Raw genomic sequence first — 43,967 nt, forward strand, 5'->3', positions numbered from 1 at the left:
ACCTGATCCCTTCTCCCGATATCGCATTCCTTATCGGGACAGGCTCTCTCCTGAAAGAGAGGGCGATCGATCTTATAGACGGTGAATAGTAAAAAATATTTAAGATTTAGAGATTAAGGAAAATGAAAAGATTCATTTAGGCTTTAATTATCCCATAATGGGGGTAATCAAAACGTCCTTATGCCACTGGCGGAAGTTTGAAACTTCACCAACATATCTTCAATAGGATCATTGATCTACTCATTTTCATATTCCATTTAACTATTTATCTTGTCCAACAATAAAAGAAAAGTCATTTCCACAAGGGCATTCTTCAATCAGGTTTTCTTCATAAAAGTTAATGAATACCCTTACAGATTCAATCGCTTTGTAATAGTCAAAATTCAGCAAATCTCTGTAAACACCCTTATATCCAGTATTAGTTAAACCATTGGGCTTTAGGTGAATAATGTGATTTCGAAGTTTGATCAAGTTATCAATTTGGGAATTATATCTTCTATACTTTGATGGTCGGAATTTTCTACCCTTAATTGCAGGAATAGAATTGTATAATTTTAATGTAACAGTTGAGGCTAGCTCTTTGCCATCGCTTCCGACAAATTTATAGTCATCTGGAATAACTCTATTGGCAAAGCTTTCTAAAGCAGCTTGAAGATTAATAATACAATTAATAGCTAATTGAAAATACATCCCGGCATGACTTAAATTAACTGGTTCTCCACCTTTTCCTATCGCCTTTACATCAGGAGCCTGAGAGAGGAGCAAATCTTTATAATACTTCAGTTGACCGGAACACATTACAGCATTGGAAAAGAATATCGTCACTGGATTAAGTTCGACAACAACCCTTTTAACTTTGTCGTCCAAATAGTCAAAGCCAAAAAGAATTCTATCGGGAAACAAAAGCATTATGTCCATTTCATCATGTTCCGCTAACCTATTAGACTCTACATAAGATTTGGCATATTCCAGACTTTCCGGTGGATACTTTATCTTATCTAATTCATTTGGATTGAATTTAATGATATGCTCTTTGCTAGGCTTTAGTTTGATATGGGCCATAATAGGACTTCGATAAAATTGAACAAAATTATACTTGGTACCGAAAGGCTTTTAATAGGCAAATCCTATACCTGACGATACGAAATTTTAGATCTTTCTATAAAGGCCTTTCCTTCCGGAAAATTGTGCTTTTTTAGAAAAAACCTCATCCCCTGCTCAACCTGAAGGCCATTCAAACATGGTCCAATAACGATTTTCTTCAAAATCTCTTTCCGGAATTTATGCTCGATAAATGGGACAAATAGATTTCCTTTTGTTCTAAATTGATAGTTTTTCCATTCATTGGTGCATAGTCTCCATTCAGCTTCTGAGGAATAAGATGGAGACTTCGCTGAAAATCCAATTTTTGGCATAGTGAAAAACAAGCTAGTATCATTATATCCTGTGGTTATCTGTCCATTTTCTGATTTCTCTATTTTGAAATCATCGTATTTATTCTTCCAATACTTTCGGAAATGATTCTCCACAATCTCCTTTCGATATTCACATTTCAAAAGGGTAGTATTTATTACCTCAGGATCCTTTGAATAGCTCGTTAACATTTCTTTATCCAATCCTATACAAACTCCATTTCCATCATGCCCATAGGCTCTCCACATGGACAAATGATCTTTGTGTTCTGATAACGATAAAATAAAAGGCTCACCGGGCAAGTAAGCGAAGGATCCGAAAATTCCTCCTCTACCAAATAAATTATCACTTTTCTTTTCCGAAACACTATTTTCTGACTCATATTCCAGTAGAGTCTTGGTAATGATTTTATTTGCAAATTCAAATTCATCAGGGTCATTCATAAAGTTTGCATGGGTAGCCCTGAGAACAATATTTTCACCATCACCGAGAAGAATCTTGTGCAAACTTTCTATTGAAGTATAATGGTATAAAAGTTCTTCTGTCATTTTAAATTGTATTGATTCTACTATTAATTATTGAAAGATCAAATATGGAAAAAGATCAAAAAGCAATTCATTTGTCCGATTATCTTGTTTAGGGGAGATTGAATTCCATTTTTCAAGCTTTTTTGAAAATGTCTTCTTTTTGTCAGATTCAATAACCATTTCCCACAGTTCCGCTCGTCTTAATGCGAGCTCAATTTTACGCCAATGATTTTGGTAATATTCGATAGCATTGTTCGCAAATGACACCCACTTATCTTCACCGTAATTAAATCCAATTATTTTTCTCTGATTAATCGATTCAAATATTAAAAGTAGCCTTTGGTTGTAAAAGACATCATCCACTAAATCCCTATTATCTAATCTATTACAAAGATCATAAGCAACCTGGTCAGCTAGACAAATTTCTTGGGCTTTTGAATGGGCAGCATTTTCAATTTGAACTTGAAGTTTTCTTTCTTCCTCGACCCTAATAGCTTCTTTCTTAATTATTTGTTGACCTTTAATCTTTTCTAGGTTTTCGGTAAAATCAAAAAAATATGTTTGCATAGCCTGGACATCAAAACTTAATTGGTCCAGCGTAATAGACTTTTTTCGCCAAGGAGTTAACAAAGCATTTTCTTTAGTTAGGAATGGAAATTTGTAGTCACATATTAGCTTGAAGTCAGTGACTGACTCATCCAGTTTAAAAAAATTCTGATGATCTGAAAGATACTTTAAATCCTTCTCTTTGGTTCCTTGATCCCTTATATCATAAGTATCCAGAATCCAGATTAAGTAGATACCGTAGTTTTTATAGAAATTATGCCTACTCAGAATATATCCTAGTGAAAGCTCTGATAACTGGATTTCAAAAACCAGTTCCTTTCCTTTGTACCTACAGTAAACGTCTGGCTTTCTCCGATCTCTTCCCTTAATGATAAACTTATCATCTACTGATATTGAGTCTGCCTCAACACCTTCAACAAATGCCAGTCGATCACCGATCTTCTGCTTTAATTCTTTATGCCTTTCACTTTCTTTCGCAATTAAGGCTCTTTCATAAAATTTTTGTACTTCTGGATTAAATTTGTTTTGAACTAGAAAGCATGGATCATGGTCTGGAAAATGCTTAAAATGTATTTTATCATTTTTGCTTCCTGAAATACTTAAATGCTGACCGCAGTCAATGCATTCAAAAGAAATAGATTTCTCATGGTAAAGTCTTCGATAAAGAAAAGCTTCTTTAGTTTCAATGAACCTTTCACTGGCTCTGAAGATCTCACCTGTTTCCTTACACCGTGCTACATCAATTGTCCTACGAAATTTCCCCATTTTAATTTTTACCAATTCTACAGAAGACAAAACAATGAATACAACTAGCTAATTATAAGAATCATAGTTACAAATATTAGCTGAAAAACAAAGCAGATGATTAGATATTCGACACAAAATGACGCATTAAAGAAGGTATATAACTTATCGAATTGAAATTCAATAAATGAGGTATTTGGTTCTATAAACCAACCAAAAACAGAGACAAAAATATTAAGCCATCATCCTCTCCAGTTTTTCCTTCCATTTTTCCCAATCAGGCATATAACGGGATTGAAGTCTGAAAAAAGCAGGCGAATGGTCCGGGTGAACCAAATGACATAGCTCATGAATAATGACATATTCTATGCATCCTTTGGGTGCTTTGATCAACTCAGGATTCAGTATTATTTTTCCTTTTGGAGTGCAGCTTCCCCATCTCAAAGCCATATCTCGTATGACCACTGAATCTGGAGCCACACCTTCTGATCTAAATTTTAGAATTAACTCAGAAGCAATTTTCTCAAATTTCTTCCGAGCTAGTTGTAGATACCAAGCCTTCATCAATTCCTTCACTTTACCACGATCTGTAGTTTCTACACGAATTTCTCCATGAAGTAACTTCACCGAATCCTGACTTGCCTCTTCTATCATCAATCGGTACTGCCTTCCCAGATATAGATGAGTCTCTCCGCTTACATAGTTACGCTCTGTTAGTCTCGGCTGGAATGACAAAAAGAAACTCTGCTGCTTGATAATCCATGCAGCACGTTTCTGCAAAACCTGTTTGATCTTTTCTCTGTTGACAGAGGCAGGTGCTTTGACCAAGACTTCGGAGGTAGGTGTGACAGTTATTCCCAAGGTTTTCCGATCCGAAAAACTCACTTCATAATCAATCACCCTAGAACCAAACTGAATTGAATCTTTCATGATCGATAGCGTTTTTTGGCAACGGCCAAGATTCTTTCAGCCAAGGAATCGATCTCTGAGTAGGAAATCTCCCTCGCATGTTTATCACGGACTTCATCTATCAGGTAGTCCCCTATCTCGATAATAAGTTTACCGGTAATCTCTCTTTTGGACTCCCACTCCACAATAGGGCTCTGCCCCTGACCAAACACCTCCGCTTTTATAAGCTGATTTATTTTCAATGCAGAAGTTTCGCAGATAGACTTTAGCGCATCGGTGTTGGAAATCTTTTCATCCAAAAACTCCTTCGTCAATCCATAAAAAGCAGCTGCCACCGACTCGTCCTTAAGCAGCTCAGGAATGTCTGAGTCTGTATGATTGAGCACCGCATCCATGACATTTTTTGTCTTTTGAAGATACTGGGTTTCCGAAATCCTCCTAGCCTCATAGTCGGCAATTGTTTGGGATAAGAGTTGAGAAAACTTCTTATAAAAAGCGGGATCTTCATCCATCTTTTCGGAGATATATTTGGCTGTCCGGCTTGCGATTTTATCTGCTTTCGCCGCCTCTCCCACCGTCTTCTCAACTTCACTAGCAAAACTGTCTTTGTCAAAAATATTGACCAAATCAGTAATGGGCTCTACCTCCTCTGCGGTCACATGAGTATCCAGCAGTTTTTGAATCTGCTCTTCATATCGACTGTAATCTATCCGGTCAGAAAACCTTGCAACAACTGCGACACGTAGCTTCATAAAAAAAAGCAGATCGGATTTGTACCGATCGATTTCCTTTGGGTCAGTTCTCTCATGAAAGGAAATGGTCGAAAGGGCAAGTTTCAAACTTTTACCGTAAGAAGTGAGCTTGTCATAAAAAATCACCCTAACTGACTCGTCACGCAAGATAAGCTGATAAGCCTCCGCATCCCTTGTGTTTTTTACACTTTTAAAAATATCCCAAAGTTCAGAATGCCTTTGCGGAAGTCGGTTGATCTCTATCTCTATATTCACCAGTGTTCCTTCCATATCGAGCTCATCAAACTCCTGAAAAGCAGCATACATCTTCAATGCATCGTCCAAATTTTCAATGACTCCATAATAGTCTATCACAAATCCGAAATCTTTACCTTCTTCTACTCGATTCACCCGGGCAATAGCCTGGAGCAGTTTGTGATCTTTGAGATTTCTGGTCAAATAAAGAACCGTATTTTTAGGTTCATCAAAACCAGTCAAAAGTTTATCTACGACAATAATAATTTCTGGATCAGGCAGGTTTTGAAAGCGACTGATCACTTGGCTCTCGTACTTTTTGGCAGATCCATGCTCCTGCATCATCTTTTTCCAAAACCTCTGCACTTTGTCACTGCTTTGCTCATAGGCATTGTCTTCTCCTTCCCGATCATCAATGGGTGAAATCAAAACTTCAGAGCTTACCAGCCCTATTTCATCCAAGTTCTCTTTGTATTTGATAGCACTTAGCTTTTTGTCGCAGACCAACATACCTTTAAACCCTGTTCCTTGCCAATTGTCCCTAAAGTGTCTACTGATATCCCAGCAGGTCACATAAATTCTTTGCTCAGCAGAGTTGATCTGATCGGCACGGCTAAATTTCCGCTTGAAATCAGCCTTTTCCCTATCATTAAAAGGCTCCGAAACCATATCAAAAAATCGATCTAGAGGACCTGAATTCACTTTTAGATATGGCAATCTCCCCTCATACAAGAGTGGGACGACCGCCCCATCTTTTACGGCCTCATCTACAGTGTAGGCATCGATCATTCCCCCAAATTTGGCAGCTGTACTCTTCTCTTTCTTGAAAAGAGGAGTACCTGTCATCGCAATAAAACATGCATTTGGCAGGGTCTTTTGCATTTCGATATTGAAGGTTCCATGCTGGGTCCGATGTCCTTCGTCTATCAAAACAAAAATATTCGGATTTTCCAGCGGCTTTTGAATCTTCTTTACCGCAGCGGTGAATTTGTTGATTATCGTGGTGACTACAGCATCACTTGGACTTTCGAGCAAATGTACCAGTTGCGTTCCAGTCGAAGCATTATTGACTGCCATCCCACATTTTCGAAACGTACTGGTAATTTGTCTGTCCAGATCCGTCCGATCCGTTACCAAAATGATTTTTGGATTCAAAATGCTTTTTTCCATGGCAATCGCCTGCGCCATCATGACCATCGTAAGAGATTTACCACTTCCCTGTGTATGCCAAATCACCCCACCTTCTCGTCGATCCCTACCTTTTGCATCTTTTACTAAAACCTTAAGACGTGCCAATGTCTTCTTGACTGCAAAGTACTGCTGATATCGAGCGACCTTCTTCGTACCACCATCAAACAGAATAAAGTTGTATATCAAATCAAGAAGCCTCTCCGGTCGACATAGATTGAATAAAAACTCATCTTGCGCCGTAAATTGTATTTCTTCCTTCTCCAAGTCTTCAAAATATCGCTTGACATAGGAAAAGCGATCCGAAAACAGTTTCTGGTGTGTGGTAGGATCTAGTTTCTCTTTTTTGATTACCCTTAATTGATCCTCATATTCCTTCCTTTTCAAATCGGATGAAATCTTTTCTTTCCACTGCGCCCAAAATTTCAACGGAGTACCATTGGTAGCATAGCTTGTTTCTTGGTTTGCCAATGATACCAGCAGCTGGGCATACACATAAAAATTTCTAATCCCGTCCTCCTGCTGATTTCTCAAATGTTGGGAGATAGCCTGCTTGATCGGCTCCTTCATGTCCGGTCGCTTACACTCTAAGACAACAATGGGAATTCCGTTGATAAAAATCACTAGATCCGGAATGTAATGATCTTTGCCGTTGCTACGTAAGACTTTGAATTCTTCTGAAACCTGAAACTTATTGTTTTGGGGATTTTGCCAATCTATGTACTGTAGGGTAAAACTTTTCCGATCTCCATCCACAGTCTGCTCCACGGCCATTCCCAAAGTCAGCAGGTTATAGATAATTTCGGTGGAATGGATATAGCCTTCGTTCAAAGGAATCTCCTGAAGTTTTCGGATTCCGTTTTCAATATTTGCTTCGCTGATGTAAGTGTTACGACTGGAACTGACTTTCTTTTCAGAATTAATCAAACGAAGTTGCTTTCGAAGTACCTCTTCCAGCAAAACCTGGGTAGTTTTTCCTCCACGCAGTTTAAAAGCCTCTCCTTCCGGCAGGTACTCAAACCCAAGTTTGCAGAGCCATTGTATTGCAGGAATCTGTGAAATATGATCTTCTTTGAAACTGGGAGTATCCATATGGCTTGTTAAAAAAGGTTAAAATCTGAGCTGTTTTCTTCTCTAATTAGACTGATTTTAAACAAAAACTGTGAAATTATTGTGTAATTCATGTGAAATGATCAAGTTTGCATTGTCATCGCCCAAAGGGTGAAAGACCTGGTTGCCCGCAGATCCGTAAATGCGGACCGCATTCATCGAAATGCGGTTTTCTTTTTTATAGACCATGGTAATCCCTATACCTTTTTAAATAGGTTCTTCTTTCCAATACATCCACTTTAAAACCAGTGACTACTAACAAGTCACTTCCGATTGGTTTCAAAACTACCATAAAATCAGCTTCTTGAAACCAGAAGTGCTTTTTCAATACTCCCTTATTATCTGTGAATTCATAATACTTAATTTTAGAATCTTCAAAATGAAGTAAAATGGGTTTTATCCAATGGAGGCAATTTGTCCTAGCCGGGTCAAACATTCTTTGTCCTTTCATTTTGCTTTCCCTGGTAATCAGGTGCACAAACGTCTCTGGATACCCTCTAAATTCCCGATTGAAAGAGGGTTTATCCACGACTTTCACTCTTCTACCGTCTATCTCAAATGGCTCATCAATAAAATCCTTTTGAAAAATTTTCAGTAAAACGTCAAGCTGGTCTTTGGTAAGTTCTTCATATCCCAAGTCATCAAATAATTCTTCCAGGTCATCTAAATCCAACATCACTTCAAATTCTTGGGTTGATGATCAAAAATATTGAACTTCTCCTCCCAAGGCTCTGTCCCTTCATCCAATGAATAACCTGACTTATTCTCCAAATAATCAATTATTTCCTTTTTCACCTGCGACGCGCCATTTTTAAGATGCTCCCCTCTCGCCTTGTAGGTAATAGCACCAATAAAAAGGTCAGTTAGCTGCATCAACTCATTCTCATCAGAATGGATGTGTTGAAAATGAGTAAATGGAGAGTTTCCAGCATATTTGTTGACAAAGACCCGCTCTATTTGTTCTAGCTGCTCCCGTCCCCTGGTATCTTTAATATCCATAAAAACGCGATACTCATTTTGCCGGGGTGGATTTGTCATGGAATTCAAGACAAAATAAACCAGCTTGTAATAGTAGCTGTTATGATCTCCTTTGTTGAAATCCTCATGATGCAATCGATCCTTATACTTCATCAGGAGGCATCTAAAGAATATCGGCTGATCAAAGAAGAAATCTATCAATGTGCGGTACATCGGCATTCTGGAAATAGACAGCTTATTCCACTTGATCTCAGTAGGTGATTTATAATGCAGCTTGATGGATTTGATTCCCGCCTTGATGTCTTCGTAATCTGTCGCCTCAATCTTCAGATAACCGATACACATAACAGGAAATCCATCATTTTCCAGATGGCAGCTTTCGTCTATGTAGATGTTTTTAATGCTCATATCAAATTCATTTTCGTTCCCTTTAAATTCTCTAAAAGGATTTTAGATTATTTTGGGTCAAGCCTGGTATGGGGTGAAGTAATCATATAGGCTAAAATAAATCGCCTTTGTCAAGTAAACCATTTTCTTGCCCCTTCTTATTCTCAAGCGAAATTTCATCTTCTAAACCATCAATGAATCCTTTTAATCTTGCTAAAGCATCAAATATGTAAAGACTCTCTCTATAGTTTAAAATTTTATTATCATGTGCTAGGCTTCTATTATTCCTCACATCGTTAAACTTCTCTAAAATGTTAATACTGTATTTGAGAATTGAAATCGTCATGTCTGATTCTACTATTCGCAGATTTGTTACAAACTTTAGGTACTTTCCAAAAATGGCATTGAGAGACTCTGAAGTTGAAAATTGGATTTTATGCCTAGCGCAAAGACCACGTATAAACTTGACATAAAATGTATGTAATCTATCCAGTGCTAATTCAGGCTCATTCTTCTCAATATAATCTTTGATTGTAATTGCTAATCTTGAAAAATCATGGTCATCATCAATTGGACTTATTGAATCAATATGAGGGCTTACACCTTTCTGAAAAAGTTTTTCCCCTATTTTTTCACAAGATTTCTCTAGGTCTTCAGATGCATTGAAAAGAGATGGATTAACTAACCTTTTTGCCTTATAATACAGGATAAATGATTTAATCAATTTGCCGAGTTGATAATCAGGCTCTAGATCCCAAAGTGCTCTCAATCTTTTAGCTTTTGAAGTTCCGATGATTTCATATTTTTTATCTGAAATGTCTAGCTTAATGTTTTCATAGATGAATCTTTTAAGTGATTCATTGTTAAAATCTAGAACCCATCCTCCTTCCATTTGGAGGTACTTTTCAAGGTAAACTTTATCCTCGTAACTTAATTTTGCCATTTTTATTAGTCTTTAAAGTTCACTCTCACCTTTCCCGTTAGCAATCGCTGCATCATTCCTTTCTTCTGCACTCTAAGCTTTTCTACTTTTTCTTTAAGCAATTTGATTTCCTGATCAGAAGTCTGAAGTACCTGTGCAATTGCGCTTTGTTCTTCTATCGGAGGAATAAAAAGTCTGTATTTCTCAAGATCCTTTTTTTGAACATTGGGCAGCCCAGATCCAACTCTAAGCCTCATAATTGAAGGTTCATTAAACTTTAAGATTTGAAACAGGAAATCTTTAATAATAATCTTTGTCAATTTTGAAAGTGCATAACAATGGCCCCCACTCCAAAATCTAGTTGTAACAAAATTCACATATCCACAGGAATTTCCCCCTTCGCTTATAATTATTGTATTCTCCGGCGTGTTCCACTCATCAGTATAACCAGATGGAGAAATACCACCACTGTAGGAAGGATAAATCCCTGTTTTGCCAAGATCCAATCTATTCAATTGCTCCCCTTTGGTGATTTTGCATATTTTTTCTAGAGATTGATCCTCCCACTCCCCTTCAAACCCCTTCAACCGTTTCTTCCCCGTCAACAGATTCTGCATTAGCCACTTCTTCCGAAGTTCCTTTTGGGCGATTAGCCTTTCTGAGATCTGGATAGCTTGGTCAATTGTCCCTAAAATTTCAGCTATGGATTGTTGTTCAGAAATAGGTGGTAGAAGAATTGGGATTTTCGAGAGAGCATTTTTGGTCAACTTATATCTTCCAGCTCCTTGTCTAGTCAAATATTTGGTAAGCTCTCTGTGTTGAAAATAGTAGTAAAACCATTCAGTGAGGTTATCTTCTCCTTTTACTAGGTGCGCGTGATTGTTGACATTGAACCTGCCTTCCACTAAAAGAGTCATAGGTAATTCACTCCACTTTAAAAAATGATCGCCGTCTTCTCCAATCAGGACATATTTACCCTCGACCCTATATTCATTTATAAAATCCTGAACTTTTGTTGGACCATAATAGGGAAACTCGCCTTGCATATTTTTTCGCTCCGATTCACTGATTGGAAATCGGAGGTTGTTACAAATTTCAAAAGCATTTCCTACTAGATCAATTGACCACCCCTTCGGAACCTCAATTCCAGAAACTGATTTCTTAAATTTATTTTCTCCCATCAGTTACCATAATGCTTTAAGTAGTCCTTATTAATTTTATCAAATAGCATCTGGATCACTCTTTCCATTTCACGCATAGACAACTGGCTCTCCAGCTGAAATACTTCTTTGTCCACATAGATCACCCAAGCGGAAACTAAATCCATTTGATCTTCCAGTTCAAAAAATTGCTTCTTAATAATAATGCTAGTTTGCGCTCCCCAGATCTGATGGTCACCCCTTACTTCCCTAACTAGGTGGTATTTGATTCCTGATTCAAAATCATCTGCTCCATATTGCTCAATATGATCTTTAAAAAAGTTCATGCCCGTGGACAAATCAACATTTTCTAAATTCTTTCTTTTTGTAAAAAAAGTGTAATTGATGTCTTGCTCCCGGATTCCATAGGCTTCAATCAAACGAGTCTCCAACATCACCAAAACAGATTCCAGGTCCTCATGAATCCACTTTTTCGCCGTATTGTCTCTTGTCTCAGGTAAATAAAGATCACCTTTTACCTTAAAACTCCCATCAGGTAAAAGCCAACATTCCAACCATTCAGGACCATCATCGGAATTCAGCTTTTTACCTATAGTCTTTCTTTCTTCTTCATACACTCTTTCCCAATAATCCCATTCCTCCGCCGGTACCTCAATCAATGCAATCTCCCGATAAGGCATATCCAAATATTCCGATAAATTCTCATTGATTCGAATGATATCGTCCACTTTCAGGTAATTGAGGCAATCCCCACTTGAAATTATATTTTCAATTTCAGTGAGTTCTTGTAAAATATATGACTCAAGCTTTTCATCAGGAAAGGCAGAAATTTGTTCCAAAAAAATCCTCCCATCTTCAACGAGATTTTCCTCAAGTGAATTAAGATCAGGATTCTGTTTATGTTGAAATAAACGATTCTCTTCTAATTCCGATCCTAAAAAATAGAATTTCAGTAACTCTAAATCTGAAGGTTTTAGCGTATGAACAAAGTCCTTAATAATTTTTCTAACTGGAATCAATTCATCAACAGGAAAATCCCCAAAATCAACAACCCGTCTAAAAATATTCGCAGCCATATTGGAAATCATTGGAAACTTCACACCATCCTCTACATACCAATCAACGATAAGTCGGCGAAATAAGGGCACCAAAATCAATCTGGCCTGTTTGTTAATCGCAAATGTCCATGCCTCTCTCATTGGCACTTGATGGGGAGTCCGAACCCCAGACTTGAGTCTAATATGGTGAAATTGGCTCATCCTTTATCCTTTTAGCAACTCATTGAGGTATTCGTCCATCTTAGCCTGAACAATCTTCAGTTCTCCTTCCAACTTTTTAATCTCCTGCTGGACTGCCTGGATATCAACTTCAGGTTCCTCCTCAAAGGTGTCCACATATCGTGGAATATTCAGGTTAAAGTCATTCTCCTTGATCTCCTCAAATGTGGCGACATAGCTGAATTTATCCTCTACCACACCAGGCTGGGATTTACCTTCATTAAAATTCCGGTAGGTATCTACAATATGCTTGATATCCGAATCCCGAAGCTTATTTTGATTTTTGGCAGCAGCATAATGTTGAGAAGCATCTATGAATAAGACGCTCTTACCCTGCTTTTTATCCCGGTTGAAAATCAGGATTGCTGCTGGAATACCCGTTCCAAAAAATAAGTTTGCAGGAAGACCGATCACTGCTTCCAGCAGATTCTCCTCAATGGTTTTCTGTCTTATACGTCCTTCAGAACTGCCTCGAAAAAGTACTCCATGAGGAACAACCACTCCAACCTTCCCCTTTCCCTCATAGGTCGTTTCGATCATATGGGTGATAAATGCCCAATCGCCTTTACTTTTTGGTGGCACCCCTCTCCAAAAACGATTATATAGATCCGTTTCAGGATCCCAAGTTACCGTAGTTATTTCTCCATCTTTATCCTCGATTTTCCCCCATTTATCCAAGGAGAAAGGTGGATTAGCAACCACAGTATCAAACTTCATCAGAGAATCTCCTTCTTTCAGTTTAGGATTCCGTATGGTATCTCCCCATCTGATGGTAGCATTATCAAATCCGTGCAAAAACATATTCATTACCGCCAAAGCCCAGGTACTACCATTAGCTTCCTGACCATAGAGCGAGAAATTAGACGAACCAACCTCCTGACCTGCCTTGATCAGCAAGGATCCAGATCCACATGTAGGATCACATATCCTTGAACCTGGAGCTGATTTAGTCAACTTAGCCAACAAAGTCGAGACTTCACTTGGTGTAAAGAACTCACCCGCCTTCTTTCCTGCATCGGAAGCAAAGTTGGAAATCAAGTACTCATAAGCTCCCCCAATGATATCTACCCCAGAAAGATGAGATGGCCTCAAATCCAACTCAGGCTTATTGAAGTCCAAAAGTAGATTTTTGAGTCGGTTGTTTTTATCCTTTGGCTCTCCCAATACACTGCTATTGAAGCTGATATTTTTAAAAATCCCTGCTCCATCTTCACTATACAGCTTTTGGCGATTGGCTTCTTCCAGGTCCACAAGGGCAATATCTATCAACTCTCCAATATTTACCGCATTTCTGTTGGCATACAAATACTTAAAATGGCTATGCTCTGGAACAATAAATCGCTCGTGACGCATGGCTCGCTTTGCACGCTCTTGGTCTCCGTGATATTTTTTTAAGTATTCCTCTTCTGTGTCATCATTCACATCACTCAGGTATTTGACAAAAAGCATGGTCAACACATAATCCTTATAGACACTGGGGTCAATGCTTCCACGGAACGTATCACAGGCTCTCCAGACCGCGTCGTTGATGTCTTTTTGCGTTATTATTTTACTCATAATGCTGTATAATAGTATTTAAATCCTGCTCAAAACTCAGCTTCTTTAATCGCTCTATCTTTGAAACCAGATCATTTTCTTCTTTTTTTAATTTACTTAATGCGACCAACTTTTGCTGGATTCCCCTTGGAATCATCACAACTTCAAATTCCTCCAATTGCTTTTTACTTATTGAGGGAATCGAAGTCCCTTTAGCGACTCCTTTCAAATATTCCTGACTATGCCTCGAGTTAAGAATCAAGGTAACATACTCAGGATCCACCGTTTTCTCCCAAATAGAAATAATCAAAAATGATGTGGAAGCTATCGCAGGCAAGTTCCGTGATTCATAGACAGCTGCAAAGTTCTTCAATCCTTTTGCTGAAAATAAGATATCTCCAGGCTTCAATACATGTTTCTCCGAAATATCCTGCCATTGAACGTCTGGGAAAAGCTCGGAGTCAAGCTCGCCATCAGCATTGAAATGCTTAGCTTGCAAGTAAACCAAATCACCTTGAGCCTGGGGTTTTAGAAAAACACCGGATTTTATGGACGCTATATTTTTGAGTGCTTTTTTCAATTTTATTTCTTAGTACATCAATTACGATTTTACATAGTTAAGGAGAAATTCTTAAAAAAAACACAAAATGGAAAATTTATTTTTAAGTACGCGTATTACTAAAAAATGAAATTAAAATTCTAAACGAGTATTTGATTAAAACTAAAAATTATGGTCAATAGAAAGTAAAAGTCCACCAATACGTCTTATTGATCTGTTTGGTATTCTGCAAATCAAATAACCCTCATGTTTATCCGAAAAAAGAACTGCCTTCACATCCTCCACGGAGGCTATTCTAGAATTAGTTGGTATCAGCTCCTTGATCACTAGATCCAGATCACCAGCTATTTCTTTGGTGTGTTTTATTTTTTTCTATATGAATGACCTCTACTAGTTTATAATTCAAGCCAGTGAGCCAACAATCATTTGCTTCAAAATCCAGTTTAATATAAACCGAAAGCTACTTCTCTGCTTCTGAATACTTTGCTCGGCCTACTAAGGGTTCGGAAATGATGAAATCAACAGAATCACCACTTTTGTAACTGGATGCTTTACATGAAAAACATAAAAATGATATGGTTTGCCCTGATTCCATTTTGACAATCACATTATATGCATCTTCTCTATAATGAGTAAATGAAGACATCATACTAGGATGATCAGAAAACATTGACGGCGGCCCCACCCATTCACCCTCAGAAAAAGAATATCCAACTACAGTTCCTTTTGCAGTGTAAGAATTACCCAGTAATTCATTTGTAATAATTAAAACTAGTACAATAATAGGGAATAGGATGAAGACCCTAAAAAACCACACATTTAAAGACCTTGTTTCTGACTCAATCAGTGCGATTTCCCTATCTCTTCTATCCTCCCAATCAGAATAACCATTTAAATACCTCATTATTAATTATCTATACCCATATAAATATAAGATAGTTTTTGAGAAGTGACCGTTAACACTTTACTAATTCAACAAACTCAGTCTCAAATTCCGGGATGACTTGGTCGGGGAAATTTATTAGCTTTTTAATTTAAACACCAAGATAAAAGAGGCATTGCCACGAAGATTATGGCGAACACACAGCCCTTCCCTTATTTTTCAAAATCACTGAGACAGTTTAGTTCAAAAAGAATTTAAAACAAGGCAGAACCAAATTATTCACTCAAAGTCATTCGATATTGTGATAAGAATCATTTCAAATATCGCATGTACAACTGGGCAGAAATATGTAGTGAATTAAAAGGGATCGAGAAGCGTGTGGAAATAAAAGTAAGCTTGATTATAAGCACAAATCCAGATCCATTCCCTTTTGATCGCTTTAAAAAGGCGCATGAAATTGCATCTCTTTCCAGAGCCATCCGAGGGTTTATTGAGCAGGATAATGAAAAGGATGGTTCTATTCTCCTACAAATGCTTCTGGAAAAGGGAGTAAAACTAAAGTCGGTAAGGGAATAGAGCGAAAAAAATCATATAACCGCTTGCACTACGACTACAGAATAAATCAGCATTTGGTAGACGAACTAATGCTTCCTCTATATTATTTGACATATTTGTACGAGAATAGATTAAACACATGAGAAAATTAATCGTCCATTTTATACAAAAGGATTCCAAGAGTAAAGATTCAATTCTTATCCTGAAGATCGGGGGAGTCAACAATACAGGTCAGCGGTGGGCGATCAGTACCAAAGAGGCTATTGAAGGGATACGATCCGGAAATTGGGAGTTGTTTGTTTTAGCAAACACTAATGAAATCCCGGTGCGAATCAAAGAGACCGAAGACACACCTCCGATATTATTTGCCCAGGGAGACGGTTACCTCCACAACATACTGGAAGACCTACCGGAAATCAATTGGGAGGAAATTCTTTAATCTGATAATCCGGAATAATGCCAGATTCCATATTTCCTTACCTAACCCTAGGTAATACAGAGTACAGGATAAGAAAGAGGCATTGCCGCAAATAGTATCCGAATAGGTGCAATTGGATGTAGCTATCAATAGTTACTGGGCACTTAGCCAATAATTCTTAATTTTCCCTCTGTATGTTCCAAAAAGGCATTGCTTTGTTCCAACAGTGCCTGCATTTTGTCCATGTCCTCGCTTACAATCGTGGCGCTAAATTCATGGGTACGGGCAAGCATTCGAATATAGGGCTTAGGATCATTTTGTCTGGTTAATTTTCTTAAGGCTCCCAAATAATCCTCCCTATATACTGTTGGTATTATTATTTTGGATTGCATTGCTTTTGTTAGCTCAGCATTCATCATTACCCTGGCCACACGTCCGTTTCCATCCAAAAACGGATGAATTTCGCTGATAACGAACATAATATAGGCTGCCTTCGCAAATGGGTGCTTTAGTGCTTGGTAAAAGTCAAAACTTTTGATCAGCGTTCCCCTTACAAGTGAAGAATCAACAAATTCAGTTTGACCGGCATAATTATTAATATGCTTAAAACTTCCGGGATTCTTATCTGCCCTAGCAGATAACAATAGCTGGTGTCTATAACTCAATATGGTAAGTAATTCCTCCGGTGAATTGGGAGTAGTACTCATTTCGCTCTTATTTGAGACAATCCTGTAAGTCCCCAAAACGTCATGCGAATCTTCATTTCTATTTACAAGTGGTTGTTGGGTCTGGATAATTTGCTTTGCCTCCGCCACTTCGAACACGGTACCCTCGATGTAATTAGAAAAATAACTTTCAAAAAATGCAAAATTCCTGTACGACTTGTTACTTAGGTTTTGCTCTTCCCTGTATTTGAATTCCTGTTGGACCAATTCCTGAAACAACATTTCGAATAAACTAATCCTGGCAGGATCATAAGGATTACCAAATGCACGTGCGGCGGCTACCGGAGATTTTAATATAGTTGCCGGATGCGTTGTCAGTAGTGCGCTGATTATCTTGTTTAGTTTATCAAACTCGGTTAGCATATTTAATTCCTTTGCTAGGATCCTAGCCCGGTCTTTTACTTTATTCAGTTCCTGTTCTCCGTTTACCCTTATGATTTGTTCCAGACGATCTTCTATTTCAGGAAATGTCAACGTTTTTGAATCAGGCCCAGGTCTTCTTGAGACTTGAAGGTTCTCCAAAAATGCCCGTTCACGTTGGGAAGCATAAAACTCGCCAGATAATGGGTTGTCTCCTTCTATTGGCCCGTTACCTTTCAAAAAGTGGATCATTATGCCCGGCAATTCAATTTTCTTGGTGTATTTATACGTCAGAAATATCTGACCTGCATTCGTAGGCTTAAATTCCAGCGCAGAACGATGGCTTAATACTGCTCCTGGATATAAATTCCCAAGAACAGAAAACAGATTTCTTCTGATGATAACTGCTGGGCTATCCTCGAAATTAGCTGAATATAATCTAGGTGCAATTTTTCTGATTTTACCTTCTTTTTCCAGTTTTGAAACAAACCTGGAAATGGTTGGATCAGAGGAGCTATATATAATTTCCTGTAAGTGGATTGGGATGTTTTTTTCCATTATAAATCAGGTTGAAGCTCAATATTACAAATATTTTCTATTATAAGTAACTAATAGATAAATATTTTCTATTATAAGGAAAATTATCCTTGCAAGTTTTTTCCAATATAAGAGCGCTTTTAACTGAAAATGTTAAATATTTTCAGTTATAAAGGTTCAAAATAAGAATATTTTCCAATATAGATAGATCATCCCAGCTTGAACTCCTAAGTCCTTCCTTAAGAAAACCATCATAAGTTTCCACCACTAAACAATTCCAACCGATTAAAAAAAACATTTCTGGGTACTTCTGAAAAGACAAACACCGGTAATTCTTCACTAACTCTTGCGCTTACACGGCCACATTGAATTTTTCAATTCAGTAAGTCACGTGGCCATTGGTAGCATATGTTTTCATCTTTTACACCTCGAAAGATCCATCTACTGCTCAATAGCTTCAGTTTTAAATTTGGATCTTTTATAGACCAAACCCTTTTCCGTATCCAGTCATGACAAAAAAAGGGGATAGCTCCCCTTTCTCTAGAATGGACACTCATTGAGAATATAATCGACTGCTTTCTGCGCTTTGCTGGCTGCGTCTATTAGTAGATGTTTGTCGTTCCGAAGTTCCTTTAACCAGCTTTGGATATACGCTGCTGAGTTTTCCAGCAGATTTTCATCCAATATCCCTGTGTAGTTATTTAGGTAACCTGCACCCATTTCCGCCAAAAGTTCTTCTCTTGCATACCCGGAATCAGAAAATGAATGTGGGTTTGTGATTTCTGTCCTATTAAGTCTCGAAGAATGCCCTGTCGCGTGGCAAAGCTCATGGTAAAGCACTCCAAAATAGGCTTCGCTCGATGGAAACAATTTCCTTTCCGGCATGGTAATTTGATCAAGATCAGTTCTGTAATATGCCATGGAACCTTGATGAATCAACTCGGGAGGCCTTACCATTTCTGCATAAATTTTCTGGCAGGCCTCATTTTCCAGTAACTGGGCTTTAAGTGATGCCTCTGGAAACTCCCAATCGATCCCCTCTATCTGTTCTATGGGAAAGACCTTGAATTCTCTGAGAAATCCGGATCTACCCACCTGTTTGAGATCATAGAAGTCCAGTTTGCTCTCGGGAATCGTCTTCCCTGTCATTTTGTCCCTGAAGACAAAGTTCCAGTAGCAGATGGGAAGAGCCTTTGCACCTTTCTTTATTTTACCTCCCAATGAATTGGCTTGTTTGAAAGTCAGGTAATACGGATACTGATGTCCACAGGATAATAACAGCCAGAGGTTAATCCCTTTATAAGGTTTCTTGGTGAGGTAATTGGAAGGCAATCCCATCTCATGCCAAGGTTGCTTCCAGGGAATCACACCCTGTTGGAGTTTCTCGATAATCAGATCGGTAAATTTCTGATAAATATCCGATGATCCTTTTGCCTGTCTTGAGTTTACAGCCTTACTTGAATAGGGTTCCCGGCTCTTCCTTCTTATAGAAGTCTCACTTACTGATCTTTTTGCTTCAGTCTTCATAGCTTTTGTGTTTTGGTTTGACAAATACTTATGAAGCTGCACCCGCCTGAGCCGGGCACTAAGTGCAAGAGGAATCGGAATAAACCAGCAGGGGCGAAAGCATGGGATTTATGCCGAAGTCTCTTGCCTCGTGTGAACGGTTCTGGCTAAATTGGCTGAAGAAGGAATAGAAAAAATTAAAGTTTTACTGTAGGCTCACACAATACCCCTAAAGAACCATTACACTAAAGAACCCTCAAAATTGCATTTGAAAAACTTGCTCTATATGACTTACTGCTTTGAAATAGGTCAACTTATTGAAATCACAATCACATTTTTATCGTATCTAAAAGCAAAAATGACTTTGAATAAAAACATACGTACTGATCGAAAATGAAAAACGGAGTTGAATTCAGAAAAATAAAAAAGGAAGCCTAAAGCTCCCCTTCATCTGCAAAGGAATAGTATCCTTCAGTAGTCATAATCACATGATCCAGCACTGGAATATCCAGAATAACACCGGCTTGCTTAATCCGCTGGGTTAATCTTTTATCCTGTTCTGAGGGAAGTAGATTTCCGCTCGGATGATTATGAGCCAAGATAACAGAACTGGAATTTGATTTGATAGCTGCTGCATAGACTAGTTTTACATCTACAATAGTTCCTGCTGTTCCTCCAGAACTGATAGTTACGATACCAAGAACCCGGTTTGCCCTGGACAGCAGCATCACTTTAAAATCCTCAACAAACTCTATCCTGTCCTGATCCCAGGCTTTGGCAAAAACCTCATACACCTGCCTTGAGCTTTCTACTCTTGGACGAAGTGAAGCTTTTACTTTTGCGCTATAGCTCAGTTTGATCTCAGCTACTTCAAACAAATCAATTTTTCTTTCTTGGGTCTCCATAATCTTTTTCGTTTTTGTGGAACAATGAATTATGAAGCTTCATCAGGCCGTGGGCGACAAAGACCGGAAGGCAAAGGAATAAAAAGCGCAGCGCAGCAAGCGGCTTTATGCCGGAAGCTTTCGGTCGCCCAGAGCCCAGAGGACTAACTTGGTGAGGAATTCAGAGGCCAAAACTCTCATTTTTTTTTGCCATCAAATTCCCTAGAATAAATCCCAATTAACCATCTAGATATATACCTAGCAATTAGTTAAGGTGTCAGTAATTACACATTCCCCAATCCAAATACTTTCATTATTTTTTTTGGTAGCTACCACATCGGTGTAAAAACCAGGAATTTACCATACCCACATTTGCTTCTGTCAGCGAGACAAAACAAGGACGCTGACTCAAAACAGTCACACTATGTTGGAAGCAATTACCTGGAACACATACTTCTGCACCTTGGCAGTAGGCATAGCGGCTTACTATATAACCATACTGGTAGCACACTATCCACAAGAATTTCGCAACCTGCTTTCCGGCAGGATAAATAAGATCAGTCAGAACCGTCAGCAGGAAGAGGAGCAGGACCACAGGAGGACTGATGGAAAGCCTACTGATCATTTTGAAGAGTTGGAAGCAACAGTTGCGGAATTAAGCGGCATCCTCGGGAAGGCGGGGCAAAATAGGACAAGCAAGGAAACATTGCTATTGCAGCTGATCCAGGCGCTGTCAAACCACACCGGGCTTCGGGAGCCCGCCTACCGGGTTGCCGTTATCAATTTCATTTTAGAAAACGCTGAAAAGCAGTGCAGGATTTCCTTCAGCGAAACAGAACTCGAAGAAGCTTGGGCTGCTCATTCTCCTTAATTCCAATCAAGCATAACCCTCCCAAAACTTTACAGCATCACAACAACCACTAAATAAAGCAAATATGAAAAAGAACCAGCAACTCCTTACCTCATCCAAGTCAAGAGCAGGCTTGTCTGCCCTACTGCTAGTTTTTTCTACACTGACTGCAAAAGCCCAGGATGGTCTTGCAGGAATCAACGAAGCCAACCGACAGGTGCGAAGCTACTTTGATGCAGGCACCAGTCTGATGTATGCCATCGGCGCTATTCTGGGATTGATCGGCGCAGTTAAAGTTTACCAAAAATGGAATGCAGGCGACCCGGACACCGGAAAAGTGGCAGCTGCCTGGTTTGGAAGCTGCGTGTTTCTCGTGGTAGTCGCCACAGTCATCAAATCCTTCTTCGGGGTATAATCAAAACTTACACACCCATGGGAACTAGCATATACAAAATCAATAAAGGCATCAATAAGTCCATCGAATTCAAAGGATTAAAAGCCCAGTACATCTGGTACCTAGGTGCCGGTGTGCTGGCACTACTTGTCAGCTTCGCCATCCTCTTTATTCTTGGGGCAAATCCTTTTATCTGTCTGATCATTATCGCAATCTCAGGATCAGTTTTAGTCGTCAAGGTCTATCAACTCAGCCATAAATATGGGGAACACGGCATGATGAAAAAGCTTGCCCACCGTCAGATCCCACATGCCATCCGCATCAAATCAAGAGGAATCTATCGGAAACCCAAAACCAAAAAATAGCTCTCCCACTCCAATCAAACCCACAAAACCCCTCATTCCCAAAGAGAAAATAAAACCAATCCATGGAAAGACTACTTGAAACCCATTTTCCTATCCTGAGTATAGAGCAAGACTGTATCCTTTCCAAACAAGGGGATATCACGGTCGCTTTCCAGGCAGAACTTCCTGAGATCTTTACCTTAAGTAATCAGGAATACGAAGCCTTTCATCAGGTGTGGATCAAGGCTATCAAATCACTTCCCAAGCACAGTATTCTACACAAACAGGATTGGTTTATAGACAGCCGCCATCAAGCTAATTTCACGGAATCCGAAGAAAGCTTTCTGCATAGAAGCAGTGAACGCTTCTTTCACGAACGTCCCTATTTAGATCATAGCTGTTACCTATACTTAACGTTAAGCCCTAAAAGCAGGAAGGTTTCAAGCAGCCTGTTTTCCACCCTACTCCGCTCCCATATTGTACCTGAGGAATTGATTCTTGCTGATACCCTTCCCAACTTTCTGGATACCTGCGGACAGTTCGAACGCATCCTGACCGACAGTGGATTTGTGCATATAAAGCGACTAAAAGAACTCGACATTTACAGCACTCGCACCCAAAAGGGAATACTGGAAAAATACTGTAGTCTCTCGGAATCCAAGGAACCAACCTGGCTTTCAGACATCAACTTCAAACCAAGCCTAAGCATTGGTAACAAACATTGCCGTTTATTCACCCTTTTCGATTCCAGCGATTTGCCTGCACTTTGTGGAAGCAGAATCAACTACGACAAATACAGTACGGACACTACCAAATTCAGCGTTGGCTTTGCCTCAGCGCTGGGGCAACTCTTACCCTGCAACCACATCTACAACCAGTACATCTTTATTGAAGATGTACAGCAAACTCTTAAAAGACTGGAATCCAAACGGCTCCGTCTCCAGTCACTTGCCAATTACAGCAGGGAAAATACCATTGCAAGGGATGCTACCAATGACTATTTGAATGAGGCGATCAGTGAACAAAGAATACCTGTAAAAGCCCACTTCAATATCCTAACCTGGACAGAAGACCCACTAAAGATTCCTGAAATCAAAAAGCAGATTGGCGCTGCCCTCTCCCAGATGGAGGCTACTGCAAGGGAAGAAACCGTCGGAGCTGCCCAGATCTTCTGGGCAGGAATCCCCGGTAATAGTGCCGACTTTCCGATGAATGATAGCTTTGACACCTTTGTGGAGCAAGCCAGTTGTTTCCTAAATCTGGAAACTGGCTATCGCAATTCGCTCAGTCCATTTGGAATTCGATTGGGAGACCGGCTCACCGGAAAACCAGTTCATGTGGATCTATCCGATGAACCTGTAAAAAGAGGCATCTGCACCAACAGAAACAAATTCATCCTTGGTCCAAGTGGTAGCGGCAAATCCTTTTTCACCAATCACATGATCCGCAGCTATTACGAGCAGGGAACACATGTAGTCCTTGTGGATGTGGGGCATTCCTACAAAGGACTCTGTGATCTGGTCGGAGGTTATTACTTCACTTATGATGAGAAAAACCCCATCCAATTCAATCCCTTTTACATTGCTGAAGATGACCAGCTGGATACCGAAAAAAAAGAAAGCATCAAGACGCTGCTGCTTGCACTCTGGAAAAAAGACAACGAAACCTTCACCCGAAGCGAATATGTCGCCCTTTCCAATGCGCTAAAAGGCTACTACGAAAAACTTGCTTCCGATTCATCCCTGTTTGCGAGTTTCAACAGCTTTTACGAGTACGTGAAGTCAGACTTTCTGCCTCTTCTTCAAATCGATAAAGTCAAGGAGAAGGATTTTGACATCAGCAATTTCCTTTATGTTCTTCGCCCCTATTACAAAGGGGGAGAATTCGATTACCTCTTAAACGCCACCGAGAACCTGGACTTGCTTCAGGAGCGTTTTATCGTCTTTGAACTGGACAATATTAAAGACCATCCCATCCTTTTCCCAGTTGTGACCATCATCATCATGGAAGTCTTCATCAACAAAATGCGCAAGCTCAAAGGCATCCGAAAACTGATTCTCATTGAGGAAGCCTGGAAAGCCATTGCCAAGGAAGGCATGGCTGAATACATCAAATACTTATTTAAAACAGTCCGAAAGTTCTTCGGGGAAGCCATTGTAGTCACCCAGGAAGTCGAGGATATCATCAGCTCCCCTGTGGTTAAGCAAGCCATCATCAACAACAGTGACTGCAAGATCCTACTGGATCAGTCCAAGTACCAGAACAAATTTGATCAGATACAGGAACTCTTGGGCTTAACTGACAAGGAACGGGCAATGGTACTTTCAGTCAACAAGGCCAATGATCCCAATCGCATCTACAAGGAGGTATTCATCAGTCTGGGAGGAATGCTCTCCAAAGTGTATCGTACCGAGGTATCCAAAGAAGAGTACCTCGCCTATACGACTGAAGAAACCGAGAAAATCAAGGTAATGGATTATGCCCATCGATACGGCTCCATACAAAAAGGAATAGCAGCACTTACAGTAGAACAAGTCCAACACTAAAAACACAGCCATGATTAGCTCCCATAAAAACATCAGCCGTACAGTCCTGCTCACGGTACTTTGTGTAGCATTTATCCTTCCGCCAACCCGGACTCAGGCGGCAGCAACAATTCCTATTGTAGAGATAATTAAGGCTGCTGTCAAGAAAGTCATCGTTGCAGTAGATCTTCAAATCCAGAGGCAGCAAAATAAAGTGATCTGGCTACAGAATGCCCAAAAAGTATTGGAAAACACCATGTCCAAACTCAAGTTGGATGAGATCTCCAGCTGGACAGAAAAGCAACGCGAACTCTACGAAAAATATTTCGACGAGCTCCAACAGGTCAAATCAGCGATTTCCAGCTACCATCGGGTGCGTGACATCGCCCAAAAACAAACACTGATTGTCACTGAATACAAAAAAGTCTGGGCAGTAATCCAGCAGGATGATCATTTCACCATCCAGGAAAAAGAGTACATGGGGCAGGTATATGCCGGAATTCTGGAAGCTACGGTAGAAAACCTGGATCAACTGTCAATCCTTATCAAATCATTTACACTTCAAATGAGTGATGGGGAAAGACTGACCCTACTGAATGAGACTGCTCTACAGGTTGACCAAAACTACCAGGACTTGCTCTCATTTAACCGCAGCAACGGACAGCTGAGTCTACAACGGGCGAGAAGCAACACAGAGATTTCACACATACAGTTACTCTACGGAATCAAACCCTAAATCCCTATTCCTATGAAAAAGCTACTTATTTTCCTTTACCTCATCGCTGCGGCATTGCCAGTATCAGCACAGAACTTCCAGGAATGGTTTCAACAAAAGCAGACCAACAAGAAGTATCTGGCTGAGCAGATTATTGCATTACAATCCTACCGTACTGTACTTAAAGAAGGTTATGAGGTTAGCCAACAAGGGCTCAGCTTGGTCAGTACCATCACAAATGGAGACTTTGATCAGCATAAGGACCATTTCCAATCTTTTTCGAAGGTAAGTTCTAAAGTAAAAAAACATCCAGACACCCAGCACATAATAGGGTTAGCTTCAACTATTCAACGGGTGTCAAGACAATACCAAAAGCAACTTAACTCACTCAATCAGCTCAATATTTCCGAAGAAAATGTGGTCAGCCATGTCTTTTTAAACATACAAAAAGAAACTGGGCAACTGCTCACTGAGCTACAAGCACTTTTGCAAAACGGTGAACTCAGCCTGTCTGATTCAGAGCGCATCATCAGACTGGAACAACTCCTCCTGTACACGCAAATCATCTATTCCTATACAATGCGGTTTGGGCAGGAAGCCATTCAATTATCCAGCCTTAGAGAACAGGAACTAAACGGGATTAGCCAAGCAAGAAACTTTCATACCCTTGATCAACTCTAACCTACTCAACCATGAAAAAATTACTGATACTGCTTTTCCCGCTCATTTTCACGATAAACCTTCAGCCAGCATCAGCACAGGCAGACGAAATAGCTCAGTTATTACTCAATGTCACCAAACTGAGCCAGCTCAAGCAAATACTCAGCGATCTGGAAAAAGGATACACCACACTGAGCTCTGGCTATTCACAGATTTCAAATATCGCGTCAGGAAATTTCACAATCCATGAAGCCTTCCTGGATGGCTTGCTACAAGTAAATCCAACGGTAAAAAACTATTACAAAGTCGCAGAAATTATCCGTTTTCAAATCAAGTTGGTGAAGGATTACAAATCGGCCTTTACGAAACTTAAAAACTCCGGTCAGTTCACGAGCAGGGAAATTTCTTACCTCTCTTCAGTGTATAACAATCTCTTCAAAAAAAGTCTGCAACAGCTCGACGAACTAACCTTAGTCTTAACTGCAAATAGACTTAGGATGTCAGATGAGGAACGCTTGGCAGCCATTGATCAGATCCATACCCACATGCAAGACCAGCTGATTTTTCTAATTGCATTCAATCAGGAGAACCAGGTTCTGGCAATTAGCCGAATCAAGGCAAATCAGGAAGTAAATGGAATCAAAAACCTCTATCAATAAATAGGCAACTAAGCTCAACCATCGCCATGAAAGTAATTCCTAAATCCATAGCTATCATTTTATTCTCCATCCTTCTACCACTGACTACTCAGGCCCAGGTGGGCTATGATAGAGGACTCCATGGCGTGTTGGAAGACCTTTACTCTGAGATGATGCCATTATGCAGTCAATTGATCAGCGTGGCTCAGGGAATTGCTGCCTTTGGAGCTTTATGGTATATCGCCTCCAGAGTCTGGCGATCCATAGCAAATGCTGAGCCCATAGACTTCTATCCCTTGTTCCGGCCATTTGCCATCGGCTTTTGTATCCTGCTATTCCCATCTGTTCTTTCCCTGATCAATGGAGTGATGAATCCAACTGTCAACGCTACAGCCTCGATGATGGACAATTCCAACCAAGCTATTGAAAACCTTCTGAAGCATAAAGAAGAAGTCGTTAAAGGGACTATTAAAGGCCAAATGTACCGAAGTAATTACAGGGAGGGGGATTATGAAAAATGGTTGAAATACACTCAGGGTTTGCCTGAGGAAGCTACTGCTCCGGAGGAAAGTTTTTTAGAATCTTTATGGAACAACGAACTTTTCTCAAATGCAAAATGGAGCTTCAATTTTAAACATTGGATTAAACAAGCCCTTGCTGAAATATTGCAATTGCTATTTGAAGCTGCCGCGCTTTGCATCAATACCCTGAGAACCTTTCAGCTGGTTGTTCTATCCATTCTGGGTCCCTTGGTTTTCGGTCTATCTGTCTATGATGGATTCCAGCATACTCTTACGGTCTGGCTTGCCCGCTATATTAATATCTACCTCTGGCTACCCGTGGCCAATATCTTCGGTGCCATCATCAGCACCGTACAGGAAAAAATGCTCGTGCTGGACATAGGACAAATCGAAAGCACCGGGGACACCTTCTTCTCTGCCACAGATACAGGATACCTGATCTTTTTGGTGATCGGTATCATAGGCTATTTCTCAGTACCCTCAGTAGCCAACTACATTGTCCATGCTGCTTCAGGTGGAGCACTTCCGCATAAAGCATCCAGCTTTTTCACTCAAGCTGCATTCAGCACTGTTTCCATGGCCAGCTCCGCCGCCAAAATAGCTACAACACGAGGATCAAGTATGTCTGCTGATTCCTATGGGGATAAGGCAGGAAGCATGAACCAGTCCATGGCTTCACGTGGTACGGCTGCCGGTTATTTCAAGGATGGCAGTGATTATCAATCCAGCAAACTTAAAGGCAACTCTTAATCTTACTACCCATGTTCAGCAAACCAAAAAACATAGACACCGCCTTTCGACAAATCCGGTTATTCACACTTACGATAATCCTCGGTTGTCTCCTCTTTTCAGGTTTCACCCTCTACAAGAGTCAGCAATTGACCGCATCGCTTCAGCAAAAAGTCTACATCCTGGCCAATGGAAAGGCTTTGGAAGCTTTTGCAACAGACCGCAGGGATAATATTCTAGTCGAGGCAAAAGATCATATATCCGCCTTTCATCGGTATTTCTTCACACTCGATCCTGATGAAAAAGTCATCATCGCCAATACAGCCAAAGCACTCTATCTGGCAGATGCTTCTGCAAAACGTCAATACGATAACCTGACGGAAAGCAATTACTACTCAAATATCATTGCAGGGAATATCAGTCAGGAAATCAACATGGACAGTGTATCCATTGATCTGCAGCAAACCCCGTCTTACTTCCGGTATTATGGTACCCAACAGTTGACCCGGACAGGCTCCATCGTTACCCGAAAACTAGTAACTGAAGGTTACCTGCGCGAGGTGTCCCGCAGTGATAATAATCCTCATGGTTTCCTGATCGAAGGCTGGAAGACATTGGAAAATACAGATACACATATTCAAAACCGCTAAGCATGAATACCCCTCAAACACATCCCAATCCCATCGAAGCAGTCCAAGAATTTGGGCAACTCCAAGCCCAAAAATTCGCGGAACTGCTCCACCACAGAACTGAGAAACTCAGTCAAAGAGCTAAATACCTATACTTAATTCTCTTTCTCCTCATTTCATTAAGTGGATGTGCCTACCTGCTTGTTTTTAAAAGCTCCTCCTTTTCTCCTCCAAAAGAACCATTACCAACAACCAACCTCCCCTACTTTCCTGATTTGGGAAATTCAAATTCCGATCCCGACAGTCTCACTTCAAACCCTAACACTTCAAAACAATATAAACCATGACTAACACAACAACCCAAAAACAACAGCAGAAACGAAAATTTCTTCTAATGCTACCCCTGCTCACAGTACCCTTTTTGACTTTTACATTCTGGGCTCTCGGCGGTGGAAACGGGATAGCAACTGATCCTATGCAAAGCCAGCAAAGTGGAATCAACATGGAGCTGCCAGGTATTGCAGATAATAAAACCCAAGTACTTGACAAGCTAGGGCATTATAAAAAGTCCCAAACAGACTCTGCTAGATTTCTACAGGCAGTAAAGAATGACCCGTACTATCGCATGGCTTATAAACCGGAAAAAAGCACCGGTATTGAAGATCAACTAACTGATTCCCAATCCTTGGAAAATGGCAGGTTGGGAAGTGTTCCTATGGCTGAATTTCAGGACCCGAATGAACGGTTGATTATGGAAAAACTGGAAGCACTTAATCAAACGCTTATGGAAAAGCCGATTGCTAAAGTCCTCGATAAAAAAGTTGAGACAAACCAACTCACTCAAACTGCCGGTGATCCAACACTAAGCGCAGACTTAGATCGGCTAGATCACATGATGCAGCAGATGCAGGCAGGAAATGCAAGCACAGATCCTGAAATGCAGCAAATGAGCCAGTTACTCGAACAGATTCTGGACATACAGCATCCTGAACGTGTACAAGCCAGAATACGCTCCAACCAGATCCAGCAGCAAAACCAGGTATTTAGTGTAAACCCAATTTCTAATACTCAACATATTTCCAGTTTAGACCCTACTGAGGCAGCTACTGTAGGAGAAATAGAAACGGCAGGGAGAAATGGCTTCTTTAGCTTAGAAAGTCCAGACGATATAAACGAGCAGTCAAACTCCATTAAAGCTGTAATCCATGAAACACAAACACTGACATCAGGAGCTACAGTGAAACTTCGGTTGACTGAGGCAGCAAGTATCAATGGATTAACTATTCCCAAAGATCAGCTGGTATATGGCACCGCTTCACTCAACGGAGAACGTCTAAAAATTGAAATCCATCACATTCGGGTACATGACCAGATTCTACCCGTGGCTTTGACAGTTCATGATGCAGATGGAATGGAAGGAATTTACATCCCAGGATCACTATCAAGAGAAGTGACTGCACAAGCTAGTGATCGGGCAATTCAGGGATTTGGGATCAGCACATTCGATACCTCACTGGAAGCTCAGGCTGCAAGTGCGGGAATCGAAACGGCAAAAACCTTCTTAAGCAAAAAGACCAAACTGATTCAGTTTACGCTCAAAGCAGGTTATCAGATCTGGCTCAGTGATGAAAAAACCAACGCTAACTTCTAAATCCAATACTATGAAAAGCGATCAACTCACAAAATGGACCGTCACACTAGTGCTTGTGGGAATAACTTCTCTGGTTGGCAATAGAGTAAAAGCCCAATCAAATTCATCCTTTACTACGCAAGCAATCCCTTCTGTTTCCTTACAGATCAGCGAGCAGCTCACTACCAACCTGATTTTCCCGCAGGCCATCAAAAGTGTGGACCGAGGTAATCGAGAAATCATGGTTCAACGTGCAAATTCCGTTGAAAACATCCTTCAGGTGAAGGCTGAAACAAGCGAAATGAACAATAGCAACCTAACTGTGATCACATCGGACGGTAAGTTTTACTCATTTAAAGTAAGTTATTCAGCAAATCCCCAACAGCTCAATTTGACTGTAATTCCAGGTTCCAAAAAACCTGCAGCTGAGTTCCCAAAGGGGACATCCAATGAAGTGGCCGTTTTAGAAACAGCTCAAAAAGTAGCTGTAAAAAACAGGCAAATTAAGCCGATCAGACAACGTAAATACATGACCGGGCTAAGTCTGACCGGTATCTACATCGAAGAAGACCTACTCTATTTTCAGATCAGGCTGGAGAACCAAACCAATATTACCTACGATGTGGAACAGTTCCGCTTTTTTATCCGGGACAACAGAAAAGACAAACGAACAGCAGTACAGGAACTGGAGCAAATCCCCATTCAGATTCTTGGCAATACAGCACAAATTCCTGCCCAATCAACCCAGACTATAGTAGTCGCACTTCCCAAGTTTACCATTCCAGACCAAAAGCATTTAGGAATTGAATTAATGGAACAACAAGGCGGAAGACATTTGAAAATAAAAGTCAAAAACAACCACATTATCCAGGCAGCTGTGGTAGAGTAAGATTCCTTACCTACAGAAAAACCAATCAATAAATCTTTATCAGTTAACCACAAACAACATAGATCATGAACGAGCAAAATTTCGATTACCTCAAAAACCAGGTTAAGTACACCGGATTCGGCGAAGCTTTGGAGCCTCAATTAAAAGAAAAGATCAGCAAGGGAGAATCCAATTTCACGCTAAATCATCAAGCAAATTTTGGAGGGGATACCGTCAATTCAAACCTGCATTTTCGAAAGTCAGAAATGACTGATATGTATTTCTTTAACAAGTACGATCTGAGTCTGACCAAATCCGGACAGGATGAACCGGCGATCAATCAGACCTTTTACATCGGCAAGGACAACAACATCACATTGAAGGAAGGATACAATCTGTTGGACGGACGTGCAGTAAACAAAGATCTGGTAAACAAGGAACAGGAAAAGTATAATGCCTGGGTCCAACTGGACTTTAAGGAAACGGATAATCAAGGAAACTTTAAACTAAAGCAGTTCCATGAGAATTACGGCTTTGATCTGCAAAAGGCATTGGAAAAGCACCCGATAAAAGAACTTGGTTATCCTGAAGACCAAAGCAAGCTGATGGATTCCTTAAGAAAGGGAAACCGACAATCGGTGACTTTTACTGGCAGTGAAGGCGAACAAAAGCGCTTTGTAGAAGCAAACCCGCAGTTCAAAAATGTGAATACCTACGATTCCAATCAGGTACGCACCTCAGAAACTCAGCGGGAAGGCAAAAGTGAATCACAGAGCAAATCCCAAAAACAGGAAGTCAAGGAAGAATCGGATGAGAGTCCCACGAAGAAGACTCGAAAAAGGAAGAGTGCAAGAGTAGCAGGTTGATTCACCCAAAATGGAGCAGATGAAATCGAGCATGACAGAGAACGCAATACATTAGAAGTATTACTTAGCATGCGAGATTCCATCTGACCAGTTAAAAAACAAATTCAGATGAAAAAAGCATTGGAGGAATTTATGGCAGGGATTGAGAAAGATCCCAGAATATGCCTTTCCCATATCGGGGTTTTCTCCGTGCTGCTTCATGTACGGGAAGAATATGGAGGTATTGAACCCTTTCCTATTCAAAGGAAAAAGCTTATGAAAGCGGCAAAGATATCCAGCACAGCCACTTACTTCAAAATCATCCGGCAACTCGATGAGTATGGATACATATGCTACCTGCCTACGTTCAACAGAATGAGCCAAAGTAAGGTAGCACTTGCCAAAGAACTCTAAAAAACCGAAGCCTATCTCAATAAAATTTCAACTCTCAGCTTATGGACTCCATCACTAAAAAAGATTTGGAGACTCTCCGACTTCAATTGATTGCGGATCTCAAAAAACTCCTGGAAAAGCCAGCTGAATCAAAACCAGATGAAAAGGAATGGTTAAGAAGCAAGGAAGTAAAAAAGATACTCAGTATTTCCGACGCAGCTTTACAGAATTTAAGAATTCGAGGGGTGGTTCACCCAGTAAAAATTTCAGGTCTCTATTACTACAAATCCGAAGAGTTGAAATCTTTATTCAAACAATAAAAGTAACCAGTTATGAAAGTTCTCCAAATGGAATATTACGTGGATAGAATCGTAAAAGAAAGGGATATCAAACCAACGCGGGTATCCGTTTTTTTAGCCATGCTACAACTCTGGAAAGAGCAGAAACGCTGCAATCCTTTTCAGATCTCCAGACGCAAAATCATGAAACTATCTGGAGTAAAAAGTATTGTTACCTATCATAAATGTATCTCCGAATTAAAAGATCGAGGGTTGGTAGAATATAATCCTTCCTATCATCCAAGATTGGGGAGTGGAGTGAGATTGAAGTGCTTAAAGGAAAACTAAAACAACATTCTCCAAAACTCCAAGAGACAATAACCTTCCATTCGAAACTATATTTTATAAAAAAAATTAATCCATCTCCGTAGGAACAAAGTTTAGGTTGAGCGGATTACTTACTAGATAAAAAATCTAATATTCATTAATAATTAAGACACTGGTTTTACTAGAAATTCTTTCAACAGCTTATTAATTTCCATGGGTACAGTTTCAAATTTATTTAACAAATTGAAATTTCACCTTTTCGCTGGAATCAAATTATTCAGTATAAACTTCAGAGAAATAGAGGCAAATTGAATGATGACAAAAGGATTATTTGATCGCAAATTTGAATCTATATTAGAGTAACATGTTATTTGGGTAAGCAAACTTCTATCCTTTTATTAGGGAATATATCCATCCTCTATTTTTTTGAATTATGAATTTTCCAACCAGAAACCAGCAAAACTAAAGGGATAAATCCTGATATAAACACTAAAAAACGACCAACTATCCCTCCGATTTCACCAATATGGATGGGGTAGAATTGACCGGCCATTTGTAAGCTTAAGGGATCATTAGGAAAATCTGATAGTGTAAGGACGCTTCCATCTTGATGCAACTCCATTTCCTTGGTTTTTCTTAGTCCTGTTTGAATTTCCCGACGCTCTATCAATCTTATTTTATATTTCCCATTTCCATCCACAGGAAAATATATGGCTCGAATGAAGTAAGTTTCATCATAATGAGTTAAGTATTCACCAATTGAATGATAAGTCGGTAGGCTATGATCTACGTAAATTTGATTCACTTTTTTAGGCAAATCAAAAACCTGCATGACTTCTTTGTAAGAAGAATTGAAGGTAAAATATGCACCTGAGAAAGCCATAAAACCTAATGGAAGGAAGAAGAAAATTCCCAGGACTTTATGCAAATTATAATTAAAAAGTCTTTTTGGCGAATTCCATTTCAGTTTAAATCCACTTGACACCTTCTTTCCATAGATATCCCACCAAATTTTCAATCCAGACATTAAAAGGAGGAACACAAAAATCAAGGCGCTGGTACCGATGATATATTTACCATAATCGGCTTTTCCCAAGGTCCTGTGGTAAATCAATAATTTTTCGAAAAATTTAATTGAATTCGATTTTTCACCGAGATACGTACCCGAATAAGGATGAAAATACTCCGTTTTTCCATCTTTATAATCGATTGAAATAGTTTGCTGCTCTCTATAAGGCAAATGGATTTGACTGATTTCCCCTCCCCTTTCTTCAATCAGGGACTTCATCGTATTCAACAGCCAACTCTCATCAAATTCCTCCTTTTGCTGGATTTCCAATAAATCAGAATTTAAAAATGCGGAAATTTCGGGCTGCCATACATACATGGAACCTGTTAAACCCGAGAATGATGCAATCAATCCGCAAGTTATTCCTAACCAGAGATGGAGTTTTCTATTGAATTTCTGGAAGCGTGTCAATCTGATTTCTTAATAACAAAACCCAAAGCTTAATAGGCTCTGGGTTGAATTAAAACATACTTGTTGTTTATCAATTTCTGTTTAGAAATTGTATTGCAGGCTTAACTTCGCATTGATCCCTTCCCCTGTTCCAGAAAAAGTCTTTAAAGGAGCTGCCCATTGTGATCTGGCTGGCAAATAAAACTCATTCAACAAATTATTGATAGCCAAAGAAAGGCCTAGATTTTCTAGCATTTGATAGTTAGCAGACCAATTTACAAGAGTATATCCTTCTACTGGAAACTGGGTATGTCTATAGGTATAATTTCCGGCTCCATCCAGATATGGATCAAATCGATCTCTATCTCCCAAAGAGGTCATCCGAAGTGAGGTACTGATTTTATCACTTGGGTTGTAGGTAACATAGGCTGTCAATTTGGGAGCATTAATGACATCACCGCCAAGGTAGGTTAAGGTGCTTCCACTGTCAGTACTTTTGTTGACCCCTTCAACATAAGAATAGCTCACTCCCAATAGTAGTTTACTATCAAAAGCTCTATAGTCCAATGCAACTTCAGCCCCATAGATATTCTGTGGCTGTTTTGAGGGAACAAAGGAATTAATGGATTCGTCAAATACTACCCCGGTACCCAAATTTGACGTACTATAATATCCCACTGCCTCCAGTTTGAAATTATTGAACATGGAAGTAAACCCAAATTCAAAATTCTCAGTCACGGCCGGCTCGAGCTGAATATCGTTGATATTAGATGCCGTAGCAGATCTCAAAACAGAGCCTAAATCAGAGATAGAGAAACCCTGAGAATAACTAACATATGGAATAAATTCCTGATGCTTAATAAATCTAAGCCCTGCGTTAAATGATAGGTTATTAAACCCAATGACACCTCCTTCGACTGCTACTGAAGGAGTAAAATTACCGTCGCTAAGGGCAGAATATGGAAGGGTATTATAATCATCAATATTCAATCGCATATCATCATACCTCATCCCAACTTTAAGCACCCAATTTTGGTCAAACTTGACGGTAGATTGCAAATACGGAGCCCAACTGAACATATCAATATTGGGAACCCATAATCTACCATCGAGAAGACCTTGGTTCGTTTTGTCATTCAATAAATCTATACCATAAATCAAAGTAATGTTTGTGGAGCCTTTGGTTGGGAAATTGGAGGTGAAATTTGGTCTGATACCGAATTTTTCTGCATTAATCACAGATTGCCCTCCATTCTCGAATTTGTCTGAATAAAAGAACACATTTTTGGTGTTCTGATAATATAGATCGGTGGCAAAATCGGTGGAACCTCTAAAAATCGAGTAATAGTTATACGTTAACTGTCCATTGATCAATTTTGAGCCAGTTGGTTCCTCTCCTTCAATGGATCCCTCGACTCCGTATCCTGGAGTAAAGGTATAATCACCATTCTCCTGTACCTCAAAACTCGCTGGACCAGGTATAAAAGGAGTGTCCTGACGTGAATTATAAATATTCCCTCCCAAAGTAATTGACTGTTTATCTGATAGCTGATAGTCAATTTTGGCTAATCCGGTTACGATTTTGGTATTATCCAATCCATAAGTTGGCAGGATCACATCACCATTTGCATCGTATTTATTTCCAGTTTGTTCAAAACTACCACTTACTAAATAGCTGAATTTATCCAATTTCCCTTTTAGGGATTGGTAAACCCCATATCCCAATGCATCCTTGGTTTTAGCTAAATTGGACGTGCCCCACAGACTTGTGGTGCCTTCGATTTTTCTTGAAGCATTCGGTCTTTTGGTAATGTAGTTGATAAACCCTCCGTTTCCTCCGTTACCAAAAATTGAAGTAGCTCCTTTGATCACTTCTACTCTGCTAATATCCAAAGGACTGACAGATTTGATTCCGAGTTGCCCATTTCTCAAAGGTGAAGATTGGGGAATCCCGTCGACCATTACCAATAGGGAACGACCTCTCAATGTTTGCCCCCAGTTGGAAAAAGTACCTGTGGAAACACCCAAACCTGGAACCGTAAATTCCAGAATTTCACTGATATTACTTGTAGATTGACTCAGGTCTTCCAACTGTTTTTCATTCACAACAGTAACGGAAGCGGGGATTTCCGAAAGAAATTCTGAATGCCTGCTCGCAGACACGACTATTTCATTTAGGTTGGCTAGATCTTCCATAAGAACCTGAAACCACTCTAACTTTCCTTCACCATCAACTGAAATTTCCACTACTTCTGTCAAATAACCGATCATACTGAATGAAACCTTGTACGTTCCTTTGTCCAATCCTGCTATTTCAAATTTACCAGTATGGTCCGAGACTGCTCCTTTTTGCAAAGATTGGACATAGACACTAACCCCAATAAGTGGCTGATCCTTTTGATCGGTTATTTTTCCAGTTAAGACAGATTGGGAGAATGCGCTAATTGAGAATAATATCGCAACTATTGTTAAACAGTATTTCATTTTTATTTAGACTTATTACAAATAGTACGCAAATCTATAGTCGAAAATTTAATAAACAAGATTCAAATAAAACAAAGCTGATATCTAGGGCATAAAAACCTCTTTATCAATACGTTTAATTTTATTCTAATAAAAACGAAACCTTGAAACATTAACCATTATAATTGAATTCTTCTAAGGCAGACATTATAAAGAACAAAGTAAGCCACCTAAAAAGGGCAGCTTTGAGAAACTAAACTCTAACCAAAAGAGCTGAATAGTATAATAGACTACATTGCACCGAACAATGCCCATGAAGAATGAACAACCAGAAGCACGCCCGCCAATAGCCACCTGTTACCGAAACGAACTCTAAATAATAACTTAAACATAGTGCCTAACCACAGGACGGTGTGATTGTGGCAAGGGCAGTGAAGAAAAAATACTTCCCGTAGGTGTGGAGATTTTTTTGAAACTGGCGTAGCGAACCCTTGTAAACACTCACATCCGCATGCCTGTAACTTTGCTTTATGTTTGAGAGATTATTGAAAATTTAAAGCAGTTAGTTACAGTTTCGCCACCATTCAAATAATTGAAACACAATTCGATTCTTGAATGGCATTTATAAAGAACGTATCGAAGGATATTGATTTAGCTCGCACAGCAACTCAATTTCGTTACGTCTTTTCCGAAAGTTATCGCTGCTAATTTAATTCCTTCTCCCAAAGTCAGGTAAGGATAGAAGCTATCCGCCAGGTCTTGCACTGTTATGCCGTACTTGATAGCCATACTTAATTGCTGAATCAATTCTCCGCCTTCGGGTGCAACTACTCTTGCTCCAATCATTTTATCGGTTTCGGTATTGCGAATCAGTTTAATAAATCCCCTGGTGTCGTTTGCTGCAATGGCTCTCGGCACGTCTTTAAGCTCTAATTTTGAAACTTCAAACGGAATGCCTTTGGCTTCTGCTTGTACTTCATCTACGCCTGCGCCTGCAATTTGAGGGTTAGTAAATACCACCCAAGGTAATGAAGAATAATCTGCCTTATTGTCCGTTCCTGAGAAAGCATTTTCAACGGCAATTTTACCTTCAAATGCAGCTGTGTAGACAAAGGCAGGGGTGTTAGTTACGTCACCTGCTGCGTAAATGTTGGATAGATTGGTTTCCATTTTTTCATTCACCGCAATGTGACCACTTTGAGTGAGTTTCAATCCAATGTTTTCTAATCCCAATTGGCTTGTATTGGCTTTCGCTCCTGTGGCAATGACTACTTTTCCTTTCTCTAGGATTTTATTAATTGAACCATCTGGACACTTGCAATGGATTATAGTATCTGTTCCGTTTTTTTCAAATTTTACAGCTCTGAAATTTGGTAAGATTTCAATGCCTTCTTTTCGCATTTGTGTTTCCAATGCTTCGCTGATGTCGGGTGTTTGTGTTCGCAATACACGATCTGTAAATTCAATGATGCGGACTTTCACACCCAGGCGGTTGTAAGCCATGGCGATTTCCAAACCTATGTATCCGGCTCCCATAATAGTCAGGCTCTCCGGTTTGTCTTCTAAATCAAAAAGCGAAACATTGGTCAGGTAGTCAATTTTGTCCAATCCTTCAATATTGGGAATGTTAGTAGAAGCTCCGGTTGCAATTAAAAATTTGATGGCTTTGTACTCCTTTCCATCCACTTCAATAGTTTTATTGTCTTTGAACTTTGCCCAACCTTTTAGTAAGGTTAGGTTCTGAAAGTCGCTCACTACGTCCATATATTTTTTCTCTTGAAGTGTGGCTACCAATTTTTTCTTGTCTTTGATGATTTGAGCGAAATCAATGTCAACGCCTTTTGGTTTGATACCATCAAAATTGGAATGGGTAGCGTGATAAGCCGTCTCGGCTGCACGAATTAGATTTTTGGAAGGTACACAACCAACGTTCACGCAAGTACCGCCAAAGTCTAATCCGCCATTTACCATAAGGGTAGTTAAACCCAAACTCTCTGCCTTTATGGCTGCCGAGAATGCAGCCGAACCACCACCGATAATGATTAAATCAAATTGATTATTTGCACTATTCCCATTTTCAGGGAGTTCACCTTTTACCCTATAATTTTTTGTTCCGTTGATGGTGCTGATGATCTCTTCTTTGCTGGTTTTAGCAGGGTCAAAAGAACATTCACATGTGGCTTTCGGATAGCTCACATTGGCTTCTTTTACCCCCTCGTTTTTCGAAAGAAGTTTTTCAATGCCAGAGGCACAATGGTCACAGGTCATGCCTGTGATGTGGAGTTTTATAGTTTCTTGTCTCATTAGGATTTCTTTTTTGGAGCTTCTTTCATAATCTCAGCTTTATAACCTGTCTTTTCAATCACTTCAATGATTGCATCAGGGGTTGTCTTTTTAGGGTTGTAGGTGATAGTTGCCAAATCCCCTGGGTATTCCACCTTGTGTTCAATAATGCCGTCCACTTCTTTTAGCGCATTGGAAATATGGTTGGAACAACCTGCACAAGTCATTCCCGTGATTTTCAGTTTTAGGGTTTTGCCTTCTTGTTGGGTTGTAGTTGTTTCTTGTACTTCATTGTCAGTCGGTTTGCAACATTGCGCATTAACATGAGTAATTACAATCAGAAACAATGCACTCAGTACAATCAAATTCTTTTTCATTGTGTAATTATTTAATTAAGTTCTTAAATACAGGAGGCAAAAAAAATCTATTTCTTTCCTACCACTTTATAGCCTGTACCGTTGATGGCTTCTTCAATCTTTACCAAACTTACCTTAGATTGGTCAAATTCTACCTTGGCTATTGATTCTTCATAGCTTGCATCTACTTTAACAATGCCCGGTAATTTGTTGACGTCATTTTCTACGTGCGAAGCACAGCCATTGCAAGTCATTCCTTTTACCTCAAAAGTTACCGTTTGTATGTCCGAAGCATTTACGATTATGACTTCCTTATTGTCGTTTGAAGGATAGAAAATGTGCGCATAGTTTGGAAAAGCAAGCATTGAGATTGCAAACACAGTTACAATACCTAATAATCCTTTCGATTGCCAAAATGAAGGTTTTTCATCTTCTTCGCAAGCACATTCAATTTCTTCGGCTGTTCTTGGTTTGAGTTTCTGATACCAGGCAATACCCAATACCAAAACAGTAATTCCGATGAGAAAAGGTCTTGCTGGTTCCATCCACGAAAATGTAGATGCCACTCCTGATGCTCCTGAAATAAGTGCTAACACTGGGGTAATGCAGCAAAGTGAAGCTGCAACTGCCGAAAGCACTCCCGCTCCGACAAGTTTGTTCGATTTTTTGTTCATACCGTTTCCTTTTCTGAGTTGTTCATGATGTGTTTAAAGAATGGTCTAAGTATAGTCAGTTGCTCTTGTTTCAAAGAGTAGAAAATGGTTTGTCCTTCTCTTCTTCCTTCAATGACGTTTCCATCTCTTAGTTTTCTAAGGTGTTGTGAAACAGCGGGAATGCTCATCCCTAAAATATCCGAAAGGTCACAGGGACAGAGTTCGTTTTCTTCTTCCAAGAGAAATAAGATTTTCAACCTTACTTCGTTTCCTGCTAATGCTAAAAGTCCACTCAGTTGTGTGAATGCCTTTTCGTTGGTTTGAAGAATTTCTCTACAATTGTCTATTTGAACCTTGTCGGCAAACACTCTTATACACGATTGATTATTTTCCATAATATCTCCCTTTTGGTTTAAGTAACGCAATAAATATAAATAGTTTTATTATTTAAGCAAATACTTAATAATCAATTGGAGTGGGGTTGATTTATGCGGTTGGTGGGTAAAAGCATGTAAACCCAGGCGAAGCCATTTATGCGAGCCTCCTACAAATTGAGCAAGGTTGGTGACTGCAAGAGCCCGAAGAATGATGGAGGCAGGCCGCTACTTTTTACGGCATAGCAGGTGTGATTTTTCTTTTGTATTATGGTCAGGAAAGCCAGGGATAGCGGTAAGATGGCAGAGTTTTTTTGTGCTAAGAGTTTAAGAAAGCCTCTTATTTCCAAAGTTCCTTTTGAAATAGCTTTTGAACTGGTCTTTGAAAGGATTTTTCTAATTAGTTCATTTTAGTTATTTCAACTACTATTTGAAACTTAAAGAGTTAAAGAAAACCATGGAAAAAGGAATCAAGTGAGCTTCAATCAACCATTTGCAAAAAACGACGAAGTTGACCCCCTGCTGACGATTTAAGTTGACCCCGGCTTGGTGATGCAAATTGACCCCCTCGGTCGGTGATTTTTTTAAGATGGAATGGTAGGCTTTTAGGAGCTGTTGGAATGGTGTACAACAACACACTTCTAATGGCCAATCGCCCCATAACTATGAACAAGATCAGACAGATTTTACGTGGCCATTTTGAAGTTCATGGTAGCAAGCAGCTCAGCAAGCTGACGGGAGTTTCCCGCAACACCATCAAGTCCTACCTGAGAAGGTTTCAGGAAACCGGGATGCTTTTCGACGAGGTAAACGAACTCTCCGATGAGGGGCTGGCCCAACTGATCCTGGGTCCTCCTTCTCCACTACATCAAAGTGACAAGCTGGAAGTACTGCTTCCCCTTTTGCCGGGAATAGTCAAACAGCTGCGCAAAAAAGGCATGACACGCCAGCGTCTCTGGGAAGATAATTTTGAAATAGCCTAAAACGTTAGACACTATTTGAAGGCAATTTTATTTTCTTAAATTTAGATACTCGAAATCAAGTTCATTCAAATAGCAGTTGTGTAGGCACAATTCAGAAAAAATATTCTGTGGCAAAATCAGGCAAAGACAAAAGATTAAAAAACTCGTTGCGTAAATCGTGTAGTAGGTAAAAATTTATTTTCAAAGCTACTGAATACCAACACTTTACAAGCAATGTTCGAATCTCGCCAGCTCCACCTGACGGCACAAATCCAATTTTGAAGGATTTGTGCCTTTCTTTTTTTAAGTCAATTCGCTATTAATCAGATAGATAAACTTTACAAATATGTTGATTTAGGGAGTTCAAACTTTTTCATCCTGAAAAGTTATTTATTTTGAAAAAGTCGAACTCAGTAAAACCTTCCCTCATTTTCACCTAACTATCGAAGCTTACATACCAACATTAATCCCCTGTTTATCATTACTTTAAAGTCTTTTTTGAGGCTTCAATTTTAATTTGAAATTGAAGCTGGAAATAGTAATACCTACTAAGGAAAACAAGTTATATTTTCACTTACCAGATCAATATCTCATCTTTTTCAAACTTGCTCTTCACATTGGATTTGAACAGGTTTAGTGTCACCGTGAACTCATGGGTACTTCCTGGCAGCAGGTAGCTACTGCCCATAGGAAACTCATACAGGTAGCCGATCCGCAACTTCGGGGTTAAAACACCAGCCTGCACGTTGCTCGCATAGTCTATCCGGTGACCTCCGCCTATCCATACCTTATCCATCAGCAAAGCTTTGAAATTCATCTCAAATACATTGGGAAGATCCTTGCGGCTTCGAAAGAAGGCATTCGTGATAATTGCCAGATTTGGCGTCACGGTCTCACGGAATCCTACCTGAACAAATTGCTCCGCCGGGTAGCCATCCATGAAGTTGTCCCCACTGCTCGCTTTGCCCCCATTAATCCTATGGATTGCATAGGAAAAATAGTACTTACGATGGGTCAGTGCCATTCCTATATTGGCGTCCAGAAACTGCATGTTGGAAAAAGAACCAAAATATTTTCCCATAGTAGGGTCGTTTTGTTCTTCGGTAGTCATCGCATTACCATCCAGTCGGATCGTTTGATAGTTGACCCCCACACCCAATCTGAGGTTGTGATTCTCTGTCAGTCGTACCCTGCTCGCATAGCTGATCATCAGCTCGTTGTCTCGAAATGCACCGTAGGTATCGTGAAGCAGGTTGACCGAAATGGCATTTTTCCCCATCAATGCCGGGTCCACTTCTCCCGCAAGCTCCCCAAAGTCCAGCTCTGCACTGAAGAAAAAGGTCTGCGGTGCGCCTTCAAATCCCGACCATTGATTTCTCACAAATCCTCGTACAGTAGAGCCTTCATACCCGGTCAAGCCGGGATTGAAGTAACTCTGGAAGTGCGAAAACTGGGAAATGTTCTTGCGCGACTGGGCAACCGAAAATACGTGCATCAACAGAAAGCAGAAAGTAAGCGGTAGATATTTTGAACGTGTCATTTCGTTTCGGATTTAAAATTAGAATTGAATTCCCTAGTACTTTAATCTTTCAGGATAGTGAGGATACCTCTGCGGATAATACCCGTCTCGATGACTTCGACCACCCAGAAGTAGGTTCCAACCGGCATTTCTTTGCCTTTGTAGGTTCCGTCCCATCGGACATCTGCATCTTCGGTGTAAAACATGCGCTCTGAGTTGCGGTCAAAGACTTGGACTCTCACACCGATGTAGTAGCGAAGGTCAGGTACACCCCAGGTGTCATTGATCCCGTCGCCGTTTGGCGTGAAACTGTTGAATATCTCAAGCTCCATGATGTCGGTTCGCCCTCGGTTGATCGTGAACTGTTTCTCAATCACATTCCCATCGCGGTCAGCTACCTGTATCACTACCGTAAACTCGGTCTTGCCAGACACCTCGTCTGCACTGCTCCAGAACAGAATTCCACTTTTCACTTCAAAATGCTCATTATCCCCCGCACCAGGCAATAGCGTAATGCTATGCACGTTGTCAATCGGGTCAATCACCGTGAAACTGCCGATCTCCTGGAAGTAATTAGCCGGATCAGGATCAAAATCATTATTGCTCAAAATCACATCCTGAGGTGCAGGCTTCGCCAATACATTCACCTCTACCGTGGCCATCAATTCAGCTGGATTTAGAATGCCACTAGGTAGGGTGAGTTTTCCGGTCAGGAAGTAGGCTCCACGCTTAAAGATATTAAGCGGAGTCTGATCCCATGTAACCGGCAACTGTACCACTTGTCCGTCAGCTGTCACCACACTCAAATTTATTGGCAATGAAGGGCTAACAGACCAAGGCGTGGTAATCAATTCATGGTCAGAAATCGTAATCAATTCAGCTGGGATGATCTCAAACTGAGCAGAGAAATACTCAACCTCGTAATTGTTACTTGGAATCAATGTGCCTAGAACTATTTTGTAAGAGCCGACCAGTTCTCCTGCTTCCCGAGATAGTTTGCCAGTCAGCGAGGTAATGTTATCAGTCCCCTTAAATCCTGTGGCAATAAATGTCAATTCAGGATCGCTTGAACCAAAGATTTTACTATGTGCATTGGCCTGAATTTTCAGCGTTGCCTTGGTTACCGTCAGCGTTCCATTCACCATCGTAATCGTGTAATTCTGATCCATTCCACCAGTCAGCGTGATTGGGTAAGTCCCCACGTTCGAACTTGCAGTTGCAGTCGTGCTGATGCTTGGTTCGTTCGTCACTTTTGTATCGCCATTGACTAGGCCGTCATAACTGAAGGTAAGCGTTGGATTTACTTCACCGTAAGTCTTGGACTTGTTGTCTGCGGTGATTGTTACTTCCTTCTTACCAATAGTCAGCGTTCCATTCACCAGCGTAATCGTGTAGTTCTGATCCGTTCCACCAGTCAACGT

The 43,967-nt window shown here is 40.0% G+C and carries 43 protein-coding genes; 19 read left to right on the forward strand and 24 right to left on the reverse strand.

Annotated features, from left to right (window positions below; translation table 11 throughout):
* Positions 1 to 261: 261 nt before the first annotated feature.
* The 13 genes from LV83_RS14770 to LV83_RS14830 all read right to left on the reverse strand — a co-directional run bounded on the left by LV83_RS14770 (position 262) and on the right by LV83_RS14830 (position 15,167).
* Positions 262 to 1,062, reverse strand: a complete 801-nt coding sequence (locus tag LV83_RS14770; protein ID WP_111612317.1) for a hypothetical protein — start codon at positions 1,060 to 1,062, stop codon at positions 262 to 264.
* A 65-nt stretch (positions 1,063 to 1,127) separates the two neighbouring features.
* Entirely contained in the window at positions 1,128 to 1,961 is an 834-nt protein-coding gene (locus LV83_RS14775) for a DUF2971 domain-containing protein (protein ID WP_111612318.1), read from the reverse strand.
* Positions 1,962 to 1,988: 27 nt separating this feature from the next.
* Complete coding sequence (locus LV83_RS14780) at positions 1,989 to 3,302, reverse strand: DUF6035 family protein (RefSeq protein WP_146613729.1); 1,314 nt, start codon at positions 3,300 to 3,302, stop codon at positions 1,989 to 1,991.
* A 183-nt stretch (positions 3,303 to 3,485) separates the two neighbouring features.
* Positions 3,486 to 4,181 (reverse strand): M48 family metallopeptidase, encoded by a 696-nt coding sequence (locus tag LV83_RS14785; RefSeq protein ID WP_111612320.1) that lies wholly within the window; start codon positions 4,179 to 4,181, stop codon positions 3,486 to 3,488.
* Entirely contained in the window at positions 4,178 to 7,426 is a 3,249-nt protein-coding gene (locus LV83_RS14790; RefSeq protein WP_111612321.1) for a type I restriction endonuclease subunit R, read from the reverse strand. Before LV83_RS14790 ends, LV83_RS14785 begins: the two co-directional genes overlap by 4 nt.
* Positions 7,427 to 7,622: 196 nt before the next feature.
* Positions 7,623 to 8,120 carry a hypothetical protein gene (locus LV83_RS14795; RefSeq protein WP_111612322.1) on the reverse strand — a complete coding sequence of 166 codons (498 nt, stop codon included), beginning with the start codon at positions 8,118 to 8,120 and terminating at the stop codon, positions 7,623 to 7,625.
* Positions 8,120 to 8,830 carry a DUF3800 domain-containing protein gene (locus LV83_RS14800; RefSeq protein ID WP_111612323.1) on the reverse strand — a complete coding sequence of 237 codons (711 nt, stop codon included), beginning with the start codon at positions 8,828 to 8,830 and terminating at the stop codon, positions 8,120 to 8,122. The genes LV83_RS14795 and LV83_RS14800 overlap by 1 nt, the downstream gene beginning before the upstream one ends.
* A gap of 91 nt (positions 8,831 to 8,921) precedes the next feature.
* Positions 8,922 to 9,752: an abortive infection family protein gene (locus LV83_RS14805; protein ID WP_111612324.1), complete on the reverse strand. Its 831-nt coding sequence runs from the start codon at positions 9,750 to 9,752 to the stop codon at positions 8,922 to 8,924.
* A 5-nt stretch (positions 9,753 to 9,757) separates the two neighbouring features.
* Positions 9,758 to 10,912 (reverse strand): restriction endonuclease subunit S, encoded by a 1,155-nt coding sequence (locus LV83_RS14810; RefSeq protein ID WP_111612325.1) that lies wholly within the window; start codon positions 10,910 to 10,912, stop codon positions 9,758 to 9,760.
* A complete protein-coding gene (locus LV83_RS14815) occupies positions 10,912 to 12,150 on the reverse strand; it encodes a hypothetical protein (RefSeq protein WP_146613730.1) in 1,239 nt (412 codons plus the stop codon). Before LV83_RS14815 ends, LV83_RS14810 begins: the two co-directional genes overlap by 1 nt.
* Before the next feature lie 3 nt (positions 12,151 to 12,153).
* Positions 12,154 to 13,725, reverse strand: coding sequence for a type I restriction-modification system subunit M (locus tag LV83_RS14820; protein WP_111612327.1), 1,572 nt, complete (start codon positions 13,723 to 13,725; stop codon positions 12,154 to 12,156).
* Complete coding sequence (locus tag LV83_RS14825) at positions 13,718 to 14,284, reverse strand: restriction endonuclease subunit S domain-containing protein (protein WP_111612328.1); 567 nt, start codon at positions 14,282 to 14,284, stop codon at positions 13,718 to 13,720. The genes LV83_RS14820 and LV83_RS14825 overlap by 8 nt, the downstream gene beginning before the upstream one ends.
* 439 nt (positions 14,285 to 14,723) lie before the next feature.
* Positions 14,724 to 15,167, reverse strand: a complete 444-nt coding sequence (locus LV83_RS14830; RefSeq protein ID WP_111612329.1) for a hypothetical protein — start codon at positions 15,165 to 15,167, stop codon at positions 14,724 to 14,726.
* Positions 15,168 to 15,473: 306 nt separating this feature from the next.
* On the opposite strand from LV83_RS14830, the gene LV83_RS14835 reads away from it, so the two are divergent.
* Both LV83_RS14835 and LV83_RS14840 read left to right on the forward strand, forming a co-directional pair.
* Positions 15,474 to 15,722: a hypothetical protein gene (locus tag LV83_RS14835; protein WP_111612330.1), complete on the forward strand. Its 249-nt coding sequence runs from the start codon at positions 15,474 to 15,476 to the stop codon at positions 15,720 to 15,722.
* Positions 15,723 to 15,840: 118 nt separating this feature from the next.
* Complete coding sequence (locus LV83_RS14840) at positions 15,841 to 16,140, forward strand: DUF3892 domain-containing protein (RefSeq protein WP_111612331.1); 300 nt, start codon at positions 15,841 to 15,843, stop codon at positions 16,138 to 16,140.
* A 143-nt stretch (positions 16,141 to 16,283) separates the two neighbouring features.
* Here the strand turns inward: LV83_RS14840 and LV83_RS14845 are convergent, their stop codons facing one another.
* The 3 genes from LV83_RS14845 to LV83_RS14855 all read right to left on the reverse strand — a co-directional run bounded on the left by LV83_RS14845 (position 16,284) and on the right by LV83_RS14855 (position 20,152).
* Entirely contained in the window at positions 16,284 to 17,762 is a 1,479-nt protein-coding gene (locus LV83_RS14845; RefSeq protein ID WP_111612332.1) for a Fic family protein, read from the reverse strand.
* 519 nt (positions 17,763 to 18,281) lie between these two features.
* On the reverse strand, positions 18,282 to 19,268 hold the full coding sequence (locus LV83_RS14850) for an ArdC family protein (protein WP_111612333.1): 987 nt from the start codon (positions 19,266 to 19,268) through the stop codon (positions 18,282 to 18,284).
* A 413-nt stretch (positions 19,269 to 19,681) separates the two neighbouring features.
* Positions 19,682 to 20,152: a JAB domain-containing protein gene (locus LV83_RS14855; protein WP_111612334.1), complete on the reverse strand. Its 471-nt coding sequence runs from the start codon at positions 20,150 to 20,152 to the stop codon at positions 19,682 to 19,684.
* 403 nt (positions 20,153 to 20,555) lie between these two features.
* On the opposite strand from LV83_RS14855, the gene LV83_RS14860 reads away from it, so the two are divergent.
* From LV83_RS14860 to LV83_RS14935, 16 genes are all read left to right on the forward strand, one after another.
* Positions 20,556 to 21,002, forward strand: a complete 447-nt coding sequence (locus tag LV83_RS14860; RefSeq protein WP_146613731.1) for a hypothetical protein — start codon at positions 20,556 to 20,558, stop codon at positions 21,000 to 21,002.
* A 64-nt stretch (positions 21,003 to 21,066) separates the two neighbouring features.
* Positions 21,067 to 21,396 carry a DUF4134 domain-containing protein gene (locus LV83_RS14865; RefSeq protein WP_111612336.1) on the forward strand — a complete coding sequence of 110 codons (330 nt, stop codon included), beginning with the start codon at positions 21,067 to 21,069 and terminating at the stop codon, positions 21,394 to 21,396.
* 17 nt (positions 21,397 to 21,413) lie between these two features.
* On the forward strand, positions 21,414 to 21,740 hold the full coding sequence (locus tag LV83_RS14870; protein ID WP_111612337.1) for a DUF4133 domain-containing protein: 327 nt from the start codon (positions 21,414 to 21,416) through the stop codon (positions 21,738 to 21,740).
* 62 nt (positions 21,741 to 21,802) lie between these two features.
* Positions 21,803 to 24,265, forward strand: coding sequence for a TraG family conjugative transposon ATPase (locus tag LV83_RS14875; protein ID WP_111612338.1), 2,463 nt, complete (start codon positions 21,803 to 21,805; stop codon positions 24,263 to 24,265).
* A gap of 10 nt (positions 24,266 to 24,275) precedes the next feature.
* A complete protein-coding gene (locus LV83_RS14880) occupies positions 24,276 to 24,980 on the forward strand; it encodes a conjugal transfer protein TraI (protein ID WP_111612339.1) in 705 nt (234 codons plus the stop codon).
* Between the two features lie 12 nt (positions 24,981 to 24,992).
* Positions 24,993 to 25,640 carry a hypothetical protein gene (locus LV83_RS14885; protein WP_111612340.1) on the forward strand — a complete coding sequence of 216 codons (648 nt, stop codon included), beginning with the start codon at positions 24,993 to 24,995 and terminating at the stop codon, positions 25,638 to 25,640.
* Positions 25,641 to 25,651: 11 nt separating this feature from the next.
* The gene (locus LV83_RS14890; protein WP_111612341.1) at positions 25,652 to 26,278 is read left to right on the forward strand and encodes a TerB family tellurite resistance protein; all 627 of its coding nucleotides are present in this window, start codon (positions 25,652 to 25,654) and stop codon (positions 26,276 to 26,278) included.
* A gap of 26 nt (positions 26,279 to 26,304) precedes the next feature.
* Positions 26,305 to 27,528: a conjugative transposon protein TraJ gene (traJ, locus tag LV83_RS14895; RefSeq protein ID WP_111612342.1), complete on the forward strand. Its 1,224-nt coding sequence runs from the start codon at positions 26,305 to 26,307 to the stop codon at positions 27,526 to 27,528.
* A gap of 11 nt (positions 27,529 to 27,539) precedes the next feature.
* Positions 27,540 to 28,157 carry a conjugative transposon protein TraK gene (gene traK, locus LV83_RS14900; protein ID WP_111612343.1) on the forward strand — a complete coding sequence of 206 codons (618 nt, stop codon included), beginning with the start codon at positions 27,540 to 27,542 and terminating at the stop codon, positions 28,155 to 28,157.
* Positions 28,158 to 28,159: 2 nt separating this feature from the next.
* Complete coding sequence (locus LV83_RS14905; protein WP_111612344.1) at positions 28,160 to 28,483, forward strand: hypothetical protein; 324 nt, start codon at positions 28,160 to 28,162, stop codon at positions 28,481 to 28,483.
* Positions 28,480 to 29,787 carry a conjugative transposon protein TraM gene (gene traM, locus LV83_RS14910; RefSeq protein ID WP_111612345.1) on the forward strand — a complete coding sequence of 436 codons (1,308 nt, stop codon included), beginning with the start codon at positions 28,480 to 28,482 and terminating at the stop codon, positions 29,785 to 29,787. Before LV83_RS14905 ends, traM begins: the two co-directional genes overlap by 4 nt.
* A 10-nt stretch (positions 29,788 to 29,797) precedes the next feature.
* On the forward strand, positions 29,798 to 30,655 hold the full coding sequence (gene traN, locus LV83_RS14915; RefSeq protein WP_158530593.1) for a conjugative transposon protein TraN: 858 nt from the start codon (positions 29,798 to 29,800) through the stop codon (positions 30,653 to 30,655).
* A gap of 65 nt (positions 30,656 to 30,720) precedes the next feature.
* The gene (locus LV83_RS14920; RefSeq protein WP_111612347.1) at positions 30,721 to 31,500 is read left to right on the forward strand and encodes a hypothetical protein; all 780 of its coding nucleotides are present in this window, start codon (positions 30,721 to 30,723) and stop codon (positions 31,498 to 31,500) included.
* A gap of 108 nt (positions 31,501 to 31,608) precedes the next feature.
* Positions 31,609 to 31,893 carry a hypothetical protein gene (locus LV83_RS14925; RefSeq protein WP_111612348.1) on the forward strand — a complete coding sequence of 95 codons (285 nt, stop codon included), beginning with the start codon at positions 31,609 to 31,611 and terminating at the stop codon, positions 31,891 to 31,893.
* A gap of 41 nt (positions 31,894 to 31,934) precedes the next feature.
* Entirely contained in the window at positions 31,935 to 32,192 is a 258-nt protein-coding gene (locus LV83_RS14930) for a helix-turn-helix domain-containing protein (RefSeq protein ID WP_111612349.1), read from the forward strand.
* A gap of 12 nt (positions 32,193 to 32,204) precedes the next feature.
* Positions 32,205 to 32,498 carry a hypothetical protein gene (locus tag LV83_RS14935; RefSeq protein ID WP_111612350.1) on the forward strand — a complete coding sequence of 98 codons (294 nt, stop codon included), beginning with the start codon at positions 32,205 to 32,207 and terminating at the stop codon, positions 32,496 to 32,498.
* 397 nt (positions 32,499 to 32,895) lie between these two features.
* Here LV83_RS14935 and LV83_RS14940 read toward each other — a convergent pair whose 3' ends face one another.
* The 6 genes from LV83_RS14940 to LV83_RS14965 form a co-directional block, all read right to left on the reverse strand.
* Positions 32,896 to 33,957, reverse strand: a complete 1,062-nt coding sequence (locus LV83_RS14940; RefSeq protein WP_111612351.1) for a PepSY-associated TM helix domain-containing protein — start codon at positions 33,955 to 33,957, stop codon at positions 32,896 to 32,898.
* An 81-nt stretch (positions 33,958 to 34,038) separates the two neighbouring features.
* On the reverse strand, positions 34,039 to 36,420 hold the full coding sequence (locus LV83_RS14945; RefSeq protein ID WP_111612352.1) for a TonB-dependent receptor: 2,382 nt from the start codon (positions 36,418 to 36,420) through the stop codon (positions 34,039 to 34,041).
* 630 nt (positions 36,421 to 37,050) lie between these two features.
* Positions 37,051 to 38,703, reverse strand: coding sequence for a mercury(II) reductase (gene merA / locus LV83_RS14950; protein WP_111612353.1), 1,653 nt, complete (start codon positions 38,701 to 38,703; stop codon positions 37,051 to 37,053).
* A complete protein-coding gene (locus LV83_RS14955) occupies positions 38,703 to 39,059 on the reverse strand; it encodes a heavy-metal-associated domain-containing protein (protein WP_111612354.1) in 357 nt (118 codons plus the stop codon). Before LV83_RS14955 ends, merA begins: the two co-directional genes overlap by 1 nt.
* Positions 39,060 to 39,106: 47 nt before the next feature.
* A complete protein-coding gene (gene merTP / locus LV83_RS14960) occupies positions 39,107 to 39,712 on the reverse strand; it encodes a mercuric transport protein MerTP (RefSeq protein WP_111612355.1) in 606 nt (201 codons plus the stop codon).
* Positions 39,709 to 40,086 carry an ArsR/SmtB family transcription factor gene (locus LV83_RS14965; protein ID WP_111612356.1) on the reverse strand — a complete coding sequence of 126 codons (378 nt, stop codon included), beginning with the start codon at positions 40,084 to 40,086 and terminating at the stop codon, positions 39,709 to 39,711. The genes merTP and LV83_RS14965 overlap by 4 nt, the downstream gene beginning before the upstream one ends.
* A 644-nt stretch (positions 40,087 to 40,730) precedes the next feature.
* Here LV83_RS14965 and LV83_RS14970 point away from each other — a divergent pair.
* Positions 40,731 to 41,048: a hypothetical protein gene (locus tag LV83_RS14970; protein ID WP_245947067.1), complete on the forward strand. Its 318-nt coding sequence runs from the start codon at positions 40,731 to 40,733 to the stop codon at positions 41,046 to 41,048.
* A gap of 553 nt (positions 41,049 to 41,601) precedes the next feature.
* On the opposite strand, the gene LV83_RS14975 is transcribed toward LV83_RS14970, so the two are convergent.
* Complete coding sequence (locus LV83_RS14975; protein ID WP_111612357.1) at positions 41,602 to 42,567, reverse strand: PorP/SprF family type IX secretion system membrane protein; 966 nt, start codon at positions 42,565 to 42,567, stop codon at positions 41,602 to 41,604.
* 41 nt (positions 42,568 to 42,608) lie between these two features.
* Positions 42,609 to 43,967: MBG domain-containing protein (locus tag LV83_RS14980; RefSeq protein WP_158530595.1), on the reverse strand; the 1,359-nt coding region annotated here is incomplete at its 5' end.

Origin of the sequence: Algoriphagus yeomjeoni, assembly GCF_003259505.1 — a bacterium.
Taxonomy (GTDB): Bacteria; Bacteroidota; Bacteroidia; order Cytophagales; family Cyclobacteriaceae; genus Algoriphagus; species Algoriphagus yeomjeoni.

Coding starts and splice junctions, on each gene's coding strand:
- LV83_RS14770 (WP_111612317.1), bottom strand. CDS start 1,062: ATGGCCCATATCAAACTAAAGCCTAGCAAAGAGCATATCATTAAATTC.
- LV83_RS14775 (WP_111612318.1), bottom strand. CDS start 1,961: ATGACAGAAGAACTTTTATACCATTATACTTCAATAGAAAGTTTGCAC.
- LV83_RS14785 (WP_111612320.1), bottom strand. CDS start 4,181: ATGAAAGATTCAATTCAGTTTGGTTCTAGGGTGATTGATTATGAAGTG.
- LV83_RS14790 (WP_111612321.1), bottom strand. CDS start 7,426: ATGGATACTCCCAGTTTCAAAGAAGATCATATTTCACAGATTCCTGCA.
- LV83_RS14795 (WP_111612322.1), bottom strand. CDS start 8,120: ATGTTGGATTTAGATGACCTGGAAGAATTATTTGATGACTTGGGATAT.
- LV83_RS14800 (WP_111612323.1), bottom strand. CDS start 8,830: ATGAGCATTAAAAACATCTACATAGACGAAAGCTGCCATCTGGAAAAT.
- LV83_RS14805 (WP_111612324.1), bottom strand. CDS start 9,752: ATGGCAAAATTAAGTTACGAGGATAAAGTTTACCTTGAAAAGTACCTC.
- LV83_RS14810 (WP_111612325.1), bottom strand. CDS start 10,912: ATGGGAGAAAATAAATTTAAGAAATCAGTTTCTGGAATTGAGGTTCCG.
- LV83_RS14815 (WP_146613730.1), bottom strand. CDS start 12,150: ATGAGCCAATTTCACCATATTAGACTCAAGTCTGGGGTTCGGACTCCC.
- LV83_RS14820 (WP_111612327.1), bottom strand. CDS start 13,725: ATGAGTAAAATAATAACGCAAAAAGACATCAACGACGCGGTCTGGAGA.
- LV83_RS14830 (WP_111612329.1), bottom strand. CDS start 15,167: ATGAGGTATTTAAATGGTTATTCTGATTGGGAGGATAGAAGAGATAGG.
- LV83_RS14835 (WP_111612330.1), top strand. CDS start 15,474: ATGTACAACTGGGCAGAAATATGTAGTGAATTAAAAGGGATCGAGAAG.
- LV83_RS14840 (WP_111612331.1), top strand. CDS start 15,841: ATGAGAAAATTAATCGTCCATTTTATACAAAAGGATTCCAAGAGTAAA.
- LV83_RS14845 (WP_111612332.1), bottom strand. CDS start 17,762: ATGGAAAAAAACATCCCAATCCACTTACAGGAAATTATATATAGCTCC.
- LV83_RS14850 (WP_111612333.1), bottom strand. CDS start 19,268: ATGAAGACTGAAGCAAAAAGATCAGTAAGTGAGACTTCTATAAGAAGG.
- LV83_RS14855 (WP_111612334.1), bottom strand. CDS start 20,152: ATGGAGACCCAAGAAAGAAAAATTGATTTGTTTGAAGTAGCTGAGATC.
- LV83_RS14860 (WP_146613731.1), top strand. CDS start 20,556: ATGTTGGAAGCAATTACCTGGAACACATACTTCTGCACCTTGGCAGTA.
- LV83_RS14865 (WP_111612336.1), top strand. CDS start 21,067: ATGAAAAAGAACCAGCAACTCCTTACCTCATCCAAGTCAAGAGCAGGC.
- LV83_RS14870 (WP_111612337.1), top strand. CDS start 21,414: ATGGGAACTAGCATATACAAAATCAATAAAGGCATCAATAAGTCCATC.
- LV83_RS14875 (WP_111612338.1), top strand. CDS start 21,803: ATGGAAAGACTACTTGAAACCCATTTTCCTATCCTGAGTATAGAGCAA.
- LV83_RS14880 (WP_111612339.1), top strand. CDS start 24,276: ATGATTAGCTCCCATAAAAACATCAGCCGTACAGTCCTGCTCACGGTA.
- LV83_RS14885 (WP_111612340.1), top strand. CDS start 24,993: ATGAAAAAGCTACTTATTTTCCTTTACCTCATCGCTGCGGCATTGCCA.
- LV83_RS14890 (WP_111612341.1), top strand. CDS start 25,652: ATGAAAAAATTACTGATACTGCTTTTCCCGCTCATTTTCACGATAAAC.
- traJ (WP_111612342.1), top strand. CDS start 26,305: ATGAAAGTAATTCCTAAATCCATAGCTATCATTTTATTCTCCATCCTT.
- traK (WP_111612343.1), top strand. CDS start 27,540: ATGTTCAGCAAACCAAAAAACATAGACACCGCCTTTCGACAAATCCGG.
- LV83_RS14905 (WP_111612344.1), top strand. CDS start 28,160: ATGAATACCCCTCAAACACATCCCAATCCCATCGAAGCAGTCCAAGAA.
- traM (WP_111612345.1), top strand. CDS start 28,480: ATGACTAACACAACAACCCAAAAACAACAGCAGAAACGAAAATTTCTT.
- traN (WP_158530593.1), top strand. CDS start 29,798: ATGAAAAGCGATCAACTCACAAAATGGACCGTCACACTAGTGCTTGTG.
- LV83_RS14920 (WP_111612347.1), top strand. CDS start 30,721: ATGAACGAGCAAAATTTCGATTACCTCAAAAACCAGGTTAAGTACACC.
- LV83_RS14925 (WP_111612348.1), top strand. CDS start 31,609: ATGAAAAAAGCATTGGAGGAATTTATGGCAGGGATTGAGAAAGATCCC.
- LV83_RS14930 (WP_111612349.1), top strand. CDS start 31,935: ATGGACTCCATCACTAAAAAAGATTTGGAGACTCTCCGACTTCAATTG.
- LV83_RS14935 (WP_111612350.1), top strand. CDS start 32,205: ATGAAAGTTCTCCAAATGGAATATTACGTGGATAGAATCGTAAAAGAA.
- LV83_RS14945 (WP_111612352.1), bottom strand. CDS start 36,420: ATGAAATACTGTTTAACAATAGTTGCGATATTATTCTCAATTAGCGCA.
- merA (WP_111612353.1), bottom strand. CDS start 38,703: ATGAGACAAGAAACTATAAAACTCCACATCACAGGCATGACCTGTGAC.
- LV83_RS14955 (WP_111612354.1), bottom strand. CDS start 39,059: ATGAAAAAGAATTTGATTGTACTGAGTGCATTGTTTCTGATTGTAATT.
- merTP (WP_111612355.1), bottom strand. CDS start 39,712: ATGAACAAAAAATCGAACAAACTTGTCGGAGCGGGAGTGCTTTCGGCA.
- LV83_RS14965 (WP_111612356.1), bottom strand. CDS start 40,086: ATGGAAAATAATCAATCGTGTATAAGAGTGTTTGCCGACAAGGTTCAA.
- LV83_RS14970 (WP_245947067.1), top strand. CDS start 40,731: ATGAACAAGATCAGACAGATTTTACGTGGCCATTTTGAAGTTCATGGT.
- LV83_RS14975 (WP_111612357.1), bottom strand. CDS start 42,567: ATGACACGTTCAAAATATCTACCGCTTACTTTCTGCTTTCTGTTGATG.